51 protein-coding genes and 2 tRNA genes (1 of these 53 only partly in view) are annotated in these 55,806 nt (G+C 68.2%); 30 read left to right on the top strand and 23 right to left on the bottom strand.

The genetic code is table 11. The features are described 5' to 3' along the window. The 10 genes from ACOQFS_RS18340 to ACOQFS_RS18295 all read right to left on the bottom strand — a co-directional run. Window positions 1-458, bottom strand: the beginning of a protein-coding gene (locus tag ACOQFS_RS18340; protein WP_421564266.1) for a DMT family transporter. 598 nt of this gene lie to the left of the window's left edge; 458 of the gene's 1,056 nt are visible here — the first part of the coding sequence; the start codon lies at window positions 456-458; its stop codon lies beyond the left edge, outside the window. Between the two features lie 6 nt (window positions 459-464). Further along, complete coding sequence (locus ACOQFS_RS18335) at window positions 465-860, bottom strand: hypothetical protein (RefSeq protein WP_421564265.1); 396 nt, start codon at window positions 858-860, stop codon at window positions 465-467. A 106-nt stretch (window positions 861-966) separates the two neighbouring features. After that, window positions 967-4,122 carry an efflux RND transporter permease subunit gene (locus ACOQFS_RS18330; RefSeq protein ID WP_421564264.1) on the bottom strand — a complete coding sequence of 1,052 codons (3,156 nt, stop codon included), beginning with the start codon at window positions 4,120-4,122 and terminating at the stop codon, window positions 967-969. A gap of 14 nt (window positions 4,123-4,136) precedes the next feature. Continuing rightward, the gene (locus tag ACOQFS_RS18325; protein ID WP_421564272.1) at window positions 4,137-5,213 is read right to left on the bottom strand and encodes an efflux RND transporter periplasmic adaptor subunit; all 1,077 of its coding nucleotides are present in this window, start codon (window positions 5,211-5,213) and stop codon (window positions 4,137-4,139) included. 116 nt (window positions 5,214-5,329) lie between these two features. Then, window positions 5,330-5,953 (bottom strand): hypothetical protein, encoded by a 624-nt coding sequence (locus tag ACOQFS_RS18320; RefSeq protein WP_421564263.1) that lies wholly within the window; start codon window positions 5,951-5,953, stop codon window positions 5,330-5,332. Further along, window positions 5,950-7,233: a TolC family protein gene (locus ACOQFS_RS18315; protein ID WP_421564262.1), complete on the bottom strand. Its 1,284-nt coding sequence runs from the start codon at window positions 7,231-7,233 to the stop codon at window positions 5,950-5,952. The genes ACOQFS_RS18320 and ACOQFS_RS18315 overlap by 4 nt, the downstream gene beginning before the upstream one ends. 124 nt (window positions 7,234-7,357) lie before the next feature. Further along, window positions 7,358-7,711: a hypothetical protein gene (locus ACOQFS_RS18310; RefSeq protein WP_421564261.1), complete on the bottom strand. Its 354-nt coding sequence runs from the start codon at window positions 7,709-7,711 to the stop codon at window positions 7,358-7,360. Window positions 7,712-7,876: 165 nt separating this feature from the next. Beyond that, entirely contained in the window at window positions 7,877-9,973 is a 2,097-nt protein-coding gene (metG, locus tag ACOQFS_RS18305) for a methionine--tRNA ligase (protein ID WP_421564260.1), read from the bottom strand. Between the two features lie 86 nt (window positions 9,974-10,059). Continuing rightward, window positions 10,060-11,337, bottom strand: coding sequence for a patatin-like phospholipase family protein (locus ACOQFS_RS18300; RefSeq protein WP_421564259.1), 1,278 nt, complete (start codon window positions 11,335-11,337; stop codon window positions 10,060-10,062). A gap of 123 nt (window positions 11,338-11,460) precedes the next feature. Next, entirely contained in the window at window positions 11,461-12,042 is a 582-nt protein-coding gene (locus ACOQFS_RS18295) for a restriction endonuclease (protein ID WP_421564258.1), read from the bottom strand. A 96-nt stretch (window positions 12,043-12,138) separates the two neighbouring features. Here ACOQFS_RS18295 and apbC point away from each other — a divergent pair, with 96 nt between their 5' ends. The 19 genes from apbC (at window position 12,139) to ACOQFS_RS18200 (ending at window position 36,414) form a co-directional block, all read left to right on the top strand. Next, on the top strand, window positions 12,139-13,230 hold the full coding sequence (apbC, locus tag ACOQFS_RS18290; RefSeq protein WP_421564257.1) for an iron-sulfur cluster carrier protein ApbC: 1,092 nt from the start codon (window positions 12,139-12,141) through the stop codon (window positions 13,228-13,230). Window positions 13,231-13,305: 75 nt separating this feature from the next. Next, entirely contained in the window at window positions 13,306-14,364 is a 1,059-nt protein-coding gene (locus ACOQFS_RS18285) for a PDDEXK nuclease domain-containing protein (protein ID WP_421564256.1), read from the top strand. Between the two features lie 4 nt (window positions 14,365-14,368). Continuing rightward, the gene (locus ACOQFS_RS18280) at window positions 14,369-15,328 is read left to right on the top strand and encodes a LysR substrate-binding domain-containing protein (protein WP_421564255.1); all 960 of its coding nucleotides are present in this window, start codon (window positions 14,369-14,371) and stop codon (window positions 15,326-15,328) included. A 196-nt stretch (window positions 15,329-15,524) separates the two neighbouring features. Next, window positions 15,525-17,357, top strand: coding sequence for an NAD(P)H-dependent oxidoreductase subunit E (locus ACOQFS_RS18275; RefSeq protein ID WP_421564254.1), 1,833 nt, complete (start codon window positions 15,525-15,527; stop codon window positions 17,355-17,357). Next, entirely contained in the window at window positions 17,354-20,239 is a 2,886-nt protein-coding gene (gene fdhF / locus ACOQFS_RS18270) for a formate dehydrogenase subunit alpha (protein WP_421564253.1), read from the top strand. The genes ACOQFS_RS18275 and fdhF overlap by 4 nt, the downstream gene beginning before the upstream one ends. Window positions 20,240-20,306: 67 nt before the next feature. After that, the gene (locus ACOQFS_RS18265) at window positions 20,307-20,870 is read left to right on the top strand and encodes a DUF3305 domain-containing protein (RefSeq protein ID WP_421564252.1); all 564 of its coding nucleotides are present in this window, start codon (window positions 20,307-20,309) and stop codon (window positions 20,868-20,870) included. Further along, window positions 20,863-21,630, top strand: a complete 768-nt coding sequence (locus ACOQFS_RS18260; protein ID WP_421564251.1) for a DUF3306 domain-containing protein — start codon at window positions 20,863-20,865, stop codon at window positions 21,628-21,630. The genes ACOQFS_RS18265 and ACOQFS_RS18260 overlap by 8 nt, the downstream gene beginning before the upstream one ends. Next, window positions 21,590-23,659 (top strand): 4Fe-4S binding protein, encoded by a 2,070-nt coding sequence (locus ACOQFS_RS18255; RefSeq protein WP_421564250.1) that lies wholly within the window; start codon window positions 21,590-21,592, stop codon window positions 23,657-23,659. The genes ACOQFS_RS18260 and ACOQFS_RS18255 overlap by 41 nt, the downstream gene beginning before the upstream one ends. After that, window positions 23,656-24,291 (top strand): TorD/DmsD family molecular chaperone, encoded by a 636-nt coding sequence (locus tag ACOQFS_RS18250; RefSeq protein WP_421564249.1) that lies wholly within the window; start codon window positions 23,656-23,658, stop codon window positions 24,289-24,291. The genes ACOQFS_RS18255 and ACOQFS_RS18250 overlap by 4 nt, the downstream gene beginning before the upstream one ends. A gap of 216 nt (window positions 24,292-24,507) precedes the next feature. Next, window positions 24,508-24,717: a formate dehydrogenase gene (locus ACOQFS_RS18245; RefSeq protein WP_421564248.1), complete on the top strand. Its 210-nt coding sequence runs from the start codon at window positions 24,508-24,510 to the stop codon at window positions 24,715-24,717. An 11-nt stretch (window positions 24,718-24,728) separates the two neighbouring features. Next, a complete protein-coding gene (locus ACOQFS_RS18240) occupies window positions 24,729-27,698 on the top strand; it encodes a formate dehydrogenase subunit alpha (protein ID WP_421564247.1) in 2,970 nt (989 codons plus the stop codon). 25 nt (window positions 27,699-27,723) lie between these two features. Further along, complete coding sequence (gene fdh3B, locus ACOQFS_RS18235) at window positions 27,724-28,344, top strand: formate dehydrogenase FDH3 subunit beta (RefSeq protein ID WP_421564246.1); 621 nt, start codon at window positions 27,724-27,726, stop codon at window positions 28,342-28,344. After that, the gene (locus ACOQFS_RS18230; RefSeq protein ID WP_421564245.1) at window positions 28,341-28,580 is read left to right on the top strand and encodes a hypothetical protein; all 240 of its coding nucleotides are present in this window, start codon (window positions 28,341-28,343) and stop codon (window positions 28,578-28,580) included. The genes fdh3B and ACOQFS_RS18230 overlap by 4 nt, the downstream gene beginning before the upstream one ends. A gap of 8 nt (window positions 28,581-28,588) precedes the next feature. Further along, a complete protein-coding gene (locus tag ACOQFS_RS18225) occupies window positions 28,589-29,845 on the top strand; it encodes a formate dehydrogenase subunit gamma (protein ID WP_421564244.1) in 1,257 nt (418 codons plus the stop codon). Window positions 29,846-29,855: 10 nt separating this feature from the next. After that, entirely contained in the window at window positions 29,856-30,254 is a 399-nt protein-coding gene (locus tag ACOQFS_RS18220) for a hypothetical protein (protein ID WP_421564243.1), read from the top strand. 131 nt (window positions 30,255-30,385) lie between these two features. Then, complete coding sequence (locus ACOQFS_RS18215) at window positions 30,386-31,414, top strand: formate dehydrogenase accessory sulfurtransferase FdhD (protein WP_421564242.1); 1,029 nt, start codon at window positions 30,386-30,388, stop codon at window positions 31,412-31,414. A gap of 73 nt (window positions 31,415-31,487) precedes the next feature. Further along, window positions 31,488-33,293: a C13 family peptidase gene (locus ACOQFS_RS18210; protein ID WP_421564241.1), complete on the top strand. Its 1,806-nt coding sequence runs from the start codon at window positions 31,488-31,490 to the stop codon at window positions 33,291-33,293. Window positions 33,294-33,384: 91 nt separating this feature from the next. Continuing rightward, window positions 33,385-35,904, top strand: coding sequence for an ABC transporter permease (locus ACOQFS_RS18205; protein WP_421564240.1), 2,520 nt, complete (start codon window positions 33,385-33,387; stop codon window positions 35,902-35,904). Between the two features lie 84 nt (window positions 35,905-35,988). Beyond that, complete coding sequence (locus ACOQFS_RS18200) at window positions 35,989-36,414, top strand: group II truncated hemoglobin (protein WP_421564239.1); 426 nt, start codon at window positions 35,989-35,991, stop codon at window positions 36,412-36,414. A gap of 27 nt (window positions 36,415-36,441) precedes the next feature. Here the strand turns inward: ACOQFS_RS18200 and ACOQFS_RS18195 are convergent, their stop codons facing one another. Continuing rightward, window positions 36,442-36,744, bottom strand: coding sequence for a hypothetical protein (locus ACOQFS_RS18195; RefSeq protein ID WP_421564238.1), 303 nt, complete (start codon window positions 36,742-36,744; stop codon window positions 36,442-36,444). 274 nt (window positions 36,745-37,018) lie between these two features. Between ACOQFS_RS18195 and ACOQFS_RS18190 the strand changes: the two genes are divergently transcribed. The 3 genes from ACOQFS_RS18190 to ACOQFS_RS18180 are packed head-to-tail and all read left to right on the top strand — an operon-like array spanning window position 37,019 to window position 39,044. After that, window positions 37,019-37,618 carry a LemA family protein gene (locus tag ACOQFS_RS18190; RefSeq protein ID WP_421564237.1) on the top strand — a complete coding sequence of 200 codons (600 nt, stop codon included), beginning with the start codon at window positions 37,019-37,021 and terminating at the stop codon, window positions 37,616-37,618. A 49-nt stretch (window positions 37,619-37,667) separates the two neighbouring features. Next, entirely contained in the window at window positions 37,668-38,759 is a 1,092-nt protein-coding gene (locus tag ACOQFS_RS18185) for a M48 family metalloprotease (protein WP_421564236.1), read from the top strand. Window positions 38,760-38,795: 36 nt separating this feature from the next. Beyond that, entirely contained in the window at window positions 38,796-39,044 is a 249-nt protein-coding gene (locus ACOQFS_RS18180; RefSeq protein WP_421564235.1) for a DUF7661 family protein, read from the top strand. A 105-nt stretch (window positions 39,045-39,149) separates the two neighbouring features. Here the strand turns inward: ACOQFS_RS18180 and ACOQFS_RS18175 are convergent, their stop codons facing one another. The 3 genes from ACOQFS_RS18175 to radC are packed head-to-tail and all read right to left on the bottom strand — an operon-like array spanning window position 39,150 to window position 41,819. Continuing rightward, window positions 39,150-39,821 (bottom strand): Smr/MutS family protein, encoded by a 672-nt coding sequence (locus ACOQFS_RS18175; protein ID WP_421564234.1) that lies wholly within the window; start codon window positions 39,819-39,821, stop codon window positions 39,150-39,152. Window positions 39,822-39,881: 60 nt separating this feature from the next. Next, a complete protein-coding gene (locus tag ACOQFS_RS18170) occupies window positions 39,882-41,075 on the bottom strand; it encodes an esterase-like activity of phytase family protein (RefSeq protein WP_421564233.1) in 1,194 nt (397 codons plus the stop codon). A gap of 30 nt (window positions 41,076-41,105) precedes the next feature. Beyond that, the gene (radC, locus tag ACOQFS_RS18165; protein WP_421564232.1) at window positions 41,106-41,819 is read right to left on the bottom strand and encodes a RadC family protein; all 714 of its coding nucleotides are present in this window, start codon (window positions 41,817-41,819) and stop codon (window positions 41,106-41,108) included. A gap of 91 nt (window positions 41,820-41,910) precedes the next feature. Between radC and ACOQFS_RS18160 the strand changes: the two genes are divergently transcribed. Beyond that, window positions 41,911-42,375 (top strand): FKBP-type peptidyl-prolyl cis-trans isomerase, encoded by a 465-nt coding sequence (locus ACOQFS_RS18160; RefSeq protein WP_421564231.1) that lies wholly within the window; start codon window positions 41,911-41,913, stop codon window positions 42,373-42,375. Continuing rightward, window positions 42,375-43,370 carry a 4-hydroxy-3-methylbut-2-enyl diphosphate reductase gene (gene ispH / locus ACOQFS_RS18155; protein WP_421564230.1) on the top strand — a complete coding sequence of 332 codons (996 nt, stop codon included), beginning with the start codon at window positions 42,375-42,377 and terminating at the stop codon, window positions 43,368-43,370. The genes ACOQFS_RS18160 and ispH overlap by 1 nt, the downstream gene beginning before the upstream one ends. Before the next feature lie 83 nt (window positions 43,371-43,453). Here ispH and ACOQFS_RS18150 read toward each other — a convergent pair whose 3' ends face one another. Next, the gene (locus ACOQFS_RS18150) at window positions 43,454-44,188 is read right to left on the bottom strand and encodes an HPP family protein (protein WP_421564229.1); all 735 of its coding nucleotides are present in this window, start codon (window positions 44,186-44,188) and stop codon (window positions 43,454-43,456) included. Window positions 44,189-44,337: 149 nt separating this feature from the next. Here ACOQFS_RS18150 and ACOQFS_RS18145 point away from each other — a divergent pair, with 149 nt between their 5' ends. From ACOQFS_RS18145 to ACOQFS_RS18130, 4 genes are all read left to right on the top strand, one after another. Beyond that, window positions 44,338-45,282, top strand: a complete 945-nt coding sequence (locus tag ACOQFS_RS18145) for a threonine/serine dehydratase (RefSeq protein WP_421564228.1) — start codon at window positions 44,338-44,340, stop codon at window positions 45,280-45,282. A gap of 33 nt (window positions 45,283-45,315) precedes the next feature. Beyond that, window positions 45,316-46,638 carry a serine--tRNA ligase gene (gene serS, locus ACOQFS_RS18140; RefSeq protein ID WP_421564227.1) on the top strand — a complete coding sequence of 441 codons (1,323 nt, stop codon included), beginning with the start codon at window positions 45,316-45,318 and terminating at the stop codon, window positions 46,636-46,638. 4 nt (window positions 46,639-46,642) lie between these two features. Next, window positions 46,643-47,245, top strand: a complete 603-nt coding sequence (locus ACOQFS_RS18135) for a hypothetical protein (protein ID WP_421564226.1) — start codon at window positions 46,643-46,645, stop codon at window positions 47,243-47,245. 61 nt (window positions 47,246-47,306) lie between these two features. Further along, window positions 47,307-47,391, top strand: a tRNA-Ser gene (locus ACOQFS_RS18130). A 304-nt stretch (window positions 47,392-47,695) separates the two neighbouring features. Here the strand turns inward: ACOQFS_RS18130 and ACOQFS_RS18125 are convergent. The 6 genes from ACOQFS_RS18125 to ACOQFS_RS18100 all read right to left on the bottom strand — a co-directional run bounded on the left by ACOQFS_RS18125 (window position 47,696) and on the right by ACOQFS_RS18100 (window position 51,439). Further along, complete coding sequence (locus tag ACOQFS_RS18125; RefSeq protein ID WP_421564225.1) at window positions 47,696-48,463, bottom strand: IPTL-CTERM sorting domain-containing protein; 768 nt, start codon at window positions 48,461-48,463, stop codon at window positions 47,696-47,698. A 28-nt stretch (window positions 48,464-48,491) separates the two neighbouring features. Continuing rightward, window positions 48,492-48,782: a hypothetical protein gene (locus ACOQFS_RS18120; protein ID WP_421564224.1), complete on the bottom strand. Its 291-nt coding sequence runs from the start codon at window positions 48,780-48,782 to the stop codon at window positions 48,492-48,494. 7 nt (window positions 48,783-48,789) lie between these two features. Continuing rightward, window positions 48,790-49,533: a hypothetical protein gene (locus tag ACOQFS_RS18115; RefSeq protein WP_421564223.1), complete on the bottom strand. Its 744-nt coding sequence runs from the start codon at window positions 49,531-49,533 to the stop codon at window positions 48,790-48,792. A gap of 173 nt (window positions 49,534-49,706) precedes the next feature. Further along, complete coding sequence (locus ACOQFS_RS18110; RefSeq protein ID WP_421564222.1) at window positions 49,707-50,423, bottom strand: tyrosine-type recombinase/integrase; 717 nt, start codon at window positions 50,421-50,423, stop codon at window positions 49,707-49,709. A gap of 21 nt (window positions 50,424-50,444) precedes the next feature. Then, window positions 50,445-51,044, bottom strand: a complete 600-nt coding sequence (locus ACOQFS_RS18105; RefSeq protein ID WP_421564221.1) for a tyrosine-type recombinase/integrase — start codon at window positions 51,042-51,044, stop codon at window positions 50,445-50,447. Beyond that, complete coding sequence (locus ACOQFS_RS18100; RefSeq protein WP_421564220.1) at window positions 51,041-51,439, bottom strand: hypothetical protein; 399 nt, start codon at window positions 51,437-51,439, stop codon at window positions 51,041-51,043. Before ACOQFS_RS18100 ends, ACOQFS_RS18105 begins: the two co-directional genes overlap by 4 nt. A gap of 440 nt (window positions 51,440-51,879) precedes the next feature. Here ACOQFS_RS18100 and ACOQFS_RS18095 point away from each other — a divergent pair. Then, window positions 51,880-51,969 (top strand) — tRNA-Ser (locus tag ACOQFS_RS18095). An 84-nt stretch (window positions 51,970-52,053) separates the two neighbouring features. Here ACOQFS_RS18095 and ACOQFS_RS18090 read toward each other — a convergent pair. Together ACOQFS_RS18090 and ACOQFS_RS18085 are read right to left on the bottom strand one after the other, a co-directional pair. After that, the gene (locus tag ACOQFS_RS18090) at window positions 52,054-53,115 is read right to left on the bottom strand and encodes a formylglycine-generating enzyme family protein (protein ID WP_421564219.1); all 1,062 of its coding nucleotides are present in this window, start codon (window positions 53,113-53,115) and stop codon (window positions 52,054-52,056) included. A gap of 2 nt (window positions 53,116-53,117) precedes the next feature. Further along, window positions 53,118-53,390 (bottom strand): hypothetical protein, encoded by a 273-nt coding sequence (locus ACOQFS_RS18085; RefSeq protein WP_421564218.1) that lies wholly within the window; start codon window positions 53,388-53,390, stop codon window positions 53,118-53,120. A gap of 269 nt (window positions 53,391-53,659) precedes the next feature. On the opposite strand from ACOQFS_RS18085, the gene ACOQFS_RS18080 reads away from it, so the two are divergent. After that, a complete protein-coding gene (locus ACOQFS_RS18080) occupies window positions 53,660-55,645 on the top strand; it encodes a CHASE2 domain-containing protein (RefSeq protein WP_421564217.1) in 1,986 nt (661 codons plus the stop codon). Window positions 55,646-55,806 lie beyond the last annotated feature (161 nt).

Below are 55,806 nucleotides of genomic sequence, written 5' to 3'. Positions count from 1 at the left end.
CCGCCCTGCAGGCCCTGGTCCATGACCAGCGCCATGCCGCCGACCAGCAGCAGGATCATGGCCGCCCACACGCGGCGGTCCATGGTTTCGCCGTACAGCCGCCAGGCCAGCATGGCGGTGAACAGCGCCTCCAGCGTGAGCATGAGCGAGGCGCTGGTGCCGCTGGTGTGCTGCAGGCCCCAGGCCAGGGCTACCGGCCCCAGTGCGGCGCCAAACCCCGCCATGGCCAGCAGGCGGGGGGCATCGGCCCGTTGCAGCCGGGCTTCCTGCGATGCCGAGCGCAGCGACAGCAGACCCACCGCCGCAGCCCCTGCGTACAGCAGCGCCGCGGTGGTGAACGCGCCGAGGCCCGCGCCGAGTCGCTGCACCAGCGGCGTGCTGATGCCAAACAGGGCCGCGGCCAGCAGGGCGAGCAGGCCGCCGCGCAGGGCCGGAAGGTGCCTTGAGCCGCGCTGCATGGTGCCTCACTTCACCGTGAAGCGGACCGTGACGGTCTTCTTGGCGGGGGTGGTGATCGATGCCACCACCTTGCTCCCCTTGGCCAGGGCGATGCCCGTCGCTTCCAGCTTGTTGCCGCCCGCCGCCTTCAGCGGGGCTTCGGACTTTTCGCTGCCGGTCAGCACGGTCAGCTTGCCGCCAAAGCGGGACGCATCCGCCTCCTTGTCGTGATCGACGACGTAGATCGCGGCGCCGCCGGGGGTGGTCACCAGTTCAAACGACAGGTCCGAGGCGGCCTGCACCACGCCGCCATGTGCGGGCTTGGCGGTGCCGTGGGCGAGGGCGGCTGGCGCGCCCGCCAGCGACGCAGCCGCCAGTGCGGCGGCGGCGAGCCAACGGGTGATGGAGGTGTTGGGGTTCATGGTGTGTCCTTCGGTGGGTTCAGGGGGGGGTGACGGCGCGCTTCGACAGGCAGCGCGCCCGGGCCTTGGGAAACTGCGGGAAGGGGGGCGGTGGCACAGCGCGGCATCAGTACGCCTCCTGGCCGGCTACCTCGCTCCCGGCGGGTGTGGGGGTTTCGATCAGGCGCCGCGTGGCGCGTTCACCGAAGCGCCAGAACATCACCGGCGTGAGCAGGGTGTCGAGCAGGGTCGAGCTCACCAGCCCGCCAAAGATCACCACCGCCACCGGGTGCAGGATCTCCTTGCCGGGCGCGTCGGCGGCCAGCAGCAGCGGGGTCAGCGCAAACGCCGCCACGAGGGCCGTCATCAGCACGGGTGTCAGGCGCTCCAGCGAGCCGCGCACGATCATCGCCCGGCCGAAGGTCTCGCCTTCGAACTTGCACAGGTTGATGTAGTGGCTGACCTTGAGGATGCCGTTGCGCGTGGCGATGCCGGCCAGCGTGATGAAGCCCACCATGGAGGCAACCGACAGGCTCACCTCGGCCAGCCACATGGCCGCCACGCTGCCAATCAGCGCCAGCGGGATGTTGGCCATGATGATGGCCGCCAGCACCGCCGACTGATAGCGCACGTACAGCACCAGAAAGATCATCGTCAGCGAGATAAGCGACAACCCCACGATCAGCTGCGTGGCCTGCTCCTGGGCCTGGAACTGGCCCTCCAGGCTCAGAAAGGTGCCGGGCGGCAGCGGGGTGCTGCCCATCACGGCGCGAATGTCCGTGATGATGCGCCCCATGTCCGAGCCGTCCGTGTTGGCATAGACGACGATGCGGCGGCGCCCGTTCTCGCGGCCGATCTGGTTGGGGCCGTCGGTCTCGCGGACCGAGGCGATGGCCGAAACGGGAATCTGCCCGGCCGGCGTGTCGATGAGCGTGCGCTCCAGGTCCTGCGGGCTGCGCTTGCCATCGGGCAGGCGCATCACCAGTTCATAGCGCCGCATCCCGTCCACGATCTGCGCGCCGTGCGCGCCGTCGGTCAGCGCCTGCAGCACGCGGATCGCTTCGCCCGGCGACAGCCCCATCTGCGCGGCCCGGCGGTGGTCCAGGCGCACGGTGATCTGCGGGATCAGCACCTGCTTTTCCACGGTCAGATCGACCAGGCCTGGCACGCCGGCGAGCCCCTGGCGCATCTGTTCGGCCAGGCCGCGCAGGGTGTCGGTGTCGTCACCGAAGATCTTGAGCGCGATCTGCGCCCGCACGCCCGACAGCAGGTGATCCAGCCGGTGCGAGATGGGCTGGCCGATGGCCACCTGTGCCGGCAGCACCGCCAGGCGGGCCCGGATGTCCGCCATCACCGCTTCGCGGTCGCGCGCGGACCGCTTCAGGTCCACGTCGATCTCGGCGGAGTGCACGCCCTCGGCGTGCTCGTCCAGCTCGGCGCGGCCGGTGCGGCGGCCGACCTGTGTGACTTCGGGGACCTCGGCGATCAGTGCCTCGGCCAGAGCGCCCATGCGGTTGGCCTCGGCCAGGGCCGTGCCTGGGTTGAACACCATGCCCAGCACCAGCGAACCCTCGTTGAATGCGGGCAGGAAGGCGCGGGGAAAGAACGGCACGCTGGCAGCGGCCAGCGCCACGGCTAGCGCCGCCGCAGCCATCAGTGCGCGGGCCCGGGGAAACGACCACGCCAAGACCCTGGCATCGGTGCGCTTGAGCCAGGACACCAGCGCGCTGTCGCCATGGCCCAGCCGCCTCATTCGCGGCAGCAGGTAGAAGCTGAGCACCGGGGTGACCGTCATGGACACCAGCATGGACGCCAGCACGGACACGATGTAAGCGATGCCCAGCGGCGTGAACAGCCGCCCCTCGATGCCCGGCAGCGCAAACAGCGGCACGAACACCAGCACCACGATGGCCGTGGCATAGACAATGCCCGAGCGGACCTCCACGCTGGCGCGGCGCACCACCTCCAGCGTTGGCAGCGGCTGGCCCAGGGCGCGGTTCTGCTGGAGCCGGCGCAGGATGTTTTCCACGTCGACCACGGCATCGTCCACCAGCTCGCCGATGGCAATGGCCAACCCCCCCAGCGTCATGACGTTGATGGACTGGTCCAGCCACCGGAACACCAGGGCCGTGACGGCCAGTGACAAGGGAATGGCGACGAGGGAGATCAGCGTGGTGCGCGCCGACAGCAGGAATGCGAACAGCACGATGGCCACCATGATGGCCCCGTCGCGCAGCGCTTCGGTCACGTTGCCGATGGATGCCTCGATGAAGTCCGCCTGCCGGAACAGCACGGTGGGCGCGGCCAGCCCGGCGGGTAGCCCCTGCCGCAGGTCTGCCAGCGCCGCTTCAATGGCACGCGTGATCTGCACGGTGTCGGCTGCAGGCTGCTTTTGCACGCTGACGATGACGGCGGGCGTGCCGTTGTAGCCCGCGTCGCCCCGCTTCATCGCCGCGGCGAAGCGCACCTGGGCCACCAGCTCCAGCAGGATGGGCCGGCCGTCCTTCCACGCCACGGCCACGCCCTGCAGGTCCTCGATGCGGTTCGTGCGGCCGATGTGCCGGATCAGGTACTCGCGGCTGTTGAGGTCGATGAACCCGCCGCCCGCATTGCCCGCAAACCCCCGCAGGGCCTGCTCGATCTGCGTGAGGGTGACCCCGAACTGCGCCATCCGGGCCGTGTCTGGCTCCACCCGCAGCTGCCGCACCTCGCCGCCAATCGGGATCACCTGAGACACGCCCGGGATCGACAGCAGCCGCGGGCGCAGCACGAAGTCGGCGTATTCGCGCGCCTGCATCGGCGTGGCGGCGACTGCTGCCGTTGCCGCCTTCCCGTCAGCGGCAGCCAGCGGGATGGCAATGAGCATCACCTCGCCCATGATGGAAGACACCGGCCCCATGACCGGCGTGATCCCGGCGGGCAGTTGCTCGCGCACCAGGCCCAGGCGCTCCGCCACCAGCTGGCGGTTGCGGTAGATGTCCGTGCCCCAGTCAAATTCGGCGTAGAGGATGGACAGGCCCACCCCCGAGGTCGAGCGCACCCGCGTCACGCCCGGCATGCCGTTGAGCGCCGTCTCCAGCGGAAAGGTCACCAGCTGCTCCACCTCTTCCGGCGCCATGCCGCCCGCTTCGGTCAGCACCGTGACCAGGGGCTTGTTGAGGTCGGGAAACACATCGACCGGCGTGCGCCACGCGACGATGGCTCCATAGGCCAGCAGCAGCGCGGCCACCGCCAGCACGAACAGGCGGTTGTGCAGGCTGTTTCGTACGATCCAGTTGAACATTGCGTCGGCTCCGTTCAGCGGATCTGCGCGATCAGCGGCGCACCCTGCACCACCACGCGGTTGTCGGCCCCCAGCCCCTGGGTCACCACCACGGTGGTGGCGTCCAGCGCCCGGTACTGCACCGGCTGCGGAATGTAGCGCTCGGCCCCGGACTTGATCCAGACGATGGGCTCATTGGCGCTGTTGCGCACCACGGCCTGCGCCGGCAGCACCAAGCCCCGGATCCGCTCCTTGAGCGTGGCCACCACGGTGACGGGCTGGCCGATTGCCAGCGGCAGGGCCGCGCCCGGTGCCTGGGCGACAGCCCGGTAGGTCATCGGCAGCACGCCATCGCGCAGGCTGCGCGCCGCGCCGATCCATTGCAGCCGGACGCCCTCCACACCCTGCAGGTGCGCGTCCCCGGCGCGATGGGGGAGGGTGGGATCGGCCGTCGTGGCTTCCACCAGCACCCGCGCGGGATCGATGACCTCGAACAGCACGTCGCGCGCTTCCACCACCTGGCCGATGGTGGCGTCGGCCCGGGCGATGACGCCGGAGACCGGTGCCCGCAGGGGCTCGCGCGTGCCCAGGCTCGCGCCGATGCTTTTCTCCCGGGCCGTGAGGCTTTGCAGTTCGGCGCGGGCGGCCTCGATGTCCTTGCGGGGCACCGTGCCTTCGAGGCCCTGCAACCGCTGCACCCGCTGCGCGGCCAGGTCGCGGCTGCTGCGCAGTTCGGCCAGCTGGGCCTGCTGGTTGGCCTGCGCATACGGGTCGGCGTGGTGGGCCACATAGGCCAGCACATCGCCCTGGCGCACGGCCTGGCCCGCCACGGGCAGCCCGCGCGGACCCGCTTCGATGCGGCCGCCGTGGATGGCCTGGACCCGCCCGCTGGCGTTCGGGTCCACCACCACGCGCCCGGGCAGTTCCACCGTGGCAGCGGCCTCGGATTCCGGTGTGAGCTGCGTGCGGATGCCAAGGCGCCGCTGCGCGAGCATGGGCACCTGGACGCTGCCGTCCGGCAGGCGCGCCAGTCCGTCCACACGGGCGGCGGCAGGGGCATCCAGGTGCTCGCCATTGGGCCCGTGGGCGCCGGGCGCGGCCAGGGCCGGCATGGACAGCGTCAGCGCGAAGGCGGCCGCGGTTGCGGCTGCGGCTGCGGCGAAGAGGGATTTGGGCATCGTGTTGAACCGGCGTGTTGGCATCAAAAAGGTCACAGCGCACCTCCGTGCTAAGTCGAGGTGGACGCCGTGCGCGAACGGCCCAGGCGCCATGCGGCTGCCGCCAGCAATGCCAGCAACGCCAGTACCGCCAGAACGCCAAGGGCCCAGGCCGCGCGGGGCAGTTCATGTCCATGTCCGTGATCGCCGGCCTGCGGTGCAGGGCTGGCGACCTGGAGGGTGGCATCCAGCAGATCGCTGTCCGGCCCCGCCAGCACCGTGACGATGAGGGAGTGCTCGCCAGCCGTCGCCAGCTGCTTGAGCATGGCCTCGTCGTCCACGGCGTAGTCACCCATGTCGGCATGGAATGTCGCTGCGGCCTTGAGTGCGCCGGACTCCACCTCGACCTGGGCATGGAGCACGGGTTCGTTGGTGGCAAAGCGGTTGATCAGGATCGAAAGCTCGCCGCCTTGCAGACGGCCAACCAGCTCGAAGGTGTCGGATTGCGCCTCGAACCGCGGCGCGGCGCCGGTGCTGGCGGCCGCCTGGCCGGGCGCGTCCAGGTGTTCGCCATTGGGGCCATGGGCGCCGGGCGATGCCCAGGCCGCGCTGCCGCACAGCAGCCAGGCGGCGCACCACGCGGCCATGCGGGGCCACACGCCACAAGAAGAAGGACAGTTGAACCGTGTCGTCATGGGAGGATTCCAGAAGCTTGTTGAAGACGGGCCTGGGCGAGGCCCCAGGCGGCCCGGTGGCGCGCGCGGCTGATGTCGGCCTGCGCGGCTGCGGACAGGGCGCGCAGCAGGTCGGGCAGCGGTGTTTCGCCGGCCTTGAACGACCGCTCCACGAGGGCCGCGCGCTCATGCAGCAGGGCCGCGCGGCGGTCCTCGCCATCCATCTGCTGCGCGGCTGCGCGCACCGCCAAGTGCGCCGTCGCTGCCTCGGCCGCCAGCCGCTCCAGCGTGCGCTGCTGTGCCGTTTCGGCCACGTCCAGATCGCCCAGCGCAGCCGCGCGCAGGGGCTCGTTGCGGCCGGCGGTCCCCAGGGGGATGCGGATGCCCAGGCCCAGGCTGTTTTGCGCGGAGTCGCCCCGCCCCGGCAGGTCCTGCCGGATGCTGACCCGCAGCTCCGCCGGGTCGCGCCGGGTTGTCTCCAGCAGATCCAGCCGCCGGCGTGCCCGTTCGACGACGAGCGCCGCCAGTTGTGCGTCCGGGTGCTGGTCGGGGGCGATCTGCGCCGGTGCGGCCGGTGGGTGGCCGGGGTCGAGCGTCGGGATGTCATCCAGTCCGGTCAGCAGCTTCCACGTGGCTACCGCCTCCGCCTGGCGCTGGCGTGCGACGCCCAGTGCCGACTCGGCCGCCAGCACTTCCGACCGGGCTGCCAGCGCATCGGCGGGCGCCAGATCGCCGGCCCGCACCCGGCGGTCCACATCGTCGGCAAGCGCCTGCAGGTGGCGGAGCTGCGCCTGCGCGAGTTCTGTTTCCAGCCGCTGACCGTGGAGCGCCCAGGCGGCTTCGCGCACCCGGCCGGCCAGGTGCAGGCGGCCCGCGGGTGCGGCGGCCTGTGCCAGGGCGCCATCGGCGTCGGCCACGGCGGCCTGGGCCCGCTGCTGCCCGGGCAGCCACAGCGGCCACGACACGGCCGCCTCGGTTTCCTTGCGCCCGGCGTCGGTCTGCCAGCGGTCGCTGCGGTGGGAGAGTTCGAGCGCAGGCGGCGTCGGCCACAGGCTGGCGGCGGCGGTGCGCTGGGCCTCGGCGCGCCGCGCCTGGCTGTCCACCTCGCGCGACTGCGATGCGCGCCGCCAGGCCGCCTCGGTGGCCTGTGCCAGCGTGGCCGGGCTGCCGGGGCTGACGGATGCCGTGTCGAGGGGCAGCCGTGCGGGCACAGACTGGGCCGTGGCAGTGCCTGCCAGGGCCCAGCCCAGCATTGCACCGGCAGCCAGGCGGGCCGCAGGTACGGGAATACAAAGAATCACGATGTTCCTGATGGATCGAGGGCGGCAGGCCGCTGCATGGGCACCGCTGCGTGGCCGCGTCTGCGGCCTGCCGCGCCGATGAAGATCCCTGCGCTCCAGCGGGAGGGCAGGGGGCTCGTCGGGGTCAGGAAGTCGTTCGGGGTGGGCGCCGCAGGCCGTCCAGGTAGGGCGGCGGGCCGAGAGCGTGCGCCGCTACTGCAGGCGCGGGTGTGGGGGTAAAGGACAGGGAGAACTGCGGGCAGGGCAGGAGCGCGGCGCTGCTCGGGCCACCGTCCGACAGCATGTGCACCAGCGATTCCTGGGAGTCGTCCTGGTGCGCCAGGCCTTCGTCATCGTGGTGGTGCGCGGCACCCTGCACGTGCATCTGCACATGGCTTGCGTCGAATGCCCCGTCATGGCCGAACCCGGCCAGGCGGGGCGCGCCGAAGGCCTGGCAGATAACGGACCACAGAAGAATGACCGCGAGCAGTCGGCGCATGGAGATGCCGGAGAAAAGGCGTGGAGGAGGGGGTGGGGCGCCATCATAGCCCGGTGCGCGTGCGGGCCCCGCAATGCCCTCTGGGCAGGCGGGGCTGGCCAAGCGGCGGGGCGGCACCCCACCGGGATCAGACCGCCATGACAGCCGGCCCCTGAGCCGTTCCCGTCAGCGCACCCGCATGCCCGGCGTGGCGCCCGGCCAGGGGTTCAGCACATAGATGCCGGGGTGGGCCTTCTCGTCACCATGGCTGGCGGCCAGCACCATGCCTTCGCTGATGCCGAATTTCATCTTGCGCGGCGCCAGGTTGGCCACCATCACGGTGTGTTTGCCGATCAGGTCGGCAGGCTGATAGGCGCTGGCAATGCCTGAAAAGACATTGCGGTGGCGGCCTTCGCCCACGTCCAGCGTCAGGCGCAGCAGCTTGGTGGAGCCCTCCACCGGCTCGCAGTTCACGATCAGCGCAATGCGCAGGTCGATCTTGGTGAAGTCGTCGATGGTGATGGTGGGGGCCAGCTCTTCGCCGCCGGGGGCAGAGATTGCTACTGTTTCTGTAGCTGCCGAGGCTTGTGCAGAAAGCGCTGGGGGCTCAAAAAGTGCTTCAAGCTGCTCGGGCGTCACGCGCTGCATCAGGTGCTGGTAAGGCGCTATGGCCTGCACGTCGCCGGTCACGTTCCATTGCTGCATGCTCACGCCCACAAAGCCTTGCACGGCTTGCGCCAGCCCGGGCAAGACGGGGGCGAGGTAGCGGGTGAGGGTGGCAAACGTGTTGATCAACACCGAGCACACCTGGTGCAGGGCTTCATTGTTGGCGGCGTCCTTGGCCAGGTCCCACGGCTTGTTCTGGTCCACGTACGCGTTGACCTTGTCGGCCAACAGCATGATTTCGCGCGTGGCCTTGCCATACTCGCGCGCTTCGTACAGCTGCGCCAGCGTGTCGCTGGCGCCGCGCACCTCGGCCAGCAGGGCGCTGCCCGTGGTGCCAAAGTCGCTGGTCAGCTTGCCCTCAAACCGCTTGGTCAAAAAGCCTGCCGCGCGGCTGGCAATGTTCACGTACTTGCCGATCAGGTCGCTGTTCACCCGCAGCATGAAGTCTTCGGCGTTGAAGTCGATGTCTTCGTTGCGTGCGCTCAGTTTGGCGGCCAAGTAGTAGCGCAGCCATTCGGCGTTCATGTTCAGGCTGAGGTACTTGAGCGGATCCAGGCCCGTGCCGCGGCTCTTGCTCATCTTCTCGCCGTTGTTCACCGTGAGGAAGCCGTGCACGAACACGTTGTCGGGCGTCTTGCGGCCGCTGAAGTGCAGCATGGCGGGCCAGAACAGGGTGTGGAAGGTGACGATGTCCTTGCCGATGAAGTGGTACTGCTCCATGGCCGGGTCGGCCATGTAGGCGTCGTAGCTCTCGCCGCGCTTTTCCAGCAGGTTCTTCAGCGAGGCGAGGTAGCCCACAGGCGCGTCCAGCCACACGTAGAAGTATTTGCCCGGCGCATCGGGGATCTCGATGCCGAAATAGGGCGCATCACGGCTGATGTCCCAGTCGCCCAGGCCTTCGCTGGTGGTGCCGTCGGGGTTGGTGCGGACGGTGAACCATTCCTTGATCTTGTTGGCCACCTCGGGCTGCAGCTTGCCGTCCTGCGTCCACTTTTCGAGGAACTCCACGCAGCGCGGGTCCGACAGCTTGAAGAAGAAGTGCTCGGAGTTCTTCAGCTCGGGCTTGGCGCCCGACAGGGCCGAGTAGGGGTTGATCAGGTCGGTGGGCGCATACACCGTGCCGCATACCTCGCAGTTGTCGCCGTACTGGTCCTTGGCGTGGCACTTGGGGCATTCGCCCTTGATGTAGCGGTCGGGCAGGAACATGTTCTTCTCGGGGTCGAAGAACTGTTCGATGGTGCGCACCTCGATCAGGCTGCCGTCGGCGCGGTCGCGCAGGTCGCGGTAGATCTGGCGGGCCAGGTCGTGGTTTTCGGGCGCGTCGGTGCTGTGCCAGTTGTCAAAGCTGATGTGAAAGCCGTCCAGGTACTGCTGGCGCCCCGCCGCGATGTCGGCCACGAACTGCTGGGGTGTCTTGCCGGCCTTTTCGGCGGCAATCATGATGGGTGCGCCGTGGGTGTCGTCGGCCCCCACAAAATTCACCGCATGGCCCTGCATGCGCTGGAACCGCACCCAGATGTCCGCCTGGATGTATTCCATGATGTGGCCGATGTGGAAATTGCCGTTGGCATACGGCAGGGCGGTGGTGACGAAGAGTTTGCGGGCGGGGGACGTCATGGGGGATGCGGCTAGATCGGGCGGAACCCGCGATTTTAGGCGGTCGTGCCGCGCACCCGCGTCGCGCGGGCGGCCAGAGCCCGATTTCAGCCGTGGTGCCGCATCTGCACTTGCGCACCGGTGTCCGTCCAGCCAAAAAACCGGCACACCTCGCTGCGCATGGCCAGGGTGTCGGCGCGGCCCAGGGCGATCAGCTCTTGCGTGTAGTTGCGTTCAAACAGCAGATAGCTGGCCAGCGCCGCGCCGCGCACGTCGGCCATGTTGGACGTGACGCCCAGCGCGCCCAGCATGGCGCGCACCGGGCGCGGCAGGTCGCCCACATGCCGGGCGGCCACGGCGTCCAGCCGCTGCGAGGGGGCGATGACCAGCAGCTCGATGGGGCGCAGCGCACTGTGGGCGCGGACTTCGGGCGGGATCAGCGACAGGGTCTGGTTGATGCGCTGCACACGCTCCACGTCCACCGCCAGCGCGTCCAGGAAGATGTTGGACAGCGCGTGCCCCGCAATCTGCGCCAGCGTGGGGTAGTTGGGCGTGGGGTTGGCGGCGGCATCGCCCTTGGGCTCGTGCATGCGTCCCGCGCCGATCACCAGGATGCGCTCGGCCCCCAGGTGGATGGCGGGTGCGATGGGGGCCGACTGGCGCATCGAGCCGTCGCCAAAGTATTCGGTGTGCCCGTCCACTTCCAGGCCCTTGGCCGGAAAGATGAAGGGAATGGCGGACGATGCGAGCAAATGCTCGTGCGTGATGCGGTCGCTGGCCGCCTTGCGCTGCGAGCGCACCCAGGGCTTGACGGGCGAGGCGGTCTCGAAAAAGGTGACGTGCTCGCCCGAGCTGTAGCTGGACGCCGTGACCGCGAGCGCGGTCAGGTGGCCCTTGCGGATCAGCCGCGGAAGGCGCACCAGCGGCACCATCTTGACCAGCAGCCTTTCAAGCGGTGCGTTGTCCAGCAGCGAGCGGGGCCGCATGCGCCGCCAGCGCGCCAGGGCCCAGCCCATCGACAGCAGCGTGAGCCAGCGCGCGCCGCTGCGCATCACGCTGAGCGAATCGGCGCCATACACCTGGCTGGCGTGGAACTGGCGCCACACGCGGGCGATGCGGCGCACGGCGCGGTCGAAGTGGTCGGCCCCGCAGGCCAGTGCCGCCGCGTTGATCGCACCGGCCGAGGTGCCGGTGATGATGGGAAAGGGGTTGGGCCCGTCGCCTGCGCCGCAGGCATTGCGCAGGTCGGCGATGGCCTCCAGCACCCCCACCTGGTAGGCCGCCCGGGCCCCGCCGCCCGTGAGCAGCAGGCCGGTGGCGGGCGTGCCGGGTGCGGCCGACGACGGTGAGGGGGCTGGGGGCGCGGTGGGGTCGGCGGTGGGCATTGTGCGGGCTGTGCGGGCGGTGCGGGCCAAGGCGGGGATGGCACCGAGTGTGTGCGGTGCCCGGGTATGCGCCAGATGGGAAAACCCGGGGTGGCGGCCTGGGCGCCGGGGCGGCCCTATTTTTCAGCCGCGCTGGTTCAGCAGCAGGCGCGCCACGCCGTCGTCCTGCAGCACCGCAATGCCGTGGTCGCGCGCAAAAATGCGCGCGTTGTCGCTGAGCTGGCCCTGCGTGATCACGTAGACCCCGGCGGAAGCATCGCGCGCCTGCATGGCAGCGTGCAGCTCGCGCAGGGGCTCCACGCCGTGGGTGGCGGCCTTCCAGCGGCGGGCGCTGACCAGGGTGGTGGTGGTGCCCCGCGTCAGGGCCAGGTCGGCCGCGCCGCTGCCGGCAAGGCGCTCCACCGTGCAGCCGTCGCGCTCCCAGGCGGCGGCCAGGGTGTCGGCAAAGCTGCGCCAGGGCATGCTGTTGACGGCGCCCAGCATCTCGGCCACCTTGGCCGGGCTGGGGGCGCGCAGCTGGCGCCATGCGGCAATGCAGCCCACCACGAAGATCGGAAACCCCGCCAGCGCGCCCACCACGAAATATTCCTTGGGCAGCAGCGCGCCGGACGCGAGAACGATGAGGCCCACCACCGCAAAGCTGATCCACCACGGCGAGCGCAGCAGCACGGCGAACAATGATTTTTCGGCCATCTTGAATTTCACGGGGGTCCTTTGCGGTGGGAGACGGCGCGCATTGTCCTTCACGCGCCGGGGGCGGCGGCCACCGAATAGACTACCGGCCCCACAGGAGTGAATGGAATGGCTGTCACCGAACAAGACCTGCTGGCCGCGTTGGCCGGTGTGAAAGACCCGCACACGGGCAAGGATTTCGTGAGCGCACGTGCCCTGCGCAATCTGCAGATCAGCGGCGGCGATGTGGCCTTTGACGTGGAGCTGGGCTACCCCGCCAAGAGCCTCGTGCCCGAGCTGCGCCGCAGCCTCGTGGCTGCGGCCAAGGGCGTGGCCGGGGTCGGCAACGTGTCGGTCAACATCACCACCAAGGTGATTGCGCACGCCGTGCAGCGCGGCGTGCAGCTGCTGCCCCAGGTCAAGAACATCATCGCCGTGGCTTCGGGCAAGGGCGGCGTGGGCAAAAGCACCACGGCCGCCAACCTCGCGCTGGCGCTGGCCGCCGAGGGCGCCAGCGTGGGCGTGCTCGACGCCGACATCTACGGCCCCAGCCAGCCCATGATGCTGGGCATCAGTCGCCGCCCCGAGAGCGAGGACGGCAAGACCATGGAGCCGCTCGAAAACTACGGCGTGCAGGTCATGTCCATCGGCTTTCTGGTGGACCAGGACGAAGCCATGATCTGGCGCGGCCCCATGGCCACGCAGGCGCTGGAGCAGCTGCTGCGCCAGACCAACTGGAAGGACCTGGACTACCTCATCATCGACATGCCGCCCGGCACCGGCGACATCCAGCTCACCCTGAGCCAGCGCGTGCCCATGACCGGCGCCGTCATCGTCACCACCCCGCAGGACATCGCCCTGCTCGACGCCAAGAAGGGCATCAAGATGTTCGAGAAGGTGGGCGTGCCCATCCTGGGCATCGTCGAGAACATGGCGGCGCACGTGTGCAGCAATTGCGGCCATGTGGAACACATCTTTGGCGCCGATGGCGGCAAGAAGATGGCGGCCGACTATGGCATGGACTACCTGGGCGCGCTGCCGCTGAACATGAGCATCCGCCTGCAGGCCGACAGCGGCAAGCCCACCGTGGTGGCCGACCCGGACGGCGAAGTCGCCGCCATCTACAAGAAGGTGGCGCGCGACGTGGCGGTGAAGATTGCCCAGCAGGCCAAGGATTTCTCGAGCAAGTTCCCCACGATCTCCATCAGCAAAAATACTTGAGATGCTATTGAATCAATAGCTGCATTCGCTTGATGGATAAGCGTTGGGCGCCAAAAAACTGTGAAAAATGCAGCCATGAGCGAGCAACCTGTCGGCCTGATGGACCCGCCCAATGGCTATGCCGACTGGCTGGCCGACCTGAAGGGTCGCATCCACACCGCGCAGCAGCGGGCCACGCTGGCGGTGAACCGTGAGCTGGTGCTGCTGTACTGGCAGATCGGCCGCGACATCCTGCAGCGCCAGGCTGAGCAAGGCTGGGGCGCGAAGGTGATTGACCGGCTGGCGCAGGATTTGCGGGCGGCCTTTCCCGCGATGAAGGGCTTTTCCCGCGCCAACCTCATGTACATGCGCGCGTTTGCGCAGGCTTGGCCGGATGCGGCAATTGTCCAACAGGCTGTTGGACAATTGCCCTGGGGCCACAACCTGGTGCTGCTGACTCAGCTGAAGGACCCCGAGCTGCGGCTGGCCTATGCACAAAGCGCCATCGCGCACGGCTGGTCGCGCAATGTGTTGAACATCCACATAGAAACCCGGCGGCTGGAGCGCAGCGGCAAGGCGGTCACCAATTTCGAGACCCGCTTGCCACAGCCGCAGTCGGACTTGGCTCGGGAGTCATTGAAAGACCCTTACCGTTTCGACTTTCTGGGTCTGTCTGACGAGGCGCACGAGCGCGAAATCGAAGGCGCTCTGGTCAAGCACGTCACGGAATTCCTGCTGGAGCTGGGTGCGGGTTTCGCCTTCGTAGGTCGGCAGGTGCTGCTGGACGTGGGGGGAGACGAATTCTTCATCGACCTGCTGTTCTATCACCTCAAACTTCGCTGCTACGTCGTGATCGAACTCAAGGCCGGCAAGTTCAAGCCCGAACACCTGGGCCAACTGGGCTTCTACCTCACCGCCGTAGATCGCCAGATCAAGAGCGAGCACGATAACCCCACCATTGGCCTGTTGCTGTGCAAGACCAAAAACAAGGTGGTGGCCGAGTACGCCTTGGGCGACAAATCCCAACCCATGGGCGTTGCCGAATACAAGCTGCTCGAATCCCTGCCTGCCGAATTGCAGACCAGCCTGCCCAGCATCGAGCAGATCGAGCGTGAGCTGACGGGCGACGGGCCATCGCCACCGAGCGGCGCCTGACCCCATGAACCTGCTCGCCTCCCTGCGCTACCTGGTGGCGTTGCACGAGCACCGGCACTTTGGGCGGGCGGCGGCGGCCTGCCATATCACGCAGCCTGCGCTGTCCAACGCGCTGCGGGCGCTGGAGGGTGAATTTGGCGTGGTGGTGGTGCGCCGGGGCCGCAGTTTTGAGGGCTTCACGCCCGAGGGCGAGCGGGTGCTGGCCACGGCCCAGCGCATGCTGCACGAGCACCAGGTGCTGCAGCAGGACTTGCGAAGCGACGCCGCCCACCCGCGCGGCACGCTGCGTCTCGGCGCGGTGCCCACGGCCATGCCCATCCTGGCGCGGTTTGCGGCGCAGCTGCAGGCGCGGTACCCGGGCATCGTGCCGGTGGCGCTGTCGATGAGTTCACAGGCGCTGGAGGCGGGGCTGGAGAGCATTGCGCTGGACCTGGCCCTGGGCTACACCGAACGCATGCCCGCGCGCGGCGGGCCGCTCAAGGCCTGGCCGCAGTATGTGGAGCATTACTTTCTGCTGCGCCGCGCGCCTGCGGCGGCCCGCCAGAGCGCCGCGCGCGGCCTGCAGATCGGCCCGCCCCTGGCCTGGGCCGATGCGGCAAAGCTGCCGCTGTGCCTGCTCACCCCCGAGATGCACAACCGCAGCCTGGTGGATGGCGCGTTTCGCAGCGCCGGCGCCACGGTGCGCCCGGCCATGGAGACGGACTCGGTGCTGACCCTGGCGCTGAGCGTGGTGGCAGGCGATGTGTGCAGCGTGCTGCCGGGCGCGCTGGTCGACGCCGTGCGCGGGCACGACGGGTTGGAGGCGCTGCCGCTGACCGGCCCGGTGCTGACCACGCCCATCGGCTTCATGTCGCACCGCCAGGTGCAGCCCACGCGCGCGCTGGATGCGGCGCTGGCGCTGGCACAAGACCCGGGGTGGCTGCAGCATGCCGCCGCGCACAGCGGGTTGCTGGCCGCGCACTGACCCCCGACCGCCCTCCGCCGAGGCGGCGACAGGTGATTTGCAGGCCTGCGCACATCGCGCCGTTTCATTTGTTTTTGTGATCGCACCATGTGCATCGGCAATTTGACGCCGCAGGAGTCGCTGGCCGACACTGCGGCGGCGCGCCTGGCCTTTGCAGGCGCCTTCATACACCACAACGCCCCCGCGCCCCCGGTCCATGCACCTTGCCCCCGAAGCCTCCTCCGCCACCGTTGTCGCTGCCGTGTCGGTCAACGACCTGCGCGAGCGCATCCGCCGCAAAAGCCGCCTGAAGGGCCGCCAGCCCGAAGACGCGGCCATGGCCGAGGTGGCGCAGCTGCTGGGCCCGCGCCCAGCCGATGGGTATCGGCGTGACCTGCTCATTGAATATCTGCACCGCCTGAACGACCACTTTGGCGTGCTGCACGACCGGCACCTGGTGGCGCTGGCCCGGCAGATGAACCTGCCGATGGCCGAGGTGTACGAGGTGGCGAGCTTCTATCACCACTTCAACATCGTGCGCGGCGAGGATGCTGTGGCCCCGCGCCTGGTGCTGCGCGTGTGCGACAGCCTGAGCTGCAGCCTGGCGGGTGCGCGCGAGCTGCTGGCTGCGCTGCCTGAGCGCCTGCGTACGGCCGGCCACGGCGAAGTGCAGGTGGTGCCCGTGCCCTGCGTGGGCCGCTGCGAGCAGGCCCCCGTGGCCGTGGTGCACCAGTGCCCGGTGCCACACGCCACGGTCGATTCCGTGCTGGAGGTGGTGGAATCCAAGCCAAAAAGGGCTCTTGCGCGCCACTCACAAGCGCTGGTAGCTATCAATTTTGATGTTGCGGCGCTGGCGGAGAAAAGCATCCCCACGCCGCCCGGCGAAGTCAGCCCCGCCCACACCGACCTGGCTACCTACCGTGCCCATGGCGGCTACCAGACGGCTGCCGCGCTGGTCAACGGCGAGATGGACGCCGAGGCGGTGCTCGCGGCCATGGAGGACTCGGGCCTGCGCGGCCTGGGTGGCGCGGGCTTCCCGGCGGGGCGCAAGTGGCGCATCGTGCGGGATCAGCTCGCGCCACGCCTGATGGCCGTCAACATCGACGAAGGTGAGCCCGGCACCTTCAAGGACCGCACTTATCTGGAACGCGACCCGCACCGTTTTCTCGAAGGCGTGCTCATCGCCGCCCAGGTGGTGGGCACTGAGGCCATCTACATCTACCTGCGCGACGAATACCACGGTTGCCGCGCGCTGCTGCAAAAGGCCATCGACGAGCTGCGCGCCCAGCCGCCCTGCCCCTTGCCCCACATCGAGCTGCGCCGCGGCGCGGGGGCCTACATCTGCGGCGAAGAGTCGGCCATGATCGAGAGCATCGAAGGCAAGCGCGGCGAGCCCCGCATGCGCCCGCCCTACATCGCGCAGGTGGGCCTGTTCGGGCGGCCCACGCTGGAGCACAACTTCGAGACCCTGTACTGGGTGCGCGACATCGTGGAGCGCGGCCCGCAGTGGTTTGCCGGCTTTGGCCGCCACGGCCGCAAGGGGCTGCGCAGTTTCAGCGTCAGCGGCCGCGTGAAGCGCCCGGGCGTGAAGCTGGCGCCGGCGGGCATCACCGTGCAGGAACTCATCGACGAATACTGCGGCGGCCTGCTGGACGGCCACGAGCTGTATGCCTACCTGCCCGGCGGCGCCTCGGGCGGCATCCTGCCCGCCAGTCTCAACCACGTTCCGCTCGACTTCGACACCCTGCAGCCCTATGGCTGCTTCATCGGCTCGGCCGCCGTGATCGTGCTCAGCCAGCATGACCGTGCGCGCGACGCTGCTCTCAACGTGATGCGATTCTTTGAACACGAAAGCTGCGGCCAGTGCACCCCTTGTCGCGTGGGCACGGCCAAGGCGGCGGCCCTGATGGAAGCACCGCAGTGGGACACCGACCTGCTGGACGACCTGGCGCAGGTGATGGGCGACGCGTCCATCTGCGGCCTGGGGCAGGCGGCGCCCAACCCGATTCGCTGCATCCAGCAGTACTTCCCGCACGAGGTGCAGGCATGAGCAACAGCACCACCCCCCCTTGCACATCGTTCGAGCTGGACGGCCAGGCCGTCACGGCCCGGCCCGGCGAAACCATCCTGCAGGCCGCGCAGCGCCACGGCGTGCAGATTCCGCGCCTGTGCCACAGCGACGCCCTGCGGCCCGACGGCAACTGCCGCGCCTGCGTGGTGGAGATCGAAGGCGAGCGCACGCTGGCGCCCAGCTGCTGCCGCGCACCGACCGAAGGCATGAAGGTGCAGGCGGCGAGCGCGCGCGCGCGCAAGAGCCAGAACATGGTGTTGGAGATGCTGCTGTCCGACATGCCGGACGGGGGCTACCAGTGGAACGATGCGTCGCCTTTTGCTCATGAATTAATAGCTGATGGCGCTTATCCAGTAAGCGCTGAAGGCTGTTTTGACTCTAAAAATCCTGACACACCGGGCCAACACGGCGAGCTGAGCGCCTGGGCCGACCGCCTGGGGGTGAGCGTGCGCCCCGCATTGAAGGCCCTGCGCCGCGAGCAGCCCGCGCCCGACCTGAGCCACCCGGCGATGGCCGTGAACCTCGACGCGTGCATCCAGTGCAACCGCTGCGTGCGCGCCTGCCGCGAAGAGCAGGTGAACGACGTGATCGGCTACGCGCTGCGCGGGGCGCACAGCAAGATCGTGTTCGACCTGGACGACCCCATGGCCGAGAGCACCTGCGTGGCCTGCGGCGAATGCGTGCAGGCCTGCCCCACGGGCGCGCTCAGCCCCAAGACCCACATCGGCTCGCAAAAGGTGGACCGCCAAGTCGATTCGGTCTGCCCCTTCTGCGGCGTGGGCTGCCTCATCACCTACAACGTGCGCGATGAAAAGATCATCAGTGTGGAAGGCCGCGACGGCCCGGCCAACCAGGGCCGCCTGTGCGTGAAAGGGCGCTTTGGTTTTGATTACGCCCACCACCCGGACCGCCTCACGGTGCCGCTGATCCGCAAGCCCGGCGTGCCCAAGGAGGTGCGTCCTTACGGTGCCGACTGGCGCGACACCTTCCGCGAAGCGACCTGGGACGAGGCGCTGGATCTGGCGGCGGGCACGCTCAAGCACCTGCGCGACACGCACGGCCGCAAGGCGCTCGCGGGCTTTGGATCGGCCAAGGGCAGCAATGAAGAGGCCTACCTGTTCCAGAAGCTGGTGCGCACCGGCTTTGGCAGCAACAACGTGGACCATTGCACCCGGCTGTGCCACGCCTCCAGCGTGGCCGCGCTGCTCGAAGGGGTGGGCTCGGGCGCGGTGAGCAACCCGGTGAACGACGTGGAGCATGCCGAGCTGATCTTCGTGATCGGCTCCAACCCCACGGCCAACCACCCGGTGGCAGCGACCTGGATGAAGAACGCGGCGCAGCGCGGGGCAAGAATCGTGCTGGCCGACCCGCGCGTGACCGACATTGGCCGCCATGCCTGGCGCACCCTGCAGTTCAAGGCCGACACCGACGTGGCCATGCTCAATGCGCTGATCCACACGGTGATCGACGAGGGCCTGGTGGATGAGGCTTTCATCCAGGAGCGCACCACCGATTTCGAGGCGCTCAAGGCCAATGTGATGGGCTGCAGCCCCGAGGCCATGGCGCCGGTGTGCGGCATCCCGGCCGAGGCGCTGCGCGAGGTGGCGCGGGCGTTTGCGCAGGCGAAGAGCGCGATGATCTTGTGGGGCATGGGCGTGAGCCAGCATGTGCACGGCACCGACAACGCGCGCTGCCTGATTGCGCTGTGCGCCGTCACCGGCCAGATTGGCAAGCCCGGCTCGGGCCTGCACCCGCTGCGCGGCCAGAACAACGTGCAGGGCGCGAGCGACGCGGGCCTGATCCCCATGATGTTCCCCAACTACCAGCGCGTGGACAACGCGGGCGCGCACGCCTGGTTCGAGGATTTCTGGGGCACCACGCTGGACGAGGCACCTGGCTACACGGTCGTCGAAATCATGCACAAGGCCCTGGCGCCGGACAGCGACCCGCACAAGGTGCGTGGCATGTACATCATGGGCGAGAACCCCGCCATGAGCGACCCCGACCTGAACCATGCGCGCCACGCGCTGGCCAGCCTGCAACACCTGGTGGTGCAGGACATCTTTTTGACCGAAACCGCCTGGCTGGCTGACGTGGTGCTGCCCGCCAGTGCCTGGCCCGAGAAGACCGGCACGGCCAGCAACACCGACCGCATGGTGCAGATGGGCCGCCGCGCGCTGAACCCGCCGGGTGATGCGCGGCCCGATCTGTGGATCATTCAGCAGATGGCCGCGCGCATGGGTCTGGGCTGGAGCTACGAGGGCGAAGAATCCGGCGTGGCCGCTGTCTACGACGAAATGCGCCAGGCCATGCATGCGAGCATCGCGGGCATCACCTGGGAGCGCCTTGCGCGCGAGTCCAGCGTGACTTACCCGTGCCTGGCGGCCGACGACCCGGGCCAGCCCATCGTGTTCAAGGACCAGTTCCCCACACCCACGGGTCGCCTCCGGCTGGTGCCCGCCAGCGTGATCCCGGCGGCCGAAAAGCCCGATGCCGACTACCCCCTGGTGCTCATCACCGGCCGCCAGCTGGAGCACTGGCACACCGGCAGCATGACGCGGCGCAGCACGGTGCTGGACGCCATCGAGCCCATGGCCACCGCGTCGCTGCATGGTGACGAGCTGGCGCGGCTGGGCGTGGCCCCGGGCGCGCTGGTGGGCGTCCGATCACGCCGCGGCATGCTGCAGGTGCGCGTGCGCCGCGACGACGGCACGCCGCCTGGCACGGTGTTCATGCCCTTTGCGTATGTGGAGGCGGCGGCCAACCTGCTGACCAACGCGGCGCTGGACCCGTTCGGCAAGATCCCCGAGTTCAAGTACTGCGCGGTGGCGGTGGAGGTGCTGGAAGGCGCTGCAAGCTGACGCGGTCCAGAGGGGCTTTGTGGGGCGCGCGGCCCGGGCTGCTGCACCGGGGGTACAGTCAGCGCCCATGACTGCCCCGCGCCCCTACACCGACGTTGCCGTGATCATGCGCTGCGAGCACATCGACAACCGCTGGCAGCCCTGGCGCTGGTCGCTGGCCGAGGTGGTGCTGCACGAGCCCGCCTTCGGCACCGAGCCGCGCCCGCTGATCCAGGACGAGCGCGAGCAGCGCTGGCTGTTCCCGGGCTTTCGGGTGGAGCTGTTCCGCGACGACGCCGAGGGCTACCACCTCAACCTCACCTCGCCCGCGCCGTGCTGGTTTGTGATGTGGCGCCGCGATGAAGACCCCGGCACGGGCGAGATCCCGCTGGCCCGCCCGGTGGCCGTGAGCCTGAGCTATCACGACGCCGGCCGCTGGCTGGATGCGCAGGAGTCTGTGGAACAGGTGCCTGCGGCGCCCGAGGTGCTCGACGCGCTGCGTGCCTTTGTGGCCGAGCACTACCAGCCCGAGCCCAAGCGCCGCAAGCGGCCGGACAGTTTCCAGTCGCTGACGGACCGCTTCGGCAACCCGGCGTCGGTGTCCACCGACAAGGTGCGTGGCGGCAGGGGTGGAGGGCTCGGCCATGGCTGATGGATTCCTCGGCCGCTGGTCGCGCCGCAAACAGGATGTGCGCGAGGGAAAACCCGTACAGGAGCCGCCGGCGCCAACGCCCATCCACGCGCAGCCCCCGGCGGCATCGGCTGCACCGGCCGCCGTGCAGGATCCCAAACCCGCCGCTGCGTCCGCGAACCCCGCGCCGGCCCCGGCGGCCGTGCCAGAGCCGCCCCCGCCCACGCTGGCCGACGCCGAAGCACTCACCCCGGCGTCCGACTTCAAGCCCTTTGTGTCCCGCGCCGTGTCGCCCGAGGTGCGCAACCTGGCAATGAAGAAGCTGTTTGCCGACCCGCATTTCAATGTCATGGACGGGCTCGACATCTACATCGACGACTACACGCAGCCAGACCCGCTGCCCGCAGGCATGCTGCGCAAGATGGCCAGCGCCCATGCGATGGGCTTCTTCGACCACGAAAAGAAGGCGGCGCCGGGCCGGGCGCAGGGGCCGGACGAGAGTGCGGCCGACGGTGCGGCCGAGGGCGGCGGGGCAATAGCCCCGGGCGACGCTCAGCCTCGGGATGATGCGGAGGCCAGCGGCGCCGCAGACGTGGCACAGTCGGGGGTATGCAACGCTGTTCCTAGCGTTCCCAACAGCGAGCCCGCGCGGGCCGCCCTTTCCGTTCAGGATGGGGCCGTTGCGCCAGCCAGCCAGCCACACGATGACCACGACGCTCATTTGCGATTGCAACCAGACGATGCCCCTCAACGCCCAGGCGCTGGGCGAGGCACTGCATGAAGACCTGACCCTGCATTCCACCCTGTGCCGCCGAGACGCAGGGGCCTTTCAGAAAGCCATCCAGTCCGGGCAGGACGTGGTGGTGGCCTGCACGCAAGAGCAGCGCCTGTTTGCCGACCTGGGCCGGCAGACCGAGGGCGCGGTCTCGCCCATCCGCTTCGTGAACATCCGCGAGACCGGTGGCTGGAGCCGCGATGCCGCCAAGGCCGGCCCCAAGATCGCCGCGCTGCTGGCGGCTGCGCACCTGCCCGAGCCCGAGCCGGTGCCCACCGTCACCTACAAAAGCACCGGCCGCCTGCTCATCATCGGCCCGCTGGACCGGGCCGAGCAGGCTGCGGCCCTGGTATCCGATGTGCTCGATGTGACGCTGTTCACCCAGGGCCCCGGCCAGGCCGGTGGCGCGCAGGCCAGGCGCTATCCGGTGCTGGGCGGGCGCATCACCGGTCTTACCGGCTGGCTGGGTGCGTTCGAGCTGCAGTGGTCGGCCGACAATCCCATCGATCTTGACCTGTGCACCCGCTGCAACGCCTGTGTGGCGGCCTGCCCCGAAAACGCGATTGGCCTCGATTACCAGATCGATCTCGCGGCCTGCCAGTCGCACCGTGCCTGCGTGAAGGTGTGCCAGGTCGCCGGCGCCATCGACTTCACCCGCGATGCGACGGCGCAGACCGAGCGCTTCGATCTGGTGCTGGACCTGCGCGCTCCCACGGCCACGCCCACGTTTGCACAGCATGCGCCGCCGCAGGGTTATCTGCGCTGGGACGGGCAAGACCTGGCCACGCTGCTGAAGCTGCGCGAGCTGGTGGGCGAGTTCGAGAAGCCCAAGTTCTTTGTCTACAAGCAAAAGCTCTGCGCCCACAGCCGCAACAACACCGTGGGCTGCAACGCCTGCGTGGACATCTGCTCGGCCGAGGCGGTGAGCAGCGACAAGAGCCGCCAGCGGATCGTGGTGAACCCCAACCTGTGCGTGGGCTGCGGCGCGTGCACCACCGCGTGCCCCACGGGCGCGCTGGCCTATGCCTACCCGAGCGCGACCGACCAGGGGGCCAAATTCAAAACCCTGCTGTCCACCTATGCCGCCGCCGGCGGCAAGGACGCCGTGCTGCTGCTGCACAGCCAGGAAGGCGGCCAGGCGCTGGTGGAGGCGCTGGGCCGCGCCGCACAACTGAAGCGCGCCCATGGCGTGCCTGCCCATGTGATCCCGACCGCGCTGTGGCACACGGCCAGCACGGGTGTTGACCTGTGGCTCAGTGCCATTGCCTACGGAGCCTCCCAGGTCGTGGTGCTGTGCACCGATGAAGAAGCCCCGCAGTATCTGGAAGGGCTGCAGGCGCAGATGGATGTCGCCCAGGCCATCCTGCGCGGCCTGGGCTACACCGGCACCCACTTGCAGCTGCTGCGCGCCGCAGACCCCGCCGCACTCGATGCCGCGCTGCAGTCGCTGGGCCAGACACGGCAGGCCACTCCGGCGGTGGCCGCCCGCTTCGCGGTGGCGCAGGAAAAGCGCAGCACGCTGGAGATGGCGCTCGATCACCTCATCGAGCAGGCCCCGCTGCCTGTCGCTGAACGGCCCGTAGCCATTGCCTTGCCCGCCGCAGGCTCGCCGCTGGGCACCATCGAGGTCAACAAGGACCGCTGCACGCTGTGCCTGAGCTGCGTGAGCGCCTGCCCCGCCAGCGCGCTGCAGGACAACCCTCAGCTGCCGCAACTGCGCTTCATTGAAAAGAACTGCGTGCAGTGCGGCCTGTGCGCCACCACCTGCCCGGAAGACGCCATCACGCTGCAGCCGCGCCTGCTGCTGGCGCCCGAGCGCGCCCAGCTGCGCGTGCTGAACGAAGCCAAGCCCTGGGCCTGTGTGCGCTGCAGCAAACCCTTTGGCACCGTGAAGGCCATCGAGGCCATGCTAGGTAAGTTGTCGGGCCATGCCATGTTCCAGGGCGAGGCACTGGAGCGTCTGAAGATGTGCAGCGACTGCCGGGTGATCGACCTGTACTCCGCCCAAAACGAAACGAAAGTGACCGACCTGTGAGCGAAACCTCTGCTTCTTTGATGCCGCTGGGCAGCAGTTCGGCGCTGGACGAGGAAACCGCCCGGGCCGAGCTGTATGGCCTGCTCTCGCAGCTGTATTACGCGGCGCCGGGCGCAGAACTGCTGTCGGCCCTGCGTGTGGCCGTGACCGAGGCGCCGGCCGATGGCGGCTTTCTGCAAGAGCCGTGGCAGCAACTGGTGGGGGCGGCCCGCGCGCAAGGCGACGCCGACATCGCGCGAGAGTTCGACCGCCTGTTCGGCGGCGTGGGCAAGCCCGAGGTGTTTCTTTACGGTTCGCACTACCTGAGCGGCTTTCTCAACGAAAAGCCTCTGGCCCGCCTGCGCGCCGACCTGGACCGCCTGGGCCTCGCGCGCGACGAGGCCATGTCGGAAACCGAAGACCACATGGCCTATGTCTGCGAGGTGATGCGCTACCTCATCGCGGGAGACGATGTGGCGGTGTGCAATCTCACGTCGCAGCACGACTTTTTTGCAACGCATGTGCAGCCTTGGGTGCCCCCGCTGTGCGATGTCTTGGCGGCCCATCCGCAGGCACGCTTTTATGCTGCGCTCGCGCGGTTCACGCGCTCCTTCGTGGAGGTGGAAGCGCAGGGCTTTGACATGCTGGATTGACGCTGGCTGCTGCTCTCTGGAGGGCGGCGGCGTGGGGGTGTTTCTGCGCTGCGTTGCGACCGGCGCATGCCCGCGCGGGCGGCCACGGCTGTTCGGTGGGTGCTCGCAAAAGGCGAGTGGGTTAGTAGGGGGTGTAAAGCTCCATTGCAGTGTTTTACACACTGTCATAGACTGTATGAATACCTTTTCATAGCTGCCAGCCATTCTGGAGACAACATGCAGAACCGCCAGCCCAACTCCTCTCGTCGGAGCTTCTTTTCCGGCGCCGCCACCGTAGGGGCTGCAGCAGCAGCCGTCGTGGCCCTCCCCCATGTCGTTCCCTCAGATCCGGTGGTGGCCGAGCCTGCGCGTGTCGCGCCGGAAAAAGGCGGCGGGTACCACCTGTCTGCCCATGTGAAGCAGTACTACAAGACCACCCAACTCTGACGGGGCGCGCCATGTTGCTAACCAAAAAGTCTTCCCATACGGGCCAGGACGCGTCGGCGTCCGCCTCTCCCTTCGTTCACAGCCTGCGCCGTGGCCTCTCGCAGGCGCTGCCCACCATGGACCGCCGCTCCTTCCTGCGCCGTTCGGGGCTGGGTGTGGGCGTGGGCATCGCCGCGTCGCAGCTGGCGCTCGTCAAGAAGTCCAACGCGGCCGAGGGCGGCAAGGTCGCCATCGGCAACAGCAAGATCGAAGTGCGCCGCACCATCTGCACGCACTGCTCGGTGGGTTGTGCGGTGGACGCCATCGTCGAGAACGGCGTGTGGGTGCGCCAGGAGCCCGTGTTCGACTCGCCCATCAACCTGGGTGCCCACTGCGCCAAGGGCGCCGCGCTGCGTGAGCACGGCCATGGCGAATACCGTCTGCGCTATCCCATGAAGCTCGTCAACGGCAAGTACGAGCGCATCAGCTGGGACACCGCGCTGAATGAAATCACCGCCAAGATGAAGGAACTGCGCCAGGCCAGCGGCCCGGACAGCGTGTACTTCGTGGGTTCGTCCAAGCACAACAACGAGCAGGCCTACCTGCTGCGCAAGTTCGTGAGCTTCTGGGGCACCAACAACTGCGACCACCAGGCACGGATCTGCCACTCCACCACGGTGGCCGGCGTGGCCAACACCTGGGGCTACGGTGCGATGACCAATTCGTACAACGACATGCAGAACAGCAAGCTCGCCCTGTACATTGGTTCCAACGCGGCCGAGGCGCACCCGGTGAGCATGCTGCACATGCTGCACGCCAAGGAAACCGGCTGCAAGATGGTCGTGGTCGACCCGCGCTTCACCCGCACGGCGGCCAAGGCCGACGAATATGTGCGCATCCGCTCGGGCACCGACATCCCCTTCCTGTTCGGGCTGCTGTACCACATCTTCCAGAACGGCTGGGAAGACAAGAAATACATCAACGACCGCGTCTATGGCATGGAGAAGGTGCGCCAGGACGTGCTGGCCAAGTGGACGCCGGACAAGGTCGAGGAGGCCTGTGGCGTCAAGGAAGACCAGATGTTCAAGGTCGCCAAGATGATGGCCGAGGCCAAGCCCGCGACAATCGTGTGGTGCATGGGCCAGACGCAGCACACCATCGGCAACGCCATGGTGCGCGCTTCGTGCATCTTGCAGCTCGCGCTGGGCAATGTGGGCAAGACGGGCGGCGGCACCAACATCTTCCGTGGACACGACAACGTGCAGGGCGCCACCGACGTGGGCCCCAACCCGGACTCGCTGCCCGGCTACTACGGCCTTGCCGAAGGCTCCTGGAAGCACTTCGCGGCCGTGTGGGGCGTGGATTTCGAGTGGATCAAGAAACAGTACGCGTCGCCCGCGATGATGACCAAGAGCGGTATCACGGTGTCGCGCTGGATCGACGGCGTGCTTGAAAGCAACGAGCTCATCGACCAGGACCCCAACCTGCGCGGCGTGTTCTTCTGGGGCCACGCACCCAACTCGCAGACCCGTGGCCTCGAGATGAAGCGGGCCATGGACAAGCTCGACCTGCTGGTGGTGGTGGACCCGTATCCCTCGGCCACGGCTGCCATGGCCGCCATGCCCGGCAAGGCCGAAGACCTGAACCCCAACCGCGCGGTGTACCTGCTGCCCGCTGCCACGCAGTTCGAGACCAGCGGTTCGTGCACGGCCTCCAACCGCTCCATCCAGTGGCGCGAGAAGGTGATCGAGCCGCTGTGGGAGAGCCGCTCCGACCACATGATCATGCACCAGCTCGCCGAGAAGCTGGGGTTTGCCGCCGAACTGTCCAAGAACTTCAAGATGCAGAAGGTCAAGGGCATGGACGAGCCCGTGGTCGAGGACATCCTGCGCGAGATCAACAAGTCGGTGTGGACCATCGGCTACACCGGCCAGAGCCCCGAACGCCTGAAGGCCCACATGCGGAACATGCACCTGTTCGATGTGAAGACGCTCAAATCGAAGGGCGGCAAGGACAAGGAAACCGGCTACGACTTCGGTGGCGACTACTTCGGCCTGCCCTGGCCCTGCTTCGGCACACCCGAGCTCAAACACCCGGGTTCGCCCAACCTGTACGACACCTCCAAACACGTCATGGAAGGCGGCGGCAACTTCCGCGCCAATTTCGGTGTGGAAAGGGATGGCGTCAACCTGCTGGCGGAAGATGGCTCGCACTCGGTGGGCGCCGAGATCACCACGGGCTACCCCGAGTTCGACCACGTGCTGCTGAAAAAGCTGGGCTGGTGGGACGACCTGTCGGATGCCGAGAAGGCCAAGGCCGAAGGCAAGAACTGGAAGACCGACCCCACGGGCGCCATCATCCGCGTGGCCCTCAAGCATGGCTGCCATCCATTCGGCAACGCCAAGGCGCGTGCCGTGGTGTGGAACTTCCCGGACCCGATTCCGCAGCACCGCGAGCCGTTGTACGGCACACGCCCGGACCTCATGGCCAAGTACCCCACGCACGACGACCGAAAGGCCTTCTGGCGTCTGCCCACGCTGTACAAGACCGTGCAGGAAAAGAACCTGGCGGACAAGGTCCACGAGAAATACCCGCTCATCATGAGCTCAGGCCGCCTGGTCGAATACGAGGGCGGCGGCGAGGAGACCCGGTCCAACCCCTGGCTGGCCGAGCTGCAGCAGGAGTCGTTCGTCGAGATCAACCCCAAGACGGCCGCCGACAGGGGCATCCGCAATGGTGAACGCGTGTGGCTGAGTTCGCCCACCGGTGCGCGCATCAACGTGCAGGCACTCGTGACCGAGCGCGTGGCGCCCGACACGGTGTGGATGCCGTTCCACTTCTCGGGCCACTGGCAGGGCAAGGACATGCTGGCCTACTACCCCAAGGGCGCAGCCCCGGTCGTGCGTGGCGAAGCGGTGAACACCGCCACCACCTATGGCTACGACAGCGTGACCATGATGCAAGAAACCAAGACCACGATCTGCAACGTGGAGCGTGCGTGATCGCGCACCCCACAGGAGACACAACATGGCACGAATGAAATTCATCTGCGACGCCGAGCGCTGCATCGAATGCAACGGCTGCGTCACTGCCTGCAAGAACGAGCATGAGGTTCCCTGGGGCGTGAACCGCCGCCGCGTGGTCACGCTCAACGACGGAGTGCCCGGCGAGAAGTCCATCTCGGTGGCCTGCATGCACTGCAGCGACGCGCCCTGCATGGCGGTATGCCCCGTCAACTGCTTCTACCGCACCGAAGAAGGTGTGGTGCTGCACGACAAGGATGTGTGCATCGGCTGCGGCTACTGCAGCTACGCCTGCCCGTTCGGCGCGCCCCAGTTCCCGTCGCAAGGCACGTTCGGCGTGCGCGGAAAGATGGACAAGTGCACCTTCTGCGCCGGTGGGCCCGAGACCCATGGCAGCCAGGCCGAGTTCGAGAAATACGGCCGCAACCGCCTGGCTGAAGGCAAGCTGCCGGCCTGCGCCGAAATGTGTTCCACCAAGGCGCTGCTGGCCGGCGACGGCGACGTGGTGGCCGACATCTTCCGCAACCGCGTGGTGCAGCGCGGCAAGGGCGCAGAAGTGTGGGGCTGGGGCACGGCCTACGGTTCGCAACAGGCAGGCCAGCCTCCTGCAGGAGCCAAGTCATGATGCAGCGTATCCATCTCATCGTCGCCACCGCAGTGGCGCTGGCATCGCTTGCAGCCTGTGGCGAAAAGCCACAGACCGGCGCGGGCATCCGCAGCGACGCCGTGCCTTACGCAGGCACGGGCAGCAACTTCACCGAGCCCGGCTGGAAAGCTGGCGACAAGGCCAGTTGGGAAGCCCAACTGAAGACGCGCCAGCAGTACGGCCAGAACGAGTACACCCGCACCCAATCCAAGTGAGGTCCGCCATGAAACACATCGTGTGGTCCTTGGCATTCGCCGCAGGGTTGGCGGGGGCGTCGGGTGGCGCAGCGTGGGCGCAGCAGGCCCCGGCCGCACCGGCGGCCCAGGCTGAATCCGCAACGCCCGCACCGGCGCCAACGTCAGCAACTCCAGCAACGCCAGCGCCCATGGCGGCGCCCGGCGGCATCCAGAGCCAGAACATCTTCCAGGTGAAGCCGGACGCCAGCGCCGATCCGCAATACGCCCAGCAGACCAATGCCGAGCGCGCGAAGGTGCAGCCTGGCAACAACGCGCCCATGTGGCGCCAGGTGGGGCAGGGGGTGACGGGCTACAGCAGCCTGCCCGTCTCGCAGGCGCCCGAGGCCGGCAACCTGATCCAGCCCTTTGTGCAATACCCGGGCTCCCGCGTGACCAATGCGGGCGAGGCCTGGCGGCAGGTGCGCAACCACTGGATCATTCCGTACGGCGCGGCGTTCTTTGCCATCGTGCTGCTGGCCCTGGTCATCTTCTATTTTGTGAAGGGGCCCATGGGCAAGGAGCATGGCGATCCCGTCGGCACGCGCCGGATCGAGCGGTTCACGCCGTTCGAGCGCGCCGCGCACTGGTCCAACGCCTTCGCCTTCGTGGCCCTGGCCATTTCCGGGATCGTCATGGCGTTCGGCAAATTCTTTTTGCTGCCGATCATGGGTGCCACGCTGTTTGGATGGCTGACCTATGCGCTCAAGAACGTGCACAACTTCATGGGCCCGCTGTTCGCCGTGTCCCTGCTAGTGATCATCCTCACATTCATCAAGGACAACTTCCCCACACGGGCGGATGTGCAGTGGGTGCTCAAGGGCGGCGGCATGCTGGGCAAGGGCCATCACGAGGTCCCTTCGCACCGGTTCAACGCTGGCGAGAAGGGCCTGTTCTGGTGGGGCATCACGATTCCCGGCGTTTTTGTCGTGCTCTCGGGTCTGGTGCTGGACAAGCTCATCCCAGGCTTTGGCGACGTGCGCAGCGACATGCAGATTGCGCACATGGTCCATGCCACGCTGGCGATCTGGATGATGGGGCTGATCTGCGGCCACATCTACATGGGCACCGTGGGCATGCGCGGGGCATACAAGGCCATGCGCACGGGCTACGTCAGCGAAGACTGGGCCAAGGAGCACCACGAACTCTGGTACGACGACATCCGGTCCGGCAAGATTCCTGCCCAGCGCAGCGGTCAGGCGGCACCCGCAGGCGATCCCGCGGCGGGCAAGCCCCTTCAGGCATGAGGCACACACCATGAGAATGAACACTTCCTTCTTCCGTCCGTCACTTTTGGCCCTGTGCGCCACGGGGCTGTGCACCCTGGCCTCCGCCAAGCTGCCCGCCCCCTCGCCCGAAGCAGCCGCCAAGGCCGCAGAAGCCGCGGCCCGTTCTGCCTGGGCGGGCAAGGTCGACAGCTACAAGCTCTGCCAGTCGCAAGACCGCGTGGCGGCCCACTACCGCAAGAACCACCCAGCGGCCAAGCCGGCCACGGTGGGGCCTGCCGCCTGCGCAGACCCGGGCCCGTTCTCGTACACCCCGCCGGCCGAAAAGCCCATCGAGGCTGCGGGCGCGCATTCGCCACCGGGCACGGCCAGCAGCCCGCCCAACACCACGATGCCGGCAGCCGCTGCCGCATCCGCACCCAAGTCCTGATGGCAGGGCGGGCCTGCGGCGGCGGTGCCCGACATGCCGCGCCATCCTCAGGGTGGCGCGGCATTTCCTTTTCTTGAAGTGCCTGCGGCCTGGCTGCGTCCGTCCCGGCCTTTGCCCCCTTCCATCCACCCATGGTTTCTTCTCAAGTCCTCGAGCCAACGCCGGCGCCCCCTGCAGCGCTGCCCGCTGAGCCCAGCCGCACGCTGCCGCACCTCACCCACGCGAAGGCTCCGCTGACCCAGGCGGTGGAGGTGGTGAACGAGCGGGGCGAGCGCGAGCAGGTGCAGATTCCGGCCGAACGGCCACTGACCGTCTATGTGGACAAGCGCGAGCTGGTCACGCTGATGACCCTGGGTGCGCAGCCCGAGCTCTTGGTGCTGGGCTACCTGCGCAACCAGCGCCTGGTGGACTCGGTGTTCGACATCGAGTCGATCACGGTGGACTGGGAGGTCAACGCCGCCGCCGTGCGCACCCGCCACGGCATCGAACGCATCGAGGAGCGCACGGCGAGCAAGGTGGTGACCACTGGCTGCGGCCAGGGCAGCGTGTTTGGCGGCCTGATGGACGAAGTGGACCGCATCGTGCTGCCCCAGGCGCGCCTGACCCAAGCCCAGCTCTATGGCATCGTCAACGCGATCCGCCTCAAGGAGAGCACGTACAAGTCTGCGGGGTCGGTGCATGGCTGCGCGCTTTTCCAGGGCGAAACGCTGCTGACCTTTGTGGAAGACGTGGGGCGGCACAACGCCATCGACACCATCGCGGGCTGGATGTGGATGAGCGGCCCGGGCGCTGGCGCCGACACCCGGCCCGATGAAGAGCATGCGCACCGGCCAGCGGGCAACTTGCCGAGGGCCGCACCCGAACCCCTGGCGGAGCCGATGCCCGGGGCGGACAAGGTGTTCTACACCACCGGCCGCCTCACCAGCGAGATGGTCATCAAGTCCGCACAGATGGGCGTGCCCATCGTGGTGTCGCGCAGCGGCATGACGCAGATGGGCCACGCGGTGGCGCAGCAGCTGGGCCTGTGCGCCATCGGGCGGGCGACCAACCGGCGCTTCGTCTGCTACAGCGGCGTGGACCGCCTGGTGCTGCAGCCCGAGCTGGCAGCGGCGCCCGTCGGGGCATCGCCCCTCGCGCCGCCATCCGCCGAGGCCCGCTGAAGCCTGCTGAAGCGCAGCTCCGCGCGCCCGATCCCCGTGCAGCGTCGTCATGCCGCAGTGGCATGATGCGCGCATGAAAGACCAGAACGCCAAGCACAAGAACGACTGGGCCGACACGCTGCCCAGCCAATGGGGCCCGGAGCCGGTCGCGGAGATCGAGGTTCCGCTCGAAGATTCGGTTCATTCGGTCCCTTCTGCCGCATCAGCCGCGTCAGCCGCTTCGGCTGAGGGTGAAGCCTGGCGTGATGCGCGCACCGCCGCCCCCGTGGCCGTTGCCGGTGGAGGCCAGCACATGACCCCGGTGCTGCCCCTGGGCCGGTGGATTGCCGAAGGCCTGCGCGCCACCCTGTTCCTTCAGCCCCGAACCGGGGCCGGTGCGCCCACCCCCTGGCAGTTCATCGTGCTCGTGCTGCTGCAGGCCGGGCTGCTCGTGGGCATGGCGCGGCTGGAAGTGGCCGGGCCCGCCCAGTTCAACCTGCGCGGCTGGCTCACGCCGCTGTGGACCGGGCTGGTGCTGCTGTGGTTCGGCTGGTGGGCCATGGCGCCCGCGCAGGCGGCGCGGCGGGCGGCCCCAGCGGCCAGCAGCAACAGCAACAGCAACAGCAACAGCAACAGCGAAGGTCGCGATGGCCAGCGCGTGCATGGCGCGTTGCCCGCAAGCCCTCCCTCCGGAGGCGTTGCCGCCTGGTACGTGCTGTGTGGCTGGGCGCCACTCGTGCCGACGATGGTGCTGTATGGCCTGCTGGCGTGGGTGGCGCGCCAGCCGGACTTCTGGGGCGGTGACACGGCGAGCACGGCATTCTGGGTGGTCTATGGCGTGCTCACGCTGTGGGTGGTCGCGTCCCTCGTCGCCGTCAGTGCGCGCTTCATCGGGTCGTGGCCGCGCACCGCTGTGTACGCGGCGGCGCTGGTGGGGGTGATCGCGCTGGGCAGCTGGCAGTTTCAGGACCGGCCCTGGGAATACGACGCCGTGGCGGCGCGTGCACAGGCGGCCCAGCGCGGCGAGGAACCCGCGCCGGAGCCCGTGCGCCTGTCGTTGTCGCAGGATGTCTTCGAAGCCCAGCAGCCCCTGCTGGACCAGCAGCTGCAGGCGCTGGCGCCTGGCCGACCCGGCGTGGCCAACGTCTACGGCCTGGTGTTTGCGCCCTACGCGGGCGAGGAGGTGTTCCGCCGCGAGAGCACCATGGTCAGCAGCGTGCTGCAAGAGCGCTTTGACGCCCCGGGCCGCGTGATTCATCTGCTCAACCACGCGGAAACAGCGGGCACCCACGCCTGGGCCACGCCGCAGAATCTGCAGCGCGCCATCACCGGCCTGGCCGAGCGCATGGACCGCGACAACGACATCCTGGTGATCTACATGACCTCGCATGGCGCGCGCAACCATGAGCTGGCGGCCTCGCACTGGCCCCTGAAGGTGCCGCCCGCCACGCCCGAGATGCTGCGCGCCGCGCTGGACGAAGCCGGCATCCGCCACCGGGTCATCGCGGTGTCGGCCTGCTACTCGGGCGGCTGGATCGAGCCGCTGGCCAACGACAGCACGCTGATCATGACCGCCGCCGACGCCACCCACACGTCCTACGGCTGCGGCATGCGCTCCGAGCTCACATTCTTTGGCCGTGCCGTATTCCATGAACAGCTCAGGCGCACCCATTCGTTCAGGCAGGCCTTCGACCAGGCCGTGCCGCTGATCGCCCAGCGCGAGGTGGAGGCGGGCAAGTCCGATGGTTTCTCGAACCCGCAGATCCACGTGGGCCCGCAGATCGAGCCCGTGCTGAAGGCGCTGGAGGAGCGCCTGGCAGCGGGGGAGGGCGGAACACCGGCGGCGGCACAGGCACAGGCACCGGCGCCAACGCCTTTGCCCATGGAGGCCCGGCCCTGAGCTTGCGCGGGCTGCCGCCTGCGATCGCCCCCCACACCCCGCAACACCCCACAAGCCGCCCGCCCGTTCACTTTGCGCTAAGGTCCGCGCCATGACACTGTCCTTTCTACGACTTGGCTGGCGCACGCTGCTGCGCGACCTGCGGGCGGGCGAGCTGCGGCTGCTCATCGTGGCGGTGACGCTGGCGGTGGCCGCGCTCACCTCGGTGGGCTTCTTTGCAGACCGGCTGCAGGGCGGGCTGCAGCGCGATGCGCTGCAGTTGCTGGGCGGTGACGCCGTGGTGGCCAGCGACAACCCCACGCCCGCGTCGTTTGTGGGCAAGGCGCGGGAGCTGGGCCTGCAGACGGTGACCACGCTGGGCTTTCCCACCATGGGCCGGGCCAGCGACGCGCAGGGCGGCGCCAGCAAGCTGGTGGCGCTCAAGAGCGTGCCGCCCGGCTACCCATTGCGCGGCAGCCTCACGGTGGCCGACGCACCGGGCGCGATGGATGCCCCCACGCGCGACATCCCCGAGCGGGGCGAAGTCTGGGTGGATGCGCCGCTGCTCGAATCGCTGAACCTGGCCATGGGCGACCTGCTGCTGCTGGGCGACGCCCAGCTGCGCATCGCGCGCATCATCGTGCTGGAGCCGGACCGGGGTGCGGGCTTCATGAGCTTTGCGCCCCGTGTCATGGTGAACGAGGCCGACCTGCCTTCCACGGGCCTGGTGCAGCCGGCCAGCCGGCTCACCTACCGCTTTGCCGTGGTCGGCCCGGCAGCGGCCGTGAAGGCCTTCACCACCTGGGCCACGGCCGAGCTGAAAAACCCCGAGGTGCACGGCGTGCGCCTGGAATCGCTGGAGAGCGGCCGCCCCGAAATGCGCCAGACGCTGGACCGCGCGCAGAAATTCCTGTCTCTCGTGGCGCTGCTGGCCGCGCTGCTCTCCGCCGTGGCCGTGGCCCTGGCCGCGCGCGGTTTTGCGGCCGACCACCTGGACGCCTCGGCCATGCTGCGCGTGCTGGGCCAAAGCCAGCGCACCATTGCCGGCGCCTACACCACCGAGTTCGCGCTGGTGGGCCTGTTTGCCAGCACCCTGGGCGTGGTGCTGGGCTACTTGGTGCACTACGTGTTTGTGCTGCTGCTGGCGGGGCTGGTCGAATCCTCCCTGCCCGCGGCCAGCCTGTGGCCCGTGGCGTTCGGGCTGGGCATGGGGCTCACGCTGCTGCTGGCCTTTGGCCTGCCGCCGGTGCTGCAACTGGCGCAGGTGCCGCCGCTGCGCGTCATCCGGCGCGATGTGGGCGGCCTCAAGCCCGTGTCGCTGGCCGTGCTGGGCGTGGGCATCGCGGGCTTTGCGGCCCTGCTGCTGGCCGTGAGCAGCGACGTGAAGCTGGGCCTCATCGCCGTGGGCGGCTTTGCAGGGGCCGTGGCGCTGTTTGCAGGTTTGTCATGGGTGGCGGTGAAGCTGCTGCGCAAAAGCGTGAACGAGGCCACCGCGCCGCGCTGGCTGGTGCTGGCCACGCGGCAAATCTCGGCGCGCCCCGCCTATGCCGTGGTGCAGGTCAGCAGCCTGGCCGTGGGCCTGCTGGCCCTGGTGCTGCTGGTGCTGCTGCGCACCGACCTCATCAGCAGCTGGCGAAACGCCACGCCGCCCGACGCACCCAACCGTTTCGTCATCAACGTGATGCCCGACCAGGCCGAGGCGTTTCAGCAAACGCTCAAGGACAGCGGCGTGGCCAAGTACGACTGGTACCCCATGATTCGCGGCCGCCTGATCTCTGTGAACGGCCGCACCGTGGGCCCCGACGACTACACCGACGACCGTGCCAAGCGCCTGGTGGACCGCGAGTTCAACCTGTCGAACGCCAGCGAGGCGCCGCCCCACAACCAGGTGGTGGCGGGCGCATGGACGCCGGGCGAGGAAGGGGCCATCAGCGTGGAGGAAGGCATTGCCGAAACGCTGGGCCTGAAGATGGGCGACCGCCTGCAGTTCGACATGGGCGGTGTGCAGAGCGAGGCACGCATCACCAGCCTGCGCAAGGTGGACTGGGGCTCCATGCGCGCCAACTTCTTCGTGATGTACCCCGTGGCCGAGGTGAAGGATGTGCCCGTGACCTATCTGGCCGCCTACCGCGCGCCCGAGGTGAATGGTTTCGACAACGCGCTGGTGCGCCAATTCCCCAACATCACCAACGTGGACATGGGCGCCACCATTGCCCAGGTGCAGCGGGTGCTGGAGCAGGTGATCCGCGCGGTGGAATTTCTGTTCGCCTTCACCCTCGCGGCGGGCCTGGTGGTGCTGTTTGCCGCCGTCACCGCCACGCGCGAAGAGCGCGCGCGCGAATACGCCATCATGCGCGCCGTGGGCGCCCGGGCCCGCCTGCTGGGCCAGGTGCAGCGGGCTGAGCTGGTGGGCGTCGGCCTGCTGGCAGGCTTTTTGGCCAGCGCGGTGGCGGTGGGCGTGGGCTGGGGCCTGGCGCGCTATGTGTTCGACTTTGCCTGGACGGCATCGCCCTGGGTGCCGCTGGCGGGTGCGGTGGCCGGTGCCGTGCTGGCCCTGGCGGCTGGTTGGTGGGGCCTGCGCGAGGTGCTGCTGCGCCCCGTGGTGGACACATTGCGCCGCGCGGCGGAGTGATGCGCCAGAGATTTGTTGTGTGTAGATGCTTTCAAATTGATAGCTGCCAGCGCCTGATGGATAAGCGCTGGAGCCCGTTTTGTCATGAATTCTGAAACCTCGAACCCCGAACACACCCACCCTGCCCGGGCCACCCCCCCCTTTGAATGGATCGGCGGCGAGGAACGCGTGCACGCGCTGGTCGAGCGCTTTTATGACCTGATGGACCTGGAGCCCGCCTACGCCGAGCTGCGCGCCGCGCACGGCAGCGACCTGGCCAGCGCCCGGCAAAAGCTGTTCTGGTTTCTGTGCGGCTGGCTGGGCGGGCCCGACCACTACCAAAGCCGCTTCGGCCACCCGCGCCTGCGCATGCGGCACATGCCGTTTTCCATCGGCATCCAGGAGCGCGACCAGTGGGTGGCCTGCATGGACCAGGCGATGGGCGAAACCGGTGTGCCCGAGGCGCTGCGCGTGCGCCTGAAGCAGAGCTTCATGGGCACGGCCGACTGGATGCGCAACCGGGGGGCCTGAGCGCCCCGGGGCGGGGCCTGCAGCCCGTCAGCCTGCAGCGGCCAGCCCGAACCGCGCCAGCAGGCCCGGGCCGTGCGTGTCGCCGTGCGTGCCGCTGTGCGTACCGTTGCGGCGCGGTGCGCTGCCGGCTTGCACCAGATCGTTTTCTTCCTCGGTGGCGCACACCCCGCGCTCCAGCCGCAGCGCGCGGTCGCGGTACATCTTGCCCAGGGCCGCGTGGTATTCGGCGGCGGTTTCATGCTCCAGCGCGGCACTGCGCGCGTCTTCCAGGCAGCGCTGGGCCCGGCGTTGGTGCATGGTGGACGCATCGAAGAATCGTTTCAGCAACATGGGGCCGCTCCGTGGGCGTGGATGGGGAAGGCCTGAGATTGCCGCCCCCGCACGGCGGCGGGCGTCGGACAGCGCGCCATCGCCTCGCAGGCAGCGGGCGGAGTATGGCCAGAGATTGCTTTAAAAAAGATAGCTGCAAAGCCTTATTCAGAAAGCGCTGGAACGGTATTTTTGGTTAAATCCCTGCGCGAAGAAAACTATCGGCCTGCTGCCGGAGCCCCCTCGCTAAGATGCGTTCATCCACAGATTCAACCAACAACACAGGAGGTAGGGCATGTCTGCAACCGCATGGATCGTTCTGGGGTTTGCCGTGGGCGTGTTGGTGTGGGCCATTGCGGTCTACAACCGGCTGGTGCAGTTGCGCAACCGCATCGCCAACGCCTTCGGCCAGATTGACGTGCAGCTCAAGCGGCGGCACGACCTGATTCCCAACCTGGTGGAGGTGGCCAAGGGCTATCTCGCGCACGAGGCCGCCACGCTCGAAGCGGTGATCAAGGCGCGGGGCCAGGCCGTGAATGCTGCGGGTGCTGCGCGGGCGGATCCTGCCAGTGCCAACGCGCTGGGCGCTCTGGCGGCGGCCGAAGGCGCACTGGGCGGCGCTTTGGGCCGGCTGATGGTGGTGGCCGAGGCGTACCCGGACCTCAAGGCCGACGCCACCATGCAGTCGCTGTCCGAAGAGCTGACCAGCACCGAGAACCGCGTGGGCTTTGCGCGCCAGGCCTACAACGACCAGGCGCTGGAGTTCAACGACCAGGCCGCGCAGTTCCCCGACCTCATCGTGGCGCGCCTGCTGGGCTTTCCCACCGTGCCCATGCTCGAATCCACGCGCAGCGAAGAAGAGCGCGCCGCGCCCCAGGTGCGGTTTTCTCCCTGAGGGCGGACCGCGTGAGCGATTCCGCTCGTCCGGGTAGAGAGACGACGCCATGAAATTTTGGGACCACCAGGCCGACGCGCGCAGCGAGACGCGCCGCCTGCTGCTGGGCTTTGCGATCTCGGTGGTGGTGCTGGTGGCGGCCGTGCACCTGGCGCTGGTGGTGGCCTGGTGGCTCATGGCCGTGCTGCTGCCGGTGCGGCTGCCGTTTCCGGCCGGGTTCCTGGCCGCCAACGTGGGTGTGTCGCTGCTGCTGGTGCTGGGCGGCTGGTGGGTGGAGACGTCCAACCTGCGCGCGGGCGGCGTCAAGCTGGCCAAGCGCGTGGGCGCGCGCGAGTTGCGGCCCTCGCTCTCGCACGCCGAGCAGCGGCTGTCCAACATCGTGGACGAGCTGTGCATCGCCGCCCACATGCCGCGCCCGCAGGTGATGGTCCTGCCCCGCACCGATGCCATCAACGCCTTTGCCGCCGGCTGGGACGAAAGCGACGCCGTGGTGGCCGTCACCCAGGGCGCGCTCGACTACCTGAACCGCGACGAAATGCAGGGCCTGGTCGCCCACGAGCTGAGCCACCTCCACGAGGGCGACACGCGCCTGAAGATGCGTCTGGCCGGCATGGTGTTCGGCCTGGAGCTGGTCTACAACTTTGGCGACACGGTGCGCGAGCGCCGGGGCCTGGCCTGGTGGTTTGGCTCGGCCATCATGGTGGCGGGCTTTGCGGGCTGGCTCACGGGGCGGCTGCTCAAGGCCGCCGTATCGCGCCAGCGCGAGCACCTGGCCGACGCCCGCGCCGTGCAATGGACGCGCAGCCGTGACGGCCTGGGCGGCGTGCTGCGCAAGGTGATGGGGCAGCGCCGGAGCACGCCACCGGGGTACGAGCAGCACAGCCACACCGGGCTGAATCACCCCTCGGTGCAGCACATGCTGCTGGTGGACGTGGAAGGCGTGGGCCGCCTGGAGCGCCGCCTGGACGCGCACCCGCCGCTGGAAGAGCGCGTGCGCCGCCTCTACGGCCGCATCATGCAGCCCATCCCGGTCGAGCGCGTGACCGCCACCCCCGAGCCCGCCTGGCGCCCCGCAGGCGCGGGCCAGCCTGCGGGTGCGACCATTGCCTCGCTGGTGGACCCGTTTGCGCGGCACCTGTAGCGGCGCATTCGACGAGCCCGTTCGGAGACCCGCCCGATGGACCCCATGGACCCCACGCCACCCTCTGCCGCGCACCCCCGTTTCAACGTCTTCGGCCGCATCGTCGAGGTGCGGCGCGAGGGCGCGCTGTGGCAGGCTTACCGCGTGGGTGCCGATGGCAAGCGCACGCCTGCGGGTTTTGTCATCCCCGATTTCGTGGCCGAGGACGAGCTGGCGCAGTTTCTGGAAGACCTGTTCCACGAAAGCGCATCGCCCCACAACGGGGACGTGCACCGCATGGCCTGAACGGGTCCGCGCGGCAAGCGGGATGTTTAGAGGATGCTTCTCTTTTTATAGCTGTCAGCGCTTGATGGATAAGCGCTGAGGGGCAATTTGGCTGATATTTTCTTTTCAGCCACCCCCCACCCGCCGGCGCCCCGGCTGCAGCAGCACCACCAGCGCGCCCGCGCCGCCGTCGGCCGGGCGGGCCTGCACAAAGGCCAGCACCTCCTTCTTCTGCACCAGCCAGCGCTGCACCCGGCCCTTGAGCACGGGCGTCTTGCCCGGTGAGCCCAGGCCCTTGCCGTGCACCACGCGCACGCAGCGCAGGCCCGTGCGGTGCGCCAGGCGGATGAAGTTGCCCAGCGCCTCGCGGGCTTCGTCGATGCGCAGGCCGTGCAGGTCCAGCTGGCGCTGGATGCTCCAGTGCCCCGCGCGCAGCTTGTGCGTCACGTCGCGGCCGATGCCGGGGCGGCGATAGCTGAGCTGGTCGTCCACGTCCAGCAGGGTGGACACATCAAATTCGTCGCTGATGGATTCGCGCAGCACGCGCTCTTCGTCCAGCCAGTGCTGCACGGGCAGGGGCTCAGGCGGCTCGGGCGTGTGCCAGCGGCGGTCGTGCTGGCCCTTCTTCAGGGCCTGCACCGGGCCCACCGTGGTCTGGAACAGGTTCTGCTCGGCGCGGGCGCGGCGCTCGGCCTCGGCGCGCTCCTGCTGCAGCTTCGCCTCGCGCGCGGCACGGTCGGCCAGCGCCTTGCGCAGGGCTTGCAGGTCTTGCAGCGATCGGGCCTGGAACGCGGTCATGGGAGGGACGGTTGTACCGCAACCCGGCGGGCGGGCCGCCGGATTGCGGGTTTGCCCAACTCAGCGGACCCGGTATTCCACCGCAATGAACTGCGTGGTCTGCGCGGGGTTGAAGTTGTCGTCGCTCACCAACACCAGCACGCGCCCGCCGCCGTCCGCCGCCGGCAGGCGCGGCCCCCAGGTCATGCCCTCGATGTTGTCCACGTGCGGCAGGCCCAGCTGGGTGAAATCGGCCACCAGCGTCTTGGCGGCGGGCGTGTGGTTGCCGGGGGTCAGCGCTGCCAGGCCCAGGGTGTCGCTGCCGCTGTCCAGCGCGATGCGGTACAGCCGCACCGAATTGCCCACGCCCAGGGTGTAGGCGCGCTCCAGCACCAGCAGGTGCTCGTCGCCATCGGCCAAGATCTCGCTCACGCCGTTGGTGGTGTAACCGCCGGGCATGGGGCTTTTGTGCGGCACGGGGTCGGGCGGGTAGGCGATCTGGCGCAGGGCGCGGCCGCTGTCCACGTCGATGGCGGTGATGCGCAACGGCGCGCCGCCGCTGGCGGGCGTGGCGCGCGGGCCGTCCTGCAGCCAGGGGCCTTCCATGGCCAGCCAGGCGGTGCGCCCGTCCGGCGACAGGGCCAGGCCCTCCAGCGTGGCGTTGTCGCGCGGGCCGGTGCGGGCTGCCGGGCGGGGCGCAAAGGCATCGGGCAGGGCGTAGTCGCGCAGCAGCGCCCCATCGGCCGCCCGCGTGGCGCGCAGCGCGGGGCCGAAGCCCCGGGCAAAGTCGCCCTCGCTGGTCCAGAGGAAGGTGGTGCCGCCCGGCAGCCACCGCACGGCCTCGGGGTCGGGCACGTCCACGCCCTCCACCGCCCGCCGGGCAGGCGCATAAGGCTGGCCGACGGCATGGCGCAGGCTGAACACGCCCGTGAATTCCGGCGTGGCCAGCGCGTGGGCCGTATAGCGGATGCGCGCGGTGTAGTAGCGCGCGGGGTCCAGCGCCGAGCGGTCGTCCGACAGCAGCAGGTACTGGCCGCTGCCCGGGTCGTAGTCGATGCCCGACAAGCCGCCCACGGTGGTGCCGCCGTACAGCCAACGGTGTTCCAGCGTGGCGTGCCCGATCAGGCGCAGGCAGGGCGGGGCGGAACAGGCGGGGGGTGCGGCCGGGAGCGCAGGCTGGGCGGCTGGCGCGGTGCAGGCGGGCAGCAGTGCTGCGCACGCGAGCAGCGCGGCGGCAAAAGGAAGGTGATACCGGGAGAGTGTGGGCAGGCGCATGGGCTGAAGCGGTGGAAGGGGCAGATGCACCTAGACCAGGCCTTTCTCGGCCATGGACAGCGCCTGCCCCGGCGCCACGATCACGTGGTCCAGCACGCGCACGTCCACCAGTGCCAGCGTGGTTTTCAGGGTCTGCGTCAGGGCTTCGTCGGCGCGGCTGGGCTGCACGCTGCCGCTCGGGTGGTTGTGCGCCAGCACCACGGCGGCGGCCTGGTGGTGCAGCGCGCGCAGCACCACCTCGCGGGGGTAGACGCTGGTCTGCGTGAGGGTGCCGCGAAACAGCTCTTCCATGGCGACCAGGCGGTTTTGCGCGTCCAGAAACAGCACGGCAAACACCTCGTGCCCCTTGGCCGACAGGTGCAGCTGCAGGTAGTGCTTGACGGCCTCGGGCGAGTCGAACACCTCGCGCTCGCGCAACTGCTGGGCCAGGGCGCGGCGGGCCAGCTCCAGCACGGCCACCAGCTCGGCGCGTTTGGCGGGGCCCAGGCCCTTGATGCGGGTGAGGTCGGCGGCGCTGGCGTGCAGCAGGCCGGCAATGCCGCCGAAGCCACCACTCACTTTGCCGCTGGCGGTGTCCAGCGCGGGCGGCGCAAGCAGCTCCTGCGCCATCTGCAGCACACCCTTGCCCACGATGCCGGTGCGCAGCAGGATGGCCAGCAGCTCGGCATCGGCCAGCGCGGCGGGGCCGCGGGCCAGCAGTTTTTCACGGGGCTGGGCGTCGGCGGGCAGGTCTTTGATGGCCATGGAAAAGGGAGGGAAGTGGTGCGCCGGCAGCGGAGGCGGGGGCAGGGCTTTGCCCGGTTTTCTACAATCGCGGGAGTTTATCGAGACTCCCATGACCTCTACCGCAGCCGCTTCGCCCACCGTTCAGCCGGGCTCCTTCCTCACCTTGCACTACCGCCTGGCGGGCCCCGCAGGCGATGTGATCAACACCTTCAGCGACAAGCCGGCCACCCTGTCCCTGGGCACGGGCGAGCTGTCGCCTGCCATGGAGCAGCGCCTGTTGGGCCTGGCCGAGGGCACGCGCACCACGTTCGAGCTGCCTGCGGGCGAGGCCTTTGGTGAGCGCAATCCCGACATGCAGCAGTGGGTGGCCCGCAAGCTGATGAACGAGCTGGGCGACCCGCACGAGAAATACAGCCCGGGCGACGTGGTGCAGTTCCCCACGCCCGACGGGCTGGGCAGCTATGCGGGCGCGGTGCTGCAGGTGCGCGAAGACGGCGCCGTGCTGTTCGACTTCAACCACCCGCTGGCGGGCCAGCCGGTGACGTTCGAGGTCGAACTCATCGGGGTGCTGTGATGCAGGGCCCCCAGGAGGTTCTGCTGGCCGAGCCGCGCGGCTTTTGCGCGGGGGTGGACCGCGCCATCGAGATCGTGGAGCGCGCCATCCAGAAGTTTGGCGCACCCATTTATGTGCGCCATGAGATCGTGCACAACACCTACGTGGTCAACGATCTCAAGGCCAAGGGCGCGATCTTCATCGAAGAGCTGGCCGACGTGCCGCCCGGCGCCACGCTGGTGTTCAGCGCCCATGGCGTGAGCAAGGCGGTGCAGCAAGAGGCCGAGGCGCGCGGCTTCAGCATTTTTGACGCCACCTGCCCGCTGGTGACCAAGGTGCATGTCGAGGTGGCCAAGCTTGCCAAGGAAGGCTACGAATTCATCATGATCGGCCACAAGGGCCACCCCGAGGTCGAGGGCACGATGGGCCAGCTGGACCACGGCATCCATCTGGTGGAGGATGTGGAAGACGTGGCCCGCGTGCAGCCCGCGCAGACCGCCAAGCTGGCGGTGGTCACGCAGACCACGCTGAGCGTGGATGACGCGGCCGAGATCAGCGCCGCCGTGCGCGCGCGCTTTCCGCAGGTGCGCGAACCCAAGCAGCAGGACATCTGCTACGCCACCCAGAACCGCCAGGACGCCGTGAAGCTGCTTGCCCCGCAGGTGGACCTGGTCATCGTGGTGGGCAGCCCCACCAGCTCCAACAGCAACCGCCTGCGCGAGCTGGCCGCCCGGCTGGGCACGCAGGCCCACATGGTCGATTCGGCCGAAGAGCTGCGCACCGAGTGGTTTGACGGCGTCACCCGCGTGGGCCTGACGGCCGGCGCCTCGGCCCCCGAGGTGCTGGTGCGCGCCGTCATCGACCGCATCAAGGCGCTGGGCGCCGTGTCGGTGCGCAAGATGGACGGCATCGAGGAAACCATCAAGTTCCCCCTGCCCAAGGGCTTGAAGATCGACGCGGCCACGGGGCTGGAAATTACCCAGCGTACGCCAGAGACCGGGCCCGCCGGGCGTTGAGCGCCGAGCAGGGTTTGCTCATGTTTTGATAGCTTCAAGCGCTTTGTGAATAAGCGCTGAAGCCTGTTTTCATCCATATTTTTTTACAGCGCAGCTGGCGGACCACTCCACAGGTCCAGCGGCGGGTCGGCCGCCACGGCGCGCAGGATGTCGGTGCGCGAGATGAAGCCCGACAGCACGCCGGCCTCGTCCGTCACGGGCAGGCCGGGCAGGCCCAGGCTCAGCAGCACGGCGGCCACGCGGCGCAGCTCGGTGTCGGCGGCCACGGCGGGCACGGGGCTCACCATCACTTCGGACACCGGGCGCCGGGCCAGGTCGATGGCCTGCTTGACGGCGCCGGGCTCGGGCAGCAGGTCCAGCGGCGCCATGTCGGCGCGCAGCAGCAGCCCGATCACGCGGCCCAGGTCGTCCACCACCGGGGCTTGCGCCACCTTGTGCTCGGCCAGGGTCTGCCAGGCGTCGTTCACGCGCGCACCGGGCTGCACGCTCACGGCCACCTGGGTCATCACATCGCTCACCTTGGTCAGCGGCTGGCGCGCGGCCTGCGGGCCGTGCTCGGTCTGCGCATAGGCGCTCACCGCGTCCTGCAGGCGCAGGTTCACCACGGCGGGCGGCGCACTGCGGGTGGTGGCGGCGTCGTCGTCGCCTGCCTCGGGGCCGCGCGGCCCGGGGAAGGGCGGAGGCGGCACGCCCGCCACGTCGAGCGAGCGGGTGCGCAGCGCCTGGGGCCGCTGCACATGGCGCACCGCCGAGATGCGGGCCAGGTTTTCGGGGCCGCCCCGGTACATCTGGCCCGAAGGGCCGAAGACAAAAAACATGCGTTGCTCCTGCAGATGCCGCCCGGCGGGCCGTGCGTGCTGTCCATGTTATCGGCACGCAGGCGCCGACCTGCAGGGCGGGCGTGTGACTGCATGTTGCGCCGGGCCCTACACTGCCCCTTGTTTTTTTGCCGCCACCGGAGCCCCGCATGATCGACCGCGCCGCCATTGCCGCCGCCCGCCGCCATATCCAAGACCGCCAGCCCCACTTTTTGCGCACCACGCCGCTGATGCGCGTGCCGGGCGCGGCGCTGGGGGTGGGCTGTGCGGAGGTCTGGCTCAAGCTGGAGCACCTGCAGGTGGGCGGCAGCTTCAAGGCGCGGGGCATGCTCTACCGCCTGCTGGCCAACCCGGTGCCCGACAGCGGCGTGATCATCGCCTCCGGCGGCAATGCCGGCATTGCCGTGGCGGCTGCGGCCCAGGCGCTGGGCGTGCGCTGCGAGGTGTTTGTGCCCGAGGTCTCGCCCGAGGCCAAGCGCGCGCGGCTGCGCGCGCTGGGGGCTGAGGTGGTGGTGACCGGCGCTGCGTATTCCCAGGCCTTCGTAGCCTGTGTCGAGCGCCAGAAGGCCACCGGCGCGCTGCAGGCCCATGCCTACGACCAGCCCGAGGTGGTGGCCGGCGCCGGCACCCTGGCCGCCGAGATCGATGAGCAAGGCGGCCGCCTGCCCGACACGCTGCTCGTCAGCGTGGGCGGCGGCGGCCTGATCGGCGGCGTGGCTGCGTGGGTAGAAAGCCGCGCCCACGTGGTGGCGCTGGAACCCGAGCGCGCCCCCACCCTGCACGCAGCCCGCGCTGCGGGCCAGCCGGTGGATGTGGAGGTGGGCGGCATTGCCGCAGATTCTCTGGGCGCCCGCCGCATCGGCGCCCTCGGCTGGGAGGTGAGCCAGCGCCACGTGCACGACGCCTTGCTGCTGCCCGACGACGCCATCCGCGCCGCCCAGCGCTGGCTATGGAAGGAGATGAAGCTCGCCGTCGAACCCGCCGCAGCCTTGGGTCTGGCGGCGCTGCAGACCGGGGTCTACAGGCCCCAGCCGCAGGAAACCGTGGCCCTCATCCTCTGCGGCGCCAATTTTGACCCGGCAAACCTGGCCTGAGCCCAGGTCGACCGCCCCTTTAAAATCCAGCCCATGCTTGACATCCTCCTCCTTCGCAAAGACCTCGACACCGCCATCGCGCGGCTGGAAACCCGCAAAAAGCCCCAGGCCTTCCTGGACGTCTCCGCTTTCCAGGCCCTGGAGTCCGAGCGCAAGACGCTGCAGACCCGCACCGAAGAGCTGCAAGCCCAGCGCAACCAGTTGTCCAAGCAGGTCGGCATGCTGATGAGCCGGGGCGACAAGGACGGCGCCGAAGCCGTCAAGGCCCAGGTGGCCGCGGGCAAGGTGGAGCTGGAACAATCCGCCGCCCGCCTGGAGCAGATCCAATCCGAGCTGCAGGCCATGCTGGTGGCCGTGCCCAACCTGCCGCATGAATCCGTGCCCGTGGGCAGCGACGAAAACGGCAACGTGGAAGTGCGCCGCTGGGGCACCCCCGCCACGTTCGACTTCGAGGTGAAGGACCACGTGGACGTGGGCACGCCGCTGGGCCTCGATTTCGACATGGGCGTCAAGCTCTCGGGCTCGCGCTTTACCGTCATGAAGGGCCCCATCGCCCGCCTGCACCGCGCCCTCGCCCAGTTCATGCTCGACGTGCAGACAGAGGAGCACGGCTACACCGAGTGCTACGTGCCCTATGCGGTCAACGCCGACTCTCTCAAGGGCACGGGGCAGCTGCCCAAGTTCGAAGGCGACCTGTTCGCCGCCAAGAAGGGCGGCCAGGACGGCGAGCCCGTGCCCGACAACGCGGCGCTGTACCTCATCCCCACCAGCGAAGTGCCGCTGACCAACTTTGTGCGCGACGTGGTGGTGGCCGAGGCGGAGCTGCCCATCAAGCTCACGGCCCACACGCCGTGCTTCCGCTCCGAGGCCGGCAGCTACGGCCGCGACACGCGCGGCATGATCCGCCAGCACCAGTTCGACAAGGTCGAGATGGTGCAGATCGTGCACCCCGACAAGAGCTACGACGCGCTGGAAGAAATGACCCGCCACGCCGAAGCCGTACTTCAGAAGCTGGGCCTGCCCTACCGCGTGATGAGCTTGTGCACCGGCGACATGGGCTTTGGTGCCGCCAAGACCTACGACCTGGAAGTGTGGCTGCCCGCCCAGAACACCTACCGCGAGATCAGCTCGGTGAGCAACTGCGAAGCCTTCCAGGCGCGCCGCCTGCAGGCCCGCTTCAAAAATGCCCAGGGCAAGAACGAGCTGCTGCACACGCTGAACGGTTCAGGCCTGGCCGTGGGCCGCACGCTGGTGGCCGTGCTGGAAAACTACCAGCGGGCGGACGGAACCGTCGAGGTTCCGGCCGTTCTGCGCCCCTATCTGGGCGGCGCGCAGTTCCTGGCCGGCTTGGAGTGATGCGATGAAGAGCAAGTGGACAACGTTGGGCGGTGCGGCCGTGCTGTGCGCAGCTTTTTCGCCAGAGATCTTCGCCCAGGCAGCCGTCGACTGCCCGATGCCGGGCAAGCCCGCGCCCGTCGCCCTGCAGAATCCGTCTTTTGACGCTGTGTCCGCCGGCCGTCCCCAACACTGGGTGGCCAAGGAGCACCGTGTCAGCGGGCACTACGAATTCACGGTGGATGCCGTGCAGCCCCGTAGTGCCCCAGGCAGTGCGCGCATCCGCCAGATCAAAGTCGAAGACTTCGGTGTGCTTGACCAAACCCTCGCGATCCAACCCTGCTGGCGCGGGCAGCGCGCCCGCCTGTCGGCCCATCTGCGCACTGAGGGCGCGGACGGCGTGGGCGCCGGACTGGTGATGCAGACCGTGAGCCCTGATGGGGGCATTCAGACCTGGAATCACATGAACGACGCGCGCGTGCGCGGCACTCAGCCCTGGAAGGCATACACCATCGAGCTGGCGATCCCCGAGAACGCTGAGCGGTTGCGGGTGGGCGTGATGCTGGAAGAGCAGGGCACGCTCTGGGCCGATGACATCAGCCTGGAGATCGTGCAGTCGGCGCGCTGACAGGGCGCATGGCGGCAGAGAGCACCAAAAACCTTGCTATAATCGCAGGCTTCGACACACAGGAGAGGTGGCAGAGTGGTCGAATGTACCTGACTCGAAATCAGGCGTAGTGGCAACACTACCGTGGGTTCGAATCCCACCCTCCACTGCAAGTATTAATATCAGACGGGCCCGAGTGGCCCGTTTTGCATTTCTACCCAGCGATTTACTTATCGTCTGGCTCCCTGCGCACAGTCATTTACCTCGTCCACGCCCTGGCCCACTCCTCGTGTGTCCTTGTACGTAGGTGCCATTGGCTCTTGTGTACCCACGCACTGTCACGTCGGTTCCTGCAGAGGAGGAGCCACCTCCATACCCCGCTGATCCCCTGTACGCATAGCTGCCACCACCGTAGCCCGATGAGAGGGACAATCCCGCTGCCTATCAGGATTGATTGATGACACGCCCTAATCAGTACTGGCGCTGAATACGCCCAAAGCCGAACATCGCCACCAGCGAGGCCAGCGCGATCAGGCTCCATTCTCCCAGCGTCGGGATCGGAGCGGGGGCAACGACTGCTGCTGCGCACAGGTCCACTTCAATGCTGAGGAGCACATCACCGGTGCACCCGGCGCCAGCGTTCACCCGGGTATCGTTTCCGGGCCCTCCATCCAAGGTGTCGGCGCCCGGGCCGCCATCCAGGGTGTCGTCGCCACCGCCGCCGTTCAGCGTGTCGTCGCCACCGCCGCCGTTCAGCGTGTCGACGCCTGCGCCCCCGGTCAGGGTGTCGTTGCCCGCACCGCCTGTCAGCGTGCTCCCCACGGCGGGGCCCAGCACCGTGTAGCTTTGGCCGGGGGTGTTGAAGTCAGAAAGAACCAGCTGCAGGCCGGGTGCGACCAGTTGCGAGCCGCCGACGTTGCTCAGGTCGATGGTGATGGCGGCACCGTAACCTGTGAAGTCGATGATGTCGGCGCCACCGCCTGCAAACAGTTGGACGGAAACGCCGGTGGCGCCAGCGTCGAAGATGAATCGATCATTTCCAACCCCGCCGACCACCGTGGTCCCTGAGGAGTTGCCCGAACAGCGAAACTGGTTGTAGCCTCCCACTACGCCTTCGAAAAGGCAGGCAGCGTGGACCGGCGCGATAGCCATTGCACCCAAAAACGCCAGGATCTTCCACCAGCGTGCGACCACCTTGCCGTCTTCCCAGGTCCCACGATTGAAGGTGAACTTGCTCATTTGCTCTCCAGTTGAGTGAGGGGGACGTCTATCGTATGCTGGCCCTGCACTGTTTTCGTGTGTCTGCATTCTTTATCGCGTAGCATCGATCCCGCGATCCTTTGATTTCCGCCAGACACTGGTTGCGGTTGTCACCATCCTTGATGCGGTAACAATTTCCAGGATCCCGCTTGACCTGCGCCAGACAGTACGCCCGCTTGTCCGCATCCTTGATCGCGTAGCACTCGGAGGTGCCCGCCATGGCCTCACCCATCCAGGCCGTGGCGATCATGCAGAGCGGCACGAGGAGGTAGCTTCTTGCTATGTTGCTGGTGGTCATGATGTCCTCATTCGCAGATGCTGTGGAACATGGCCTGCTCCTCGCCAGCGGTGCAGATGGTCAGTTGTTGCCCATCACGTTGCCAGCGGAATCTACACATAGCCAGCCCTGATCCGCTACAGGTCTGCATTTCCGGACGGCCATCGCATCGGGTGTCACCCTCCATGCATTGATCGGCATCTTTGGAGATCACCGGCTGCCAGCCATCACGCATGAGCACCACCCGCACCTGGGCGTAGGACTCATCGCGAGCGAATGGTGGGACAGGGCGGCGATGGGATGAGGACTGCGCCTGGGACTCACCCACCACAGGTGGCGCGGAGCGATTGTCCCCGTCAGATGATTTGCGAGAGATCATGAGTGGTGCGTGATCCTGTTTTGCCACGGTGTCGCCCGTGACCTTCTGCCATTGCCCCGCATACGCCCAATATTTCTGCCCCTGGTAGCTGACTTGCATGCGTTTGGGCTTGAGGGGTTCAGCATCCTTCGATGATTGCCATTCCATCGAGCCCGCCGTCACAGGATCACCATGCGTCACCTCACGGCATTGCCCGCGTGCGATCTTGCGCATTCTTTCTTGATAGGCGGCCCAGTTGTCGCGTTGCATGTAGCTGTCGCTGGTCATGATCCGTCCTAGGACTTCTGGTTGATGGCGGAATTTCTCCTGCAGGGCTTGGTTTGTCACGTCCTTGGCGCCGACGATGTCATCGAGTGACTGCTGTTGATGGCACAGTAGGGCAGGCTCCGTCATAGCAGGGCGCAGTTCCAGTTTTACATCCGGTATAAGTGGTGCGATGGGCGCCATCACCACGACAGCCAGCCCATACCACGCCAGCACTACCTTGGCCTTGCCTATGTGGCCCTGTCTCCATGTGGTCGATGATCACGCCTGGAGAGATTTCCATTTGGTGGCGAGATAGTTCTTCATTGCGTTGCTCCCTCTGTGTTGTTGTGCTGATCGGGTGTGTTGACCCGTGTTGATGGGAATGGGTCAGAGCTATGACCGTCGGTCATATTTCCTGCGCAGCGACCGAGTGCGTAGTCCGCCCAGTCCTGCATGAGCTGCTGCCGTTTGGCGAGGAGGTCGCCACGCCGATACGCGGCCTCCACCTTGTTGCCGACCGTGTGGGCCAGCGCCATTTCTGCGACCTCGTTGGGGTAGTCGGTTTGCTCGGCGCACCAGTCGCGGAACGTGGAGCGGAATCCATGGGGGACTGCCTCCAGCTTCAGGCGACGGAGTACCGCCGTGAGCGTCATGTCCGAGAGCGGGCTGCCCAGTTCGGGGTCGCGGCTGTTGGGGCTTGGGAATACATAGGCCTTGCCCGTGGTGCGTCCCGCTGCGAGAGCGAGCGCTTTCATTTCTTGCAGCAGTGCAATGGCTGCATCCGACAGGGGGACCCGATGGGCCTTACTGGCCTTCATACGTTCAGCGGGGATCGTCCACACCCGCCCAGCCAGATCGATTTCCTCCCAGGTGGCACCGCGAACTTCTCCGGAGCGGGCTGCCGTCAGGATCAGGAATAGCAGGGCCTTGGCCCCCATCCCATCCTGACCCACTAGTTGCTCCATGAATACTGGCAACTGCGCATAGGGCAGCGCCTGAAAATGCGTCGTCTTCGTCACCTTGCCCGGCGCAGGCAACAGCTTGTCCAGCAGTCCTTTTCAGCGCGCAGGATTGGAGTCCGTGCGGTAGCCCCGCGCAATCGCCCAGTCGATGACCGATTCGATGCGACCACGCAGGCGGGTGGCCGTTTCCGTCTTACTGGACCAGATCGGCTCCAGCACCTTGAGCACCATCGCCAGCGAGATATCCCGCACAGGCATCTTGCCCAGCACAGGGGTGGCGTACATGTCCAGCGACCGCTGCCACTGCTGTGCGTGCTTGGCGTTCTTCCAGCCCTTCTCATGTGAGGCGATATAGCGCTTGGCCGCTTCACCGAAGGTCATGCTGGTATGGATTTCCGCGACCAGACGGGCACGCGCTCTGCGTGCGTCTTCGATAGGGTCGATGCCCTGCGCCAACTTGGCACGGGCAGCGCGAGCCGCCTCCCGTGCATCCGCCAACGTGACGGACGGATACGAGCCCAGGCCCAGGTCACGCCGCTTGCCTGCCACCTGATAGCGCAGCACCCAGCTACGCGAGCCGTACATCGTGACATTGAGGATCAGGCCACGCACGCCGCCGACATGGTTGGTGCCACGGCGCCAGAGGGCTGCGACCTGGGCCGCGCCCAGTTCCTTGCGAGGTTCGCGGGGCATCATGGCTGCACCTCCGCTGATGCAGGACAGGGATAGCCAGGGGGCTCATAGATCAGTACCTGCCACTCGCACACCGAGGCATGAGAGAGGGCCTGGGCGGGGTCACCCCCATCCATGGCGATCAGCTCACTTTCGACGGCGCGAGTTCGGCCCTCGGAGAGCCATTCAGTCCAGGCGCGGTAGCGGGCGATCACCCCGGCGTCGCGCTGGTGGAGATAGACGACCTGCAGGGGCGCAGGCGGGTTGGGGGCGGGCAATGGAATTTCCTCCTTGACCGCCACTCTGGAGAATTTGGAGGGCTTGCGGGAAATTTCGATTTCATCGTCCCGGAACCCGCATGGATCAAGGCGATGCTCTCCTCTCCCCAAATTTATTGAGTTGGTTGCTATCAATTTCATATCAATGACTCCTATGTCATTGATTTTCAATAGCTTTTTTCAGAGGCGGAGAGGGGGTGTCCGGAGCAGCCATGCTGCCTTGAGGGACTAGGCAGGGGGCGAGTTTTCTTGCGACGCGAGACACGGAGACTCCCCGGCGATGGGGAGTATGGAGGGGGCAGCAGCGGGTAGAGCTACCCGCCATCTGTTCAGGCCAGTTCGTAGGGTTCCAGCGTCCAGGCGTAGTTGAGACGGCTGGCGTGCCGAGGATGACCTTTAGCAGGTGCTCTTGGATTCCTCGCTGCATACCTTACTGCGGGCAAGCCTTGATCGGGTGTACCCATCAGGCTACCCCTCACCCCGGATGAGCCTGTTGTGGGCTCGTTCCAGCTTGATCAGAGACCGCGCGCCGATTGCGGAGCGCCGGAAAATCTGGCTATAATCGAAGGCTTCGACACACAGGAGAGGTGGCAGAGTGGTCGAATGTACCTGACTCGAAATCAGGCGTAGTGGCAACACTACCGTGGGTTCGAATCCCACCCTCTCCGCCAAGTTTGAACGGGCCCTGCAATTTTTGCGAATTGCAGGGCTTTTGTTCGTGGGCCCCGGGATGGCTGTGGGGTGCTGCAGCGCGCTCAGCGTTTCACCGCGCCAGCGGATGGGCCTGCCTGTTTGGGGGGTGCCTGCGTGGCGGGTATCTCGCGCAGCAGCCGCATGCCCACCAGCGTGTAGCGGGTCTGCGGACTGTTCCAGTTGCGGTAGCCGCAGCGCGCGTAGAACGACCAGGTGTGCCAGGAGCCGCCTCGGCGCACGCGGACGCTGCCCTCGGGCGGGCCTTGCGGGTCCTGGCGGGGCGAGCGGGCGTAGTAGTCGTCGCCATGCCAGTCAGCCACCCATTCCCAGGCGTTGCCCAGCATGTCATGCAGGCCCCAGGCATTGGGCGCAAAGCGGCCCACGGGCGCTGTGAAGGCGTAGCCGTCGCTGCCCGCCAGCGCGTGCTGCCGCCAGCGCGGCCAGTGTTGCGCGGCGTCCCGGTCGAAGGTGTTGGCCACACGCACCAACCCCTCGGGGTCGTCGCCATGCGGGTAGCGGGTGCGGGTGCCCGCGCGGCAGGCGTATTCCCACTCGGCCTCGGTGGGCAGGCGGTATACATGCCCGTCGGTGCGGCTGAGCCAGCGGGCCATGGCCTGGGCGTCGTTCCAGGTCACGTTGACGACAGGGTGGTTGTCGTCCTGCGCAAAGCCGGGGTTGCGCCACGAATACCGGGGGTTGCGGCCCTCGAAGGCGTCGCCGCGCACGGTGGTGGCGGGGTCGTAGTCCGGGTTGTAGCCATAGGCGCCCGTGCCATCGGCCTCGGATTCCGGCACATGGCCCGAAGCCTCAAGAAACCGGCGGAACTGCCCAACGGTCACTTCGTGCTGGCCCAGATAGAACGCCCGGCGAATGCGCACTCGGTGGGCTGGGGCCTCGTCCGCAAGTTCGGCAAACCGCCGGGGTTCCAGCTGCGGATACGCCCGCGCCAGAACGTCCGCTGGCTCCAAGCCGCCCATCTGGAATGAGCCTGCAGGCACGCGCACGAAAACCATGCCGAGGCTGTTGGTCCAGGTGGCCGGCGGGGCCGCGTGCGCGATGGCGGCCCATGCGGACGCGGCCAGGCCTGCTGCGGCGGCGAGCGCGGTGGTTCGTCGAATTTCCATGCCTACGGCTGGTGGTCCTGCGATTCGCTGACGCATTCGAACACCATGCGCGAGGCGTCCTGGCGCAGCAGCTTGGGGAAGAGGGCGAGCTTCTGGCATTCGCGCGTGGCGGCCGCGCGGGCCTGGTAGGTGTCGGGGCCGTACACGGGCACGCTGAATGTCCGGTCGCGCCCCGATGCCATGGCGCCCGAGGGATGGTGCGGCGATGTGGCGTTGCAAGCGGCGAGCAGTGCCAGGGTGCCAAGCGTGGCAAGCGGTGTCATCAAACGGTTCATGAAATGCTCCTGCGCTGGAATGGTGGTGGTCCAGTTTACGCACCCCGCGGGCGCTGGTGCATGACGACGGCATGCACCAGATAGGTCTCCAGCGCACCGCCGGGTTCGCGAATCCGCGGGCAGAGCGCTGTCAGGGCGGCCCCGCTGGGCAGGGGCGGGCTGCGGCGATACAGTGCGTTACACGCAACCATGTTCAAGCCCCTGCATCACCGCGCCTTCTTCACGGTCGGCACGCTGGCTTGTGGCATGCATCCAAGGAGGCCCAGGGAGTGCAAGGCGCAGCACTGAAGGACACAAATGCCTGGCGGGAGGCAGCGCTGCGCGCGCTGGCCACGCTGGTGCTGCTGGCGGTGGCGCATTCGCTGCCCGTGTGGACGCCACTCCTGCGGCTGGAATACGACCTGCTCAGCAGCTTCACGGCACCCGTTCGGCCGGATGCCCGGGTGCTGGTGGTGGGGCTGGACGAGCCCAGCCTGGCCGCGCTGAATACGGCGCCGCCCGTGCCCCGGCGCCTGCATGCCCAGTTGATTGACGCGGCGGACGCTGCCGGTGCGGCGGCGCTGGGCATCGACATGCTGTTTGCATCCCCCCAAACGCAGGCCGACGACGCCGCCCTGGCCCGTGCGCTGCAAGGGCGCATGCCGGTGGTGCTGGCGCGCGCTGACGTGGTGGTGCAAAGCTCGCAGGTGGGCCACTATCTGCAGGCCGTGCCGAGCGTGTTTCCTAACGCCCGGCAGGGCAGCGTGGCGATGGCGGTGGACGATGACGGCGTGCTGCGCCGCGCGCCCCGGCAGGACGACGCACTGTGGCGCGTGCTGGCGCAGGCGGCCGGGCGCGCAGTGGTGCCGCCCCCGCCGGGCGCGCTGCTGCGCTACTACGCGCCCGAAGTACCGCTGCCCTATGCGCACTACACCCAGGCGCTCGACCCCGCAGGCACGCTGCCGCCCGGCGCGCTGCAGGGGCGCGTGCTGCTGCTCGGGCAAAACACGCCGGTGGCGGGGGTGGACCAGTTCGCCACGCCGCTGCGCGTGCTGGGCGGCGGCACGCAGTCCGGCGTGTTTGTGCATGCCACGGCGCTCATCAACGGCCTCACGGGTGACTGGGTGGTGCCCGCCCACCCTGCAGGCCCGCCGCTGCAGGCCGCCGCCGCTGTCGGGCTGGTGGCCGTGCTCACGCGGCGCTGGCGGGGCGGGCGTGCCGTGGTGCTGAGCCTGGCGCTGACCATGCTGGCCCTGCTGGGCGGGCTGTGGGCGTTTCTGGTGGGCATGTGGTGGAGCACCCTGCCCACGGTGGCGGGCCTGCTGCTGCACCTGAACCTGGGTGCCGCAGGCAGCTACCTGCGCGAACGCCGCCGCCGCGAGCAGCTGCGCAGCGACTTCGCGCGCTACCTGCCGCCGGCAGTGGTGGATGCGCTGGCCGCGCCCAACGCACCCGCACCCGCGCTGCAGGGCGAGCGCCGCGTACTCACGCTGCTGTTTTCCGATCTGGCCGGCTTCACCGTTGCCAGCGAGCGCCTGCCGCCCGAGGCCGTGGCCCAGGCGCTAAACGCCTACTTCTCGCGCATGACGCGTGCGGTGCATCAGCACGGCGGCACGCTGGACAAGTTCATCGGCGACGCCGTGATGGCGTTCTGGAATGCGCCCCTGCCCGAGCCCGCCCATGCCGCCCGCGCGCTGGCCTGCGCGCAGGCCATGCAGGCCGAGATGCAGGCGCTGCGCGCGCAGTGGCAGGGCACGCCCTTTGAGCAGGTGCAGCTGCGCATCGGCCTGCACACCGGCGAGGCTGCCGTGGGGCACCTCGGCTCGCACGAGCGCTTCACCTATACCGCCGTGGGCGACGCGGTGAACACCGCCGCCCGGCTGGAGGGGGCCAACAAGGTCTTCGGCACGGGCGTGCTGCTGTCGCAGGCCGTGCGCGACGCGCTGCCGCCCGATGCGCCAGAGCGCGCACAACTGCTGTGGCTCGACACCGTGGTGCTGGCGGGCCGCAGCAGCGGGCTGGCCGTGTACACGCCCTGCGACGATGCAGCGCTGGTGACCACCAGCCTGGCCTTGCACCAGCACCTGCTGGCCGGGCAATGGCCGCTTGCCCTGGCGCGCTGCGCCGACTGGCAGGCCCATGCCCGGCAGCTGGCGCCGCAGTGGCAGGCCCACGCCGACAACTTGCACGCGCGGGTGCAGGCGCTGGCCGAGGCGGCAGCACAGGCGCCCGCAGAACCTGTGGTGTTCGAAGCCCGCGCGCTCGACAAATCCTGACCCGATCGTTCGTAACGAAAGAAAGGCCCTGCCATGCCCTCGCATCGAAACTTCTGGTGGCCACCGTTAGGAGTCTGCGCGGCAGAAGGAGCATCGGCTGCAACGCACGATAAACCGGTCTCGCGCGGTACTACCGCCTGCGCCCAGGGGGCCACCCTGGG

It is taken from the genome of Paracidovorax sp. MALMAid1276 (assembly GCF_049198005.1).
Classification (GTDB): domain Bacteria; phylum Pseudomonadota; class Gammaproteobacteria; order Burkholderiales; family Burkholderiaceae_C; genus Acidovorax.
This window is presented reverse-complemented; position numbering and strand designations above follow the sequence as displayed.

Excerpts from the sequence above, each read along its gene's own strand:
- ACOQFS_RS18115 (WP_421564223.1), bottom strand. The coding sequence starts at position 49,533 with ATGACGGAGCCTGCCCTACTGTGCCATCAACAGCAGTCACTCGATGAC.
- ACOQFS_RS18225 (WP_421564244.1), top strand. The coding sequence starts at position 28,589 with ATGAAACACATCGTGTGGTCCTTGGCATTCGCCGCAGGGTTGGCGGGG.
- ACOQFS_RS18135 (WP_421564226.1), top strand. The coding sequence starts at position 46,643 with ATGAAGAGCAAGTGGACAACGTTGGGCGGTGCGGCCGTGCTGTGCGCA.
- ACOQFS_RS18100 (WP_421564220.1), bottom strand. The coding sequence starts at position 51,439 with ATGAAATTGATAGCAACCAACTCAATAAATTTGGGGAGAGGAGAGCAT.
- ACOQFS_RS18275 (WP_421564254.1), top strand. The coding sequence starts at position 15,525 with ATGCACCTTGCCCCCGAAGCCTCCTCCGCCACCGTTGTCGCTGCCGTG.
- ACOQFS_RS18260 (WP_421564251.1), top strand. The coding sequence starts at position 20,863 with ATGGCTGATGGATTCCTCGGCCGCTGGTCGCGCCGCAAACAGGATGTG.
- ACOQFS_RS18325 (WP_421564272.1), bottom strand. The coding sequence starts at position 5,213 with ATGCCGGCCCTGGCCGCGCCCGGCGCCCACGGGCCCAATGGCGAGCAC.
- ACOQFS_RS18280 (WP_421564255.1), top strand. The coding sequence starts at position 14,369 with ATGAACCTGCTCGCCTCCCTGCGCTACCTGGTGGCGTTGCACGAGCAC.
- ACOQFS_RS18190 (WP_421564237.1), top strand. The coding sequence starts at position 37,019 with ATGTCTGCAACCGCATGGATCGTTCTGGGGTTTGCCGTGGGCGTGTTG.
- ACOQFS_RS18245 (WP_421564248.1), top strand. The coding sequence starts at position 24,508 with ATGCAGAACCGCCAGCCCAACTCCTCTCGTCGGAGCTTCTTTTCCGGC.
- ACOQFS_RS18200 (WP_421564239.1), top strand. The coding sequence starts at position 35,989 with ATGAATTCTGAAACCTCGAACCCCGAACACACCCACCCTGCCCGGGCC.
- ACOQFS_RS18195 (WP_421564238.1), bottom strand. The coding sequence starts at position 36,744 with ATGTTGCTGAAACGATTCTTCGATGCGTCCACCATGCACCAACGCCGG.
- ACOQFS_RS18335 (WP_421564265.1), bottom strand. The coding sequence starts at position 860 with ATGAACCCCAACACCTCCATCACCCGTTGGCTCGCCGCCGCCGCACTG.
- ACOQFS_RS18120 (WP_421564224.1), bottom strand. The coding sequence starts at position 48,782 with ATGACCACCAGCAACATAGCAAGAAGCTACCTCCTCGTGCCGCTCTGC.
- ACOQFS_RS18330 (WP_421564264.1), bottom strand. The coding sequence starts at position 4,122 with ATGTTCAACTGGATCGTACGAAACAGCCTGCACAACCGCCTGTTCGTG.
- fdhF (WP_421564253.1), top strand. The coding sequence starts at position 17,354 with ATGAGCAACAGCACCACCCCCCCTTGCACATCGTTCGAGCTGGACGGC.
- ACOQFS_RS18215 (WP_421564242.1), top strand. The coding sequence starts at position 30,386 with ATGGTTTCTTCTCAAGTCCTCGAGCCAACGCCGGCGCCCCCTGCAGCG.
- ACOQFS_RS18145 (WP_421564228.1), top strand. The coding sequence starts at position 44,338 with ATGATCGACCGCGCCGCCATTGCCGCCGCCCGCCGCCATATCCAAGAC.
- ACOQFS_RS18125 (WP_421564225.1), bottom strand. The coding sequence starts at position 48,463 with ATGAGCAAGTTCACCTTCAATCGTGGGACCTGGGAAGACGGCAAGGTG.
- ACOQFS_RS18255 (WP_421564250.1), top strand. The coding sequence starts at position 21,590 with ATGCCCCTCAACGCCCAGGCGCTGGGCGAGGCACTGCATGAAGACCTG.
- ACOQFS_RS18310 (WP_421564261.1), bottom strand. The coding sequence starts at position 7,711 with ATGCGCCGACTGCTCGCGGTCATTCTTCTGTGGTCCGTTATCTGCCAG.
- ACOQFS_RS18205 (WP_421564240.1), top strand. The coding sequence starts at position 33,385 with ATGACACTGTCCTTTCTACGACTTGGCTGGCGCACGCTGCTGCGCGAC.
- ACOQFS_RS18105 (WP_421564221.1), bottom strand. The coding sequence starts at position 51,044 with ATGATGCCCCGCGAACCTCGCAAGGAACTGGGCGCGGCCCAGGTCGCA.
- ACOQFS_RS18090 (WP_421564219.1), bottom strand. The coding sequence starts at position 53,115 with ATGGAAATTCGACGAACCACCGCGCTCGCCGCCGCAGCAGGCCTGGCC.
- ACOQFS_RS18150 (WP_421564229.1), bottom strand. The coding sequence starts at position 44,188 with ATGTTTTTTGTCTTCGGCCCTTCGGGCCAGATGTACCGGGGCGGCCCC.
- ACOQFS_RS18175 (WP_421564234.1), bottom strand. The coding sequence starts at position 39,821 with ATGACCGCGTTCCAGGCCCGATCGCTGCAAGACCTGCAAGCCCTGCGC.
- ACOQFS_RS18180 (WP_421564235.1), top strand. The coding sequence starts at position 38,796 with ATGGACCCCATGGACCCCACGCCACCCTCTGCCGCGCACCCCCGTTTC.
- ispH (WP_421564230.1), top strand. The coding sequence starts at position 42,375 with ATGCAGGGCCCCCAGGAGGTTCTGCTGGCCGAGCCGCGCGGCTTTTGC.
- ACOQFS_RS18085 (WP_421564218.1), bottom strand. The coding sequence starts at position 53,390 with ATGAACCGTTTGATGACACCGCTTGCCACGCTTGGCACCCTGGCACTG.
- metG (WP_421564260.1), bottom strand. The coding sequence starts at position 9,973 with ATGACGTCCCCCGCCCGCAAACTCTTCGTCACCACCGCCCTGCCGTAT.
- ACOQFS_RS18230 (WP_421564245.1), top strand. The coding sequence starts at position 28,341 with ATGATGCAGCGTATCCATCTCATCGTCGCCACCGCAGTGGCGCTGGCA.
- ACOQFS_RS18240 (WP_421564247.1), top strand. The coding sequence starts at position 24,729 with ATGTTGCTAACCAAAAAGTCTTCCCATACGGGCCAGGACGCGTCGGCG.
- serS (WP_421564227.1), top strand. The coding sequence starts at position 45,316 with ATGCTTGACATCCTCCTCCTTCGCAAAGACCTCGACACCGCCATCGCG.
- ACOQFS_RS18170 (WP_421564233.1), bottom strand. The coding sequence starts at position 41,075 with ATGCGCCTGCCCACACTCTCCCGGTATCACCTTCCTTTTGCCGCCGCG.
- ACOQFS_RS18185 (WP_421564236.1), top strand. The coding sequence starts at position 37,668 with ATGAAATTTTGGGACCACCAGGCCGACGCGCGCAGCGAGACGCGCCGC.
- ACOQFS_RS18320 (WP_421564263.1), bottom strand. The coding sequence starts at position 5,953 with ATGACGACACGGTTCAACTGTCCTTCTTCTTGTGGCGTGTGGCCCCGC.
- ACOQFS_RS18285 (WP_421564256.1), top strand. The coding sequence starts at position 13,306 with ATGAGCGAGCAACCTGTCGGCCTGATGGACCCGCCCAATGGCTATGCC.
- fdh3B (WP_421564246.1), top strand. The coding sequence starts at position 27,724 with ATGGCACGAATGAAATTCATCTGCGACGCCGAGCGCTGCATCGAATGC.
- radC (WP_421564232.1), bottom strand. The coding sequence starts at position 41,819 with ATGGCCATCAAAGACCTGCCCGCCGACGCCCAGCCCCGTGAAAAACTG.
- ACOQFS_RS18160 (WP_421564231.1), top strand. The coding sequence starts at position 41,911 with ATGACCTCTACCGCAGCCGCTTCGCCCACCGTTCAGCCGGGCTCCTTC.
- ACOQFS_RS18210 (WP_421564241.1), top strand. The coding sequence starts at position 31,488 with ATGAAAGACCAGAACGCCAAGCACAAGAACGACTGGGCCGACACGCTG.
- ACOQFS_RS18265 (WP_421564252.1), top strand. The coding sequence starts at position 20,307 with ATGACTGCCCCGCGCCCCTACACCGACGTTGCCGTGATCATGCGCTGC.
- ACOQFS_RS18220 (WP_421564243.1), top strand. The coding sequence starts at position 29,856 with ATGAGAATGAACACTTCCTTCTTCCGTCCGTCACTTTTGGCCCTGTGC.
- ACOQFS_RS18300 (WP_421564259.1), bottom strand. The coding sequence starts at position 11,337 with ATGCCCACCGCCGACCCCACCGCGCCCCCAGCCCCCTCACCGTCGTCG.
- apbC (WP_421564257.1), top strand. The coding sequence starts at position 12,139 with ATGGCTGTCACCGAACAAGACCTGCTGGCCGCGTTGGCCGGTGTGAAA.